At 66.7% G+C, this 57,671-nt stretch carries 48 protein-coding genes, 2 tRNA genes and 3 rRNA genes (2 of these 53 running past the window's edge); 18 read left to right on the forward strand and 35 right to left on the reverse strand.

Annotated features, from left to right (window positions below):
* The 5 genes from lysX to ACZ50J_RS17580 form a co-directional block, all read right to left on the reverse strand.
* Positions 1-2,255 carry the 5' portion of a bifunctional lysylphosphatidylglycerol synthetase/lysine--tRNA ligase LysX gene (gene lysX / locus ACZ50J_RS17560; protein ID WP_464298447.1) on the reverse strand. It extends 1,168 nt beyond the left edge of the window, so 2,255 of the gene's 3,423 nt are visible here — the first part of the coding sequence; it begins with the start codon at positions 2,253-2,255; its stop codon lies beyond the left edge, outside the window.
* A gap of 112 nt (positions 2,256-2,367) precedes the next feature.
* Positions 2,368-2,485, reverse strand: a 5S ribosomal RNA gene (rrf, locus tag ACZ50J_RS17565).
* Between the two features lie 134 nt (positions 2,486-2,619).
* Positions 2,620-5,750: ribosomal RNA gene (locus ACZ50J_RS17570) — 23S ribosomal RNA — on the reverse strand.
* A gap of 377 nt (positions 5,751-6,127) precedes the next feature.
* Positions 6,128-7,650, reverse strand: a 16S ribosomal RNA gene (locus tag ACZ50J_RS17575).
* The 16S, 23S and 5S rRNA genes sit together here, the layout of an rRNA operon.
* Positions 7,651-8,428: 778 nt before the next feature.
* Complete coding sequence (locus tag ACZ50J_RS17580) at positions 8,429-9,808, reverse strand: cystathionine beta-synthase (protein WP_464298448.1); 1,380 nt, start codon at positions 9,806-9,808, stop codon at positions 8,429-8,431.
* Positions 9,809-9,962: 154 nt separating this feature from the next.
* Here ACZ50J_RS17580 and ACZ50J_RS17585 point away from each other — a divergent pair, with 154 nt between their 5' ends.
* The 3 genes from ACZ50J_RS17585 to ACZ50J_RS17595 all read left to right on the forward strand — a co-directional run bounded on the left by ACZ50J_RS17585 (position 9,963) and on the right by ACZ50J_RS17595 (position 12,845).
* On the forward strand, positions 9,963-11,054 hold the full coding sequence (locus tag ACZ50J_RS17585) for an SGNH/GDSL hydrolase family protein (protein WP_464298449.1): 1,092 nt from the start codon (positions 9,963-9,965) through the stop codon (positions 11,052-11,054).
* A gap of 26 nt (positions 11,055-11,080) precedes the next feature.
* On the forward strand, positions 11,081-11,494 hold the full coding sequence (locus ACZ50J_RS17590; RefSeq protein ID WP_464298450.1) for an HIT family protein: 414 nt from the start codon (positions 11,081-11,083) through the stop codon (positions 11,492-11,494).
* Between the two features lie 127 nt (positions 11,495-11,621).
* On the forward strand, positions 11,622-12,845 hold the full coding sequence (locus ACZ50J_RS17595) for an acetyl-CoA C-acetyltransferase (RefSeq protein ID WP_464298451.1): 1,224 nt from the start codon (positions 11,622-11,624) through the stop codon (positions 12,843-12,845).
* 79 nt (positions 12,846-12,924) lie between these two features.
* Here ACZ50J_RS17595 and ACZ50J_RS17600 read toward each other — a convergent pair whose 3' ends face one another.
* Positions 12,925-14,916 (reverse strand): OPT family oligopeptide transporter, encoded by a 1,992-nt coding sequence (locus ACZ50J_RS17600; RefSeq protein ID WP_464298452.1) that lies wholly within the window; start codon positions 14,914-14,916, stop codon positions 12,925-12,927.
* A gap of 98 nt (positions 14,917-15,014) precedes the next feature.
* Here ACZ50J_RS17600 and ACZ50J_RS17605 point away from each other — a divergent pair, with 98 nt between their 5' ends.
* Entirely contained in the window at positions 15,015-15,293 is a 279-nt protein-coding gene (locus ACZ50J_RS17605) for a hypothetical protein (RefSeq protein ID WP_464298453.1), read from the forward strand.
* A 10-nt stretch (positions 15,294-15,303) separates the two neighbouring features.
* On the opposite strand, the gene ACZ50J_RS17610 is transcribed toward ACZ50J_RS17605, so the two are convergent.
* The 3 genes from ACZ50J_RS17610 to ACZ50J_RS17620 form a co-directional block, all read right to left on the reverse strand.
* The gene (locus ACZ50J_RS17610; protein WP_464298454.1) at positions 15,304-16,143 is read right to left on the reverse strand and encodes an aminoglycoside phosphotransferase; all 840 of its coding nucleotides are present in this window, start codon (positions 16,141-16,143) and stop codon (positions 15,304-15,306) included.
* Positions 16,140-17,072: a Bax inhibitor-1/YccA family protein gene (locus ACZ50J_RS17615; protein ID WP_464298455.1), complete on the reverse strand. Its 933-nt coding sequence runs from the start codon at positions 17,070-17,072 to the stop codon at positions 16,140-16,142. Before ACZ50J_RS17615 ends, ACZ50J_RS17610 begins: the two co-directional genes overlap by 4 nt.
* A gap of 115 nt (positions 17,073-17,187) precedes the next feature.
* Entirely contained in the window at positions 17,188-18,225 is a 1,038-nt protein-coding gene (locus tag ACZ50J_RS17620) for an ABC-2 transporter permease (RefSeq protein WP_464298456.1), read from the reverse strand.
* A 165-nt stretch (positions 18,226-18,390) separates the two neighbouring features.
* On the opposite strand from ACZ50J_RS17620, the gene ACZ50J_RS17625 reads away from it, so the two are divergent.
* On the forward strand, positions 18,391-18,723 hold the full coding sequence (locus tag ACZ50J_RS17625) for a MarR family winged helix-turn-helix transcriptional regulator (RefSeq protein WP_464298457.1): 333 nt from the start codon (positions 18,391-18,393) through the stop codon (positions 18,721-18,723).
* 12 nt (positions 18,724-18,735) lie between these two features.
* Here ACZ50J_RS17625 and ACZ50J_RS17630 read toward each other — a convergent pair whose 3' ends face one another.
* Positions 18,736-20,208, reverse strand: a complete 1,473-nt coding sequence (locus tag ACZ50J_RS17630; protein WP_464298458.1) for a mannitol dehydrogenase family protein — start codon at positions 20,206-20,208, stop codon at positions 18,736-18,738.
* Positions 20,209-20,349: 141 nt separating this feature from the next.
* Here ACZ50J_RS17630 and uxaC point away from each other — a divergent pair, with 141 nt between their 5' ends.
* The 3 genes from uxaC to ACZ50J_RS17645 all read left to right on the forward strand — a co-directional run bounded on the left by uxaC (position 20,350) and on the right by ACZ50J_RS17645 (position 24,312).
* Complete coding sequence (gene uxaC / locus ACZ50J_RS17635; RefSeq protein WP_464298459.1) at positions 20,350-21,786, forward strand: glucuronate isomerase; 1,437 nt, start codon at positions 20,350-20,352, stop codon at positions 21,784-21,786.
* A gap of 19 nt (positions 21,787-21,805) precedes the next feature.
* Positions 21,806-23,032 carry a D-mannonate dehydratase ManD gene (manD, locus tag ACZ50J_RS17640; RefSeq protein WP_464298460.1) on the forward strand — a complete coding sequence of 409 codons (1,227 nt, stop codon included), beginning with the start codon at positions 21,806-21,808 and terminating at the stop codon, positions 23,030-23,032.
* 182 nt (positions 23,033-23,214) lie between these two features.
* The gene (locus tag ACZ50J_RS17645) at positions 23,215-24,312 is read left to right on the forward strand and encodes a ScyD/ScyE family protein (protein ID WP_464298461.1); all 1,098 of its coding nucleotides are present in this window, start codon (positions 23,215-23,217) and stop codon (positions 24,310-24,312) included.
* A gap of 72 nt (positions 24,313-24,384) precedes the next feature.
* Here the strand turns inward: ACZ50J_RS17645 and ACZ50J_RS17650 are convergent.
* The 6 genes from ACZ50J_RS17650 to eno form a co-directional block, all read right to left on the reverse strand.
* Positions 24,385-24,458, reverse strand: a tRNA-Leu gene (locus tag ACZ50J_RS17650).
* A gap of 70 nt (positions 24,459-24,528) precedes the next feature.
* Entirely contained in the window at positions 24,529-25,692 is a 1,164-nt protein-coding gene (locus ACZ50J_RS17655) for a copper resistance D family protein (RefSeq protein WP_464298462.1), read from the reverse strand.
* Positions 25,693-25,793: 101 nt separating this feature from the next.
* Positions 25,794-26,729 carry a Ppx/GppA phosphatase family protein gene (locus tag ACZ50J_RS17660; protein ID WP_464298463.1) on the reverse strand — a complete coding sequence of 312 codons (936 nt, stop codon included), beginning with the start codon at positions 26,727-26,729 and terminating at the stop codon, positions 25,794-25,796.
* A gap of 99 nt (positions 26,730-26,828) precedes the next feature.
* A complete protein-coding gene (locus tag ACZ50J_RS17665; RefSeq protein ID WP_464298464.1) occupies positions 26,829-27,344 on the reverse strand; it encodes a DUF501 domain-containing protein in 516 nt (171 codons plus the stop codon).
* Between the two features lie 7 nt (positions 27,345-27,351).
* Positions 27,352-27,894 (reverse strand): septum formation initiator family protein, encoded by a 543-nt coding sequence (locus tag ACZ50J_RS17670; protein WP_464298465.1) that lies wholly within the window; start codon positions 27,892-27,894, stop codon positions 27,352-27,354.
* Between the two features lie 43 nt (positions 27,895-27,937).
* Positions 27,938-29,218: a phosphopyruvate hydratase gene (eno, locus tag ACZ50J_RS17675; protein ID WP_464298466.1), complete on the reverse strand. Its 1,281-nt coding sequence runs from the start codon at positions 29,216-29,218 to the stop codon at positions 27,938-27,940.
* A gap of 439 nt (positions 29,219-29,657) precedes the next feature.
* Between eno and ACZ50J_RS17680 the strand changes: the two genes are divergently transcribed.
* Genes ACZ50J_RS17680 through ACZ50J_RS17695 form a run of 4 tightly spaced genes read left to right on the forward strand, consistent with a single transcriptional unit; the run spans position 29,658 to position 33,749 of the window.
* The gene (locus tag ACZ50J_RS17680; RefSeq protein WP_464298467.1) at positions 29,658-32,372 is read left to right on the forward strand and encodes a sensor histidine kinase; all 2,715 of its coding nucleotides are present in this window, start codon (positions 29,658-29,660) and stop codon (positions 32,370-32,372) included.
* Positions 32,369-32,776, forward strand: a complete 408-nt coding sequence (locus ACZ50J_RS17685; RefSeq protein ID WP_464298468.1) for a roadblock/LC7 domain-containing protein — start codon at positions 32,369-32,371, stop codon at positions 32,774-32,776. Before ACZ50J_RS17680 ends, ACZ50J_RS17685 begins: the two co-directional genes overlap by 4 nt.
* Before the next feature lie 9 nt (positions 32,777-32,785).
* Positions 32,786-33,184 carry a DUF742 domain-containing protein gene (locus ACZ50J_RS17690; protein WP_464298469.1) on the forward strand — a complete coding sequence of 133 codons (399 nt, stop codon included), beginning with the start codon at positions 32,786-32,788 and terminating at the stop codon, positions 33,182-33,184.
* Positions 33,165-33,749: a GTP-binding protein gene (locus ACZ50J_RS17695; protein WP_464298470.1), complete on the forward strand. Its 585-nt coding sequence runs from the start codon at positions 33,165-33,167 to the stop codon at positions 33,747-33,749. The genes ACZ50J_RS17690 and ACZ50J_RS17695 overlap by 20 nt, the downstream gene beginning before the upstream one ends.
* Before the next feature lie 24 nt (positions 33,750-33,773).
* Here the strand turns inward: ACZ50J_RS17695 and ACZ50J_RS17700 are convergent, their stop codons facing one another.
* The 14 genes from ACZ50J_RS17700 to ACZ50J_RS17765 form a co-directional block, all read right to left on the reverse strand.
* On the reverse strand, positions 33,774-34,421 hold the full coding sequence (locus ACZ50J_RS17700) for an FMN-binding negative transcriptional regulator (protein ID WP_464298471.1): 648 nt from the start codon (positions 34,419-34,421) through the stop codon (positions 33,774-33,776).
* Between the two features lie 42 nt (positions 34,422-34,463).
* The gene (pyrE, locus tag ACZ50J_RS17705) at positions 34,464-35,000 is read right to left on the reverse strand and encodes an orotate phosphoribosyltransferase (protein ID WP_464298472.1); all 537 of its coding nucleotides are present in this window, start codon (positions 34,998-35,000) and stop codon (positions 34,464-34,466) included.
* Between the two features lie 33 nt (positions 35,001-35,033).
* The gene (locus tag ACZ50J_RS17710) at positions 35,034-35,999 is read right to left on the reverse strand and encodes a nucleoside triphosphate pyrophosphohydrolase (RefSeq protein WP_464298473.1); all 966 of its coding nucleotides are present in this window, start codon (positions 35,997-35,999) and stop codon (positions 35,034-35,036) included.
* Positions 35,996-36,565 (reverse strand): hypothetical protein, encoded by a 570-nt coding sequence (locus ACZ50J_RS17715; RefSeq protein WP_464298474.1) that lies wholly within the window; start codon positions 36,563-36,565, stop codon positions 35,996-35,998. The genes ACZ50J_RS17710 and ACZ50J_RS17715 overlap by 4 nt, the downstream gene beginning before the upstream one ends.
* A gap of 119 nt (positions 36,566-36,684) precedes the next feature.
* Entirely contained in the window at positions 36,685-40,293 is a 3,609-nt protein-coding gene (gene mfd, locus ACZ50J_RS17720) for a transcription-repair coupling factor (protein WP_464298475.1), read from the reverse strand.
* Between the two features lie 103 nt (positions 40,294-40,396).
* Positions 40,397-40,786, reverse strand: a complete 390-nt coding sequence (locus ACZ50J_RS17725; RefSeq protein WP_464298476.1) for a VOC family protein — start codon at positions 40,784-40,786, stop codon at positions 40,397-40,399.
* A gap of 40 nt (positions 40,787-40,826) precedes the next feature.
* On the reverse strand, positions 40,827-41,405 hold the full coding sequence (gene pth, locus ACZ50J_RS17730; RefSeq protein ID WP_464298477.1) for an aminoacyl-tRNA hydrolase: 579 nt from the start codon (positions 41,403-41,405) through the stop codon (positions 40,827-40,829).
* Between the two features lie 185 nt (positions 41,406-41,590).
* Positions 41,591-42,259, reverse strand: a complete 669-nt coding sequence (locus ACZ50J_RS17735; protein WP_464298478.1) for a 50S ribosomal protein L25/general stress protein Ctc — start codon at positions 42,257-42,259, stop codon at positions 41,591-41,593.
* 225 nt (positions 42,260-42,484) lie between these two features.
* Positions 42,485-43,462: a ribose-phosphate diphosphokinase gene (locus ACZ50J_RS17740; protein WP_464298479.1), complete on the reverse strand. Its 978-nt coding sequence runs from the start codon at positions 43,460-43,462 to the stop codon at positions 42,485-42,487.
* On the reverse strand, positions 43,462-44,913 hold the full coding sequence (gene glmU, locus ACZ50J_RS17745; protein ID WP_464298480.1) for a bifunctional UDP-N-acetylglucosamine diphosphorylase/glucosamine-1-phosphate N-acetyltransferase GlmU: 1,452 nt from the start codon (positions 44,911-44,913) through the stop codon (positions 43,462-43,464). Before glmU ends, ACZ50J_RS17740 begins: the two co-directional genes overlap by 1 nt.
* 60 nt (positions 44,914-44,973) lie before the next feature.
* The gene (locus ACZ50J_RS17750; protein WP_464298481.1) at positions 44,974-46,248 is read right to left on the reverse strand and encodes an RNA polymerase sigma factor; all 1,275 of its coding nucleotides are present in this window, start codon (positions 46,246-46,248) and stop codon (positions 44,974-44,976) included.
* Positions 46,245-46,601, reverse strand: a complete 357-nt coding sequence (locus tag ACZ50J_RS17755) for a YciI family protein (protein WP_464298482.1) — start codon at positions 46,599-46,601, stop codon at positions 46,245-46,247. The genes ACZ50J_RS17750 and ACZ50J_RS17755 overlap by 4 nt, the downstream gene beginning before the upstream one ends.
* A 119-nt stretch (positions 46,602-46,720) precedes the next feature.
* Entirely contained in the window at positions 46,721-47,176 is a 456-nt protein-coding gene (locus ACZ50J_RS17760) for a DinB family protein (protein ID WP_464298483.1), read from the reverse strand.
* A 44-nt stretch (positions 47,177-47,220) separates the two neighbouring features.
* Entirely contained in the window at positions 47,221-48,033 is an 813-nt protein-coding gene (locus tag ACZ50J_RS17765) for a GNAT family N-acetyltransferase (protein ID WP_464298484.1), read from the reverse strand.
* A 101-nt stretch (positions 48,034-48,134) separates the two neighbouring features.
* Between ACZ50J_RS17765 and ACZ50J_RS17770 the strand changes: the two genes are divergently transcribed.
* Complete coding sequence (locus ACZ50J_RS17770) at positions 48,135-49,274, forward strand: sterol desaturase family protein (protein ID WP_464298485.1); 1,140 nt, start codon at positions 48,135-48,137, stop codon at positions 49,272-49,274.
* 4 nt (positions 49,275-49,278) lie between these two features.
* Here ACZ50J_RS17770 and ACZ50J_RS17775 read toward each other — a convergent pair whose 3' ends face one another.
* Together ACZ50J_RS17775 and ACZ50J_RS17780 are read right to left on the reverse strand one after the other, a co-directional pair.
* The gene (locus ACZ50J_RS17775; RefSeq protein WP_464298486.1) at positions 49,279-50,115 is read right to left on the reverse strand and encodes an SRPBCC family protein; all 837 of its coding nucleotides are present in this window, start codon (positions 50,113-50,115) and stop codon (positions 49,279-49,281) included.
* A gap of 79 nt (positions 50,116-50,194) precedes the next feature.
* A tRNA-Gln gene (locus ACZ50J_RS17780) sits at positions 50,195-50,273 on the reverse strand.
* Between the two features lie 133 nt (positions 50,274-50,406).
* Here ACZ50J_RS17780 and ACZ50J_RS17785 point away from each other — a divergent pair.
* Entirely contained in the window at positions 50,407-51,030 is a 624-nt protein-coding gene (locus tag ACZ50J_RS17785) for a TetR/AcrR family transcriptional regulator (protein ID WP_464298487.1), read from the forward strand.
* 66 nt (positions 51,031-51,096) lie between these two features.
* On the opposite strand, the gene ACZ50J_RS17790 is transcribed toward ACZ50J_RS17785, so the two are convergent.
* Entirely contained in the window at positions 51,097-51,480 is a 384-nt protein-coding gene (locus ACZ50J_RS17790) for a VOC family protein (protein ID WP_464298488.1), read from the reverse strand.
* Positions 51,481-51,485: 5 nt separating this feature from the next.
* Positions 51,486-52,277, reverse strand: coding sequence for a methyltransferase domain-containing protein (locus ACZ50J_RS17795; protein WP_464298489.1), 792 nt, complete (start codon positions 52,275-52,277; stop codon positions 51,486-51,488).
* Between the two features lie 86 nt (positions 52,278-52,363).
* On the opposite strand from ACZ50J_RS17795, the gene ACZ50J_RS17800 reads away from it, so the two are divergent.
* From ACZ50J_RS17800 to ACZ50J_RS17810, 3 genes are all read left to right on the forward strand, one after another.
* Positions 52,364-52,870, forward strand: a complete 507-nt coding sequence (locus ACZ50J_RS17800) for a MarR family winged helix-turn-helix transcriptional regulator (protein WP_464298490.1) — start codon at positions 52,364-52,366, stop codon at positions 52,868-52,870.
* 156 nt (positions 52,871-53,026) lie between these two features.
* On the forward strand, positions 53,027-53,980 hold the full coding sequence (locus ACZ50J_RS17805; protein WP_464298491.1) for a winged helix-turn-helix domain-containing protein: 954 nt from the start codon (positions 53,027-53,029) through the stop codon (positions 53,978-53,980).
* A 392-nt stretch (positions 53,981-54,372) separates the two neighbouring features.
* Positions 54,373-56,145 carry an ABC transporter substrate-binding protein gene (locus ACZ50J_RS17810; RefSeq protein ID WP_464298492.1) on the forward strand — a complete coding sequence of 591 codons (1,773 nt, stop codon included), beginning with the start codon at positions 54,373-54,375 and terminating at the stop codon, positions 56,143-56,145.
* A gap of 133 nt (positions 56,146-56,278) precedes the next feature.
* Here the strand turns inward: ACZ50J_RS17810 and ACZ50J_RS17815 are convergent, their stop codons facing one another.
* Positions 56,279-57,034, reverse strand: coding sequence for an SDR family oxidoreductase (locus tag ACZ50J_RS17815; RefSeq protein ID WP_464298493.1), 756 nt, complete (start codon positions 57,032-57,034; stop codon positions 56,279-56,281).
* A gap of 100 nt (positions 57,035-57,134) precedes the next feature.
* Between ACZ50J_RS17815 and ACZ50J_RS17820 the strand changes: the two genes are divergently transcribed.
* Positions 57,135-57,671 carry the 5' portion of a helix-turn-helix transcriptional regulator gene (locus ACZ50J_RS17820; RefSeq protein WP_464298494.1) on the forward strand. The gene runs 315 nt beyond the window's last position, so 537 of the gene's 852 nt are visible here — the first part of the coding sequence; it begins with the start codon at positions 57,135-57,137; its stop codon lies off the right edge, out of view.

Here is a 57,671-nt window from a genome sequence, read left to right on the forward strand (position 1 = left end):
CCCAGGTCCACGGCCCGGCGCCACAGGCACCGTGCGCTGTCGGGCGAATCGGCCGCGGTGACCATCACCTGCAGCGTCTCCTCCTCGTCCTGTATGACGGCGAACGACACTCCGCCGAGATCGCGCAGCGCGCGAACGCGACCCGCGATGGACACGATGTGGTCGGTGACGTGGTCCGCAGCAAGGTCGGCGTACCGCTGCGCGACGACCCCCGCACGCTCGGTGCGAGCAACTGCTGCCGGGTAGGCGTTGACGCCCATCTCGTCGAGCACCTCGAGCTTGTCGCGGCGTACCCGCTGCTGCTCGGACAACCGCACCGCCGGAGGCGCCGGCAGCAGCAACGCTGCCTCCTGCTCCCGGACCCGGTCGACGAACCACGGCTCGGGCCGCGGCGGCTGCACGTCGGAGGGGCGCGGGCCGGTCAGCACACGTGGGCCGATCATCGGCACGAAGCCCTCCGCGATGCCCATCGCCAACCCGGCACGTGGCACGGTCAGCGCGGGGTCGTAGCAAAGCAGTCGGGGCACCCAGGTCGGCTTGTACTTGTCGTTGGACCGATAGAGCGTCTCGAGCTGGAAGAACCGCGACGCGAACGACAGTGCTGCGTCGTTCAACCGGGTGATCGGCCCGGCACCCACCTGGTCGGCGCTGCTGAACACTTCACGGAACACCGCGAAGTTCAACGAGATTCGTCGTATGCCGTGCTCCGGCGCCGCCTCGATGAGCTCGGACACGAGGTACTCGTTCAAGCCGTTCTCGGCATCCCGGTCACGGCGCATCAGATCGAGCGACGCACCACGCACACCCCAGGGCACGAACGACAGGAACCCACGGATCGCACCCTCGGCGTCGTGCGCCGTGATGATCACGCAGCGGCCGTCGGCCGGATCGCCCAGCCGGTTGAGCGCCATGGAGAACCCGCGCTCGGTCTCCTCGCCCCGCCATTCTTCGGCCAGGACGCCGATCCGCTCCAACTCGTCGGCCGAGAGCTCGGCATGGCGGCGCACGCGGGTCGTGTAACCGGCGCGGCGCACGCGGGTGACGGCCTGGCGCACCGGCCGCATCGAACGGCCGCGCAGCGAAAAGGTCTCCACGTCGATGATCGCCTCGTCGCCGAGTGCGAAGGCCTTGAGGCCGGCTTCGACATACTCGTGCGAGCCGTGCTCGGAGCTGGACAGCACCGCCGGGTAGAGCCCGTGCTCACGACACTGCTCCAACCACGCCTGTATGGCGGGCTGCCACGATGCCGCACGACCGACCGGGTCCGCACTCGCGACACTCACGCTGCCCTCGTTGCGGTAGGTCACCGCTGCCTGGCCGTCCGGAGAGAACACAACGCTCTTGTCGCGTCGGGTCGCGAAGTAGCCGAGCGAGTCGTTCTCGCCATGGAGGAGCAGCAGCCGGCGAATCGCCAGCTCCTCGTCCGCGGACTGGAACTGCCGGCCTCGTCCGGAGCGGACAAAGATCAGGCTCGCCAGCAACAGCGCGATCGTCGACATGATTCCGGCCAGGCCGTAGACCCAGGTGTGGCCGACGTGGCCGTTCAGCCCGGGCGTGGACTCGTCCGAGGTCAAACCGAACGTCGACCGTGCCGCGAATCGGGCGATCTCTCGGGTGCCGCGCAGCGTGTTGTCGGCTGTCGAGGACACCGCGAACGTCACGAGGAAGGAGATGATCAGCCCGATGACCAGGACCGCAGCAGCGGCAATCCGACTGCCCGCGGCCAGCCGGGCCGGGAATCTGCTGCGACTCGCGGCGACGACCACCAGGACGATGACACCGACCACGAACGAGATCGCGGTGATCGGAACACTCGTGACGAACGAGTGATAGTCACGGTCGAATCCGGAAAGCCGGGAGTCCTGTAGCCAGTCCTGCCGGAAGATCGAGCCGAGCAACAGCACGAGGCTGCTCAACACGCTCAAGAACATCAGGCCGACGACCACCGCGTGCCCGAACCGCAACCGACGTCGCACTGCCCCGGCCAGCACGAAGAGCAGCGAGACGATGAAGAGGCTCGGCTCGGCCGGGATGTTCACCAGCCCGAGCACGTCCTCGATGATCGAGACGACGATGTTGTTGTGCAGGGCGACACTGATCAGCGAGACGATCGCGGCGAACATGTACGCGCGACCGATCCACCGCGCGACCGACTCACGCCACGGGACGTCGGCACGCTGACGCACGGCCGGCCCGCCGTACGGGTTGAAGGAGCCACGCAGCAGCTTCGGCATCCGGATCCTGTCGCCGCTCACTCATACTCCCAGCACACCATTGCGGGCGGATTGGCCACGCGCGCTGAATTCTACCCAAAGAGACATAAAAGTAGCCCCGCCTGACACAGGCGGGGCTACTTTCTTAATGATTGTTCGGCGGTGTCCTACTCTCCCACACCCTACCGAGTGCAGTACCATCGGCGCTGAAGGGCTTAGCTTCCGGGTTCGGGATGTTACCGGGCGTTTCCCACTTCGCTATAACCGCCGTAACCCTGTGAAACAAGGTCACACATATTCACTTCACAAACCCACCCAAAGGAGCGGGGGTTGTGCTGTCACTGTGTGGGTGTTGTTTCAGAATCGTATAGTGGACGCGTATCCTTGCAAGTCTAAGAAAAAGTTGTGAGGTAAGTTATCGGCTTATTAGTACCGGTCAGCTCCACACATTACTGTGCTTCCACATCCGGCCTATCAACCCAGTAGTCTAGCTGGGAGCCTCACCAGGTTAAAACCTGTTGGAAACCTCATCTTGAAGCGTGCTTCCCGCTTAGATGCTTTCAGCGGTTATCACTTCCGAACGTAGCTAATCAGCGGTGCACTTGGCAGTACAACTGACACACCAGTGGTTCGTCCATCCCGGTCCTCTCGTACTAGGGACAGGTCTTCTCAAGTTTCCTACGCGCGCAGCGGATAGGGACCGAACTGTCTCACGACGTTCTAAACCCAGCTCGCGTACCGCTTTAATGGGCGAACAGCCCAACCCTTGGGACCTACTCCAGCCCCAGGATGCGACGAGCCGACATCGAGGTGCCAAACCATGCCGTCGATATGAGCTCTTGGGCAAGATCAGCCTGTTATCCCCGGGGTACCTTTTATCCGTTGAGCGACGGCGCTTCCACAAGCCACCGTCGGGTCACTAGTCCCGACTTTCGTCTCTGCTCGACATGTCTGTCTCACAGTCAAGCTCCCTTGTGCACTTACACTCGAAACCTGATTACCAACCAGGCTGAGGGAACCTTTGGGCGCCTCCGTTACCCTTTGGGAGGCAACCGCCCCAGTTAAACTACCCACCAGGCACTGTCCCTGAACCAGATCATGGTCCGAAGTTAGGAGCCCAGAACGACCAGAGTGGTATTTCAACAATGACTCCACACACGCTGGCGCGTGCGCTTCACAGTCTCCCACCTATCCTACACAAGCCGCACCGAACACCAATACCAAGCTGTAGTAAAGGTCCCGGGGTCTTTCCGTCCTGCTGCGCGTAACGAGCATCTTTACTCGTAATGCAATTTCGCCGAGTTCATGGTTGAGACAGTGGAGAAGTCGTTACGCCATTCGTGCAGGTCGGAACTTACCCGACAAGGAATTTCGCTACCTTAGGATGGTTATAGTTACCACCGCCGTTTACTGGCGCTTAAGTTCTCAGCTTCACACCCGAAAGTGTTAACCGGTCCCCTTAACGTTCCAGCACCGGGCAGGCGTCAGTCCGTATACATCGAATTACTTCTTCGCACGGACCTGTGTTTTTAGTAAACAGTCGCTTCTCCCTGGTCTCTGCGGCCCCCACCCCTAGAGAGCAAGTCTCTTCAGGGCAGTGGGCCCCCCTTCTCCCGAAGTTACGGGGGCATTTTGCCGAATTCCTTAACCATGATTCACTCGATCGCCTTAGTATTCTCTACCTAACCACCTGAGTCGGTTTGGGGTACGGGCGGCTCAGACCTCGCTAGAAGTTTTTCTCGGCAGCATAGGATCACCCTACTTCCCACATTACGTGGTCACCATCACGCCTCAGCCTCATGACCAGCGGATTTACCTACCAGTCGGCTCGCACGCTTGGACGGGGACAACCATCGCCCCGCGGAGGCTACCTTCCTGCGTCACTCCATCGCTTACCTACTACAAGATCGGGTCCCACGCTCCCCACACACGCATCACCCCGAAGGGATCAGTCACGGCGGTTCGGGTGGTTAGCATCCCTTGATTCGATATGGGCGGTCTTTCGCCGGTTCCGGAATATCAACCGGATGTCCATCGACTACGCCTGTCGGCCTCGCCTTAGGTCCCGACTTACCCAGGGAAGATTAGCTTGACCCTGGAACCCTTGGTTATTCGGCGGACGGGTTTCTCACCCGTCATTCGCTACTCATGCCTGCATTCTCACTCGTGTCACCTCCACCCCTGGTTCACACCGGGACTTCACTGGTGACACGACGCTCCCCTACCCAATCACACCCCTGAACAACACCCCGAAAGGTGAAGCTAGGAAAATGTGCGATTGCCACAGCTTCGGTGGTGTGCTTGAGCCCCGCTACATTGTCGGCGCGGAATCACTTGACCAGTGAGCTATTACGCACTCTTTAAAGGGTGGCTGCTTCTAAGCCAACCTCCTGGTTGTCACAGCAACTCCACATCCTTTTCCACTTAGCACACGCTTAGGGACCTTAGCTGGTGATCTGGGCTGTTTCCCTCTCGACTACGAAGCTTATCCCCCGCAGTCTCACTGCCACGCTTACACTTACCGGCATTCGGAGTTTGGCTGACGTCAGTAACCTGGTGAGGCCCATCAGCCATCCAGTAGCTCTACCTCCGGCAAGAAACACGCAACGCTGCACCTAAATGCATTTCGGGGAGAACCAGCTATCACGGAGTTTGATTGGCCTTTCACCCCTACCCACAGCTCATCCCCTCCATTTTCAACTGAAGTGGGTTCGGTCCTCCACGACGTCTTACCGTCGCTTCAACCTGGCCATGGGTAGATCACTCCGCTTCGGGTCTAGACCCAGCGACTCAAACGCCCTCTTCGGACTCGCTTTCGCTACGGCTTCCCCACACGGGTTAACCTCGCCACCGAGCACTAACTCGCAGGCTCATTCTTCAAAAGGCACGCCATCACCAGCCCACGGGCCGGCCCTGACGGATTGTAAGCGCATGGTTTCAGGTACTATTTCACTCCCCTCCCGGGGTACTTTTCACCTTTCCCTCACGGTACTAGTCCGCTATCGGTCATCAGGGAATATTTAGGCTTACCAGGTGGTCCTGGCAGATTCACACGAGATTCCTCGAGCCCCGTGCTACTTGGGAATAACATCAAACGCCGTGTTACGCATTTCGCCTACGGGACTCCCACCCTCTACGGTTCAGCACTCACCACTGATTCGACTACACGCACACCATCACGCCACCGCACTGTCAGACACGGTAACGACACCATCCCACAACCCCATGACTGCAACCCCTGACAGGTATCACACAACCATGGTTTAGCCTGATCCGCTTTCGCTCGCCACTACTCACGGAATCACTGTTGTTTTCTCTTCCTGTGGGTACTGAGATGTTTCACTTCCCCACGTTCCCTCCACGTACCCTATGTATTCAGATACGGGTCACACCACATAACTGGTGCGGGGTTCCCCCATTCGGAAACCCTCGGATCACAGCCCGTTTATCGGCTCCCCGAGGCTTATCGCAGATTACTACGTCCTTCATCGGTTCCTGATGCCAAGGCATCCACCATGCGCTCTTAAAAACTTACACAAAAACCAGTAAAATTCTTAAAAACTACAAAGATGCTCGCGTCCACTATACAATTCTCAAACAACACACCAACACCACCACCAAACAATCCAATCGGATCACCCGGTGACGGGCAGCACCAAGAAAACACCACCCCACCCAACCCCGTAAGGCCGGCCAGGCAGTCGTTTCCTCAAAACCCAACAACGTGCCGACACCCCACACACCCACACCGAACCAACATTTCCACAACACCACCAACCCCCCACAAGGGAAACCAGTGAACTGTTCGTACTCCGCCGGCCCAACACGAAATGTGTCAAGCATTCTGATTGATGATTCCACCCATGAGCCACCCCACTACACATTCGGCAATGAAAGGTGTTAATGCTCCTTAGAAAGGAGGTGATCCAGCCGCACCTTCCGGTACGGCTACCTTGTTACGACTTAGTCCCAATCGCCAATCCCACCTTCGACGGCTCCCCCCACAAGGGTTGGGCCACCGGCTTCGGGTGTTACCGACTTTCGTGACTTGACGGGCGGTGTGTACAAGGCCCGGGAACGTATTCACCGCAGCGTTGCTGATCTGCGATTACTAGCGACTCCAACTTCATGGGGTCGAGTTGCAGACCCCAATCCGAACTGAGACCAGTTTTAAGGGATTCGCTCCACCTCACGGTATCGCAACCCTCTGTACCAGCCATTGTAGCATGCGTGAAGCCCAAGACATAAGGGGCATGATGATTTGACGTCATCCCCACCTTCCTCCGAGTTGACCCCGGCAGTCTCCCATGAGTCCCCACCATTACGTGCTGGCAACATGAAACGAGGGTTGCGCTCGTTGCGGGACTTAACCCAACATCTCACGACACGAGCTGACGACAACCATGCACCACCTGTACACCAGCCCGAAGGCTGCACCATCTCTGGCACATTCCGGTGTATGTCAAGCCTTGGTAAGGTTCTTCGCGTTGCATCGAATTAATCCGCATGCTCCGCCGCTTGTGCGGGCCCCCGTCAATTCCTTTGAGTTTTAGCCTTGCGGCCGTACTCCCCAGGCGGGGAACTTAATGCGTTAGCTACGGCACGGACCTCGTGGAATGAGGCCCACACCTAGTTCCCAACGTTTACGGCATGGACTACCAGGGTATCTAATCCTGTTTGCTCCCCATGCTTTCGCTTCTCAGCGTCAGTAGTGGCCCAGAGACCTGCCTTCGCCATCGGTGTTCCTCCTGATATCTGCGCATTTCACCGCTACACCAGGAATTCCAGTCTCCCCTACCACACTCTAGTCTGCCCGTACCCACCGCAGACCCAGGGTTAAGCCCTGGGCTTTCACGGCAGACGCGACAAACCGCCTACAAGCTCTTTACGCCCAATAATTCCGGACAACGCTCGCACCCTACGTATTACCGCGGCTGCTGGCACGTAGTTAGCCGGTGCTTCTTCTGCAGGTACCGTCACAAAAGCTTCGTCCCTGCTGAAAGGAGTTTACGACCCGAAAGCCTTCATCCCCCACGCGGCGTCGCTGCATCAGGCTTCCGCCCATTGTGCAATATTCCCCACTGCTGCCTCCCGTAGGAGTCTGGGCCGTGTCTCAGTCCCAGTGTGGCCGGTCACCCTCTCAGGCCGGCTACCCGTCAAAGCCATGGTAGGCCACTACCCCACCATCAAGCTGATAGGCCGCGAGTCCATCCCTCACCACAAAAGCTTTCCACACCCCACCATGCGGCAAAATGTGAATACTCGGTATTAGACCCCGTTTCCAAGGCTTATCCCAAAGTGAAGGGCAGGTTACTCACGTGTTACTCACCCGTTCGCCACTAATCCAAACCAGCAAGCTGGTCCATCATCGTTCGACTTGCATGTGTTAAGCACGCCGCCAGCGTTCGTCCTGAGCCAGGATCAAACTCTCCAAAAAAGAATCCAAAACTGGCAAAAATCGATCAAGAGCAAAAAATGCTACAAAAACGATCAAACCAACAAACAATTGGCATCAATCATTCGACACGCTGTTGAGTTCTCAAAAAACGACCAGACACATATCTCCGCGTGGTTTGCACCACGAATCGACACGAACTGTGCTTTCTTGGTTGTGTCCTCCCGGCTCTTGGGCGGCAAGTCGTGATCCTCAGGATCTCGACTCTCGCGCACTTGGCTCCGAGTGACGTTGTCAGCTTAGCAGACCGTCTGACCGGCTTCAAAATCCGATCAGCCAGTCTTCCGAGGGCAGTTGCGGAGGGCTTTCGCTCTTCGCTTTGCCGCCCCGTTGGGCTGACATGGAAAACAGTAGACCACCAACGCGTGAACTGCCAAATCGGGGCCATTCCGCGGTTTTTGGACGGGTACCGCCTGCTCCGGGCAGGCAAGAGCCCGCTCGACCCGCCCTTCAAGGCGCCCGACCTGCTGCGCTTGCTCCCACCAGCCCGGACAAACCAACCGAACGACAACCCGACGGCCGCGGAACCGACGACCAGAACGGCCGCTGGCCGGCAACGAGCGTGCTCGTGGGCCGGCGACAGCGCACGAGGACCGGACAAGTCTCAAAGTCCGCGCACCCAACAGCCCCGACAAACCAGCCGAACGACAACCCGACGGCCGCGGAACCGACGACCAGGACGGCCGATGGCCGGCAACGAGCGTGCTCGTGCCGGCCATCGGCCGTTCTGCAAGGAGGTGCAGCAACGAACCCCGCGGACTCAGTCGACGAGGAGGCTCAGCAGGTCCGCTCGGGTCAACACTCCCACCGGCTTGCCGTCCTGGACGACCATCAGTGCGTCGTGCTTGTTGAGCAGCGCCCGCGCACCGCTCACTCGCTCGTTGGCACCGATCATCGGCAGCGCGGCCTCCATGTGGCGTTCGACCGGGTCCGCGAGGTGAGCGTCCCCGGCATACAGAGCGTCGAGCAGCTCGCGTTCACTCACCGACCCGGCGACCTCGCCGGCCATGACCGGCGGCTCGGCATTGACGACGGGCATCTGCGAGACGTCGTATTCGCGCAGGATCTGGATCGCGTCGCGGATCGTTTCGTTCGGGTGCGTGTGGACCAGGGCGGGCATCGAGCCCTCCTTGGCGGCCAGGACACTTCCGACCGTCTGTTCCTCCGCCTGCTCCGGCAGGAAGCCGTAACTGCCCATCCAGGTGTCGTCGAAGATCTTCGACAGGTAGCCGCGGCCCGAGTCCGGCAACAGCACGACGACCGTCGCGTCCGCCGGCAACGTCCGCGCGTGACGCAACGCCGCGACGACCGCCATACCGCAGGAGCCGCCGACGAGCAGGCCCTCCTCGCGGGCGAGCCGGCGGGTCATCTCGAATGACTCCGCGTCGCTCACCGCGATGACGTCGTCGACGACGGACGGGTCGTAGGCGCGCGGCCACATGTCCTCGCCCACCCCCTCGACCAGATAGGGGCGCCCGGACCCGCCGGAGTAGACCGAGCCTTCCGGGTCCGCGCCGATGATGGTGACGCGCCCGCCGGGTCGATCCTTGGACACCTCACGCAGGAAGCGACCGGTGCCGGTGATCGTGCCGCCCGTGCCGATGCCGGCCACGAAGGACGTCAGCTCGCCGTCGGTGTCGGCCCAGATCTCGGGACCGGTCGAGTGGTAGTGGGAGTTCGGGCCTTCGGGGTTGGAGTACTGGTCGGGCTTCCAACCGCCGGGGGTCTCGGCGGCGATCCGGTCGGAGACGCTGTAGTAGGAGTCCGGGTGCTCGGGCGGCACCGAGGTGGGGGTGACGACAACCTGCGCGCCATACGCCTTGAGGACGTTGCGCTTGTCCTCACTGACCTTGTCCGGGCACACGAAGATGCACTTGTAACCCTTGCGCTGCCCCACGAGGGCGAGACCGACACCGGTGTTGCCCGAGGTGGGCTCGACGATCGTGCCGCCGGGCTGCAACGCCCCGGACGCCTCCGCCGCCTCGATCATCCGCAGCGCGATGCGGTCCTTCACCGAACCACCGGGGTTCACGTACTCGACTTTGACCAGAACGGTGCACTCGATGCCTTCGGTGACCTTCGACAACCGCACGAGTGGGGTGCCGCCGACCAGATCGGCGATGTGCTCAGCAAACTTCATGCACCGATCGTCTCAGATGTCGGATGCTCTCGGGGCGGCTCACCGAGAGTCACCCGGACGGCAGCCGGCTTGTCAGGTGATGAGAACATGGACCGTCCGTGGACCAGCGCGACGAGCGCACGGCCAATGGCGGCGGAGGGCGGGTGCAGCAGCAGTGAGTCGGGCATCGATGGCGCGCAAGGCTGCGACGTATGTCGCGGGCACGGCCGGTGTCAGTGCGGCCGGATTCCTCGGCGGTTGGGGCGTTCTCAAGGGCGAGGCCGCGATCGCGCGACGCGTCGTGGGTCAGCCGTTCGACGGCGCACCCGACGACAGCGGCGTCTACGGCGCCGGTCCTGGCAAGCCGATCCAGTTCGTCGTCCTCGGCGACTCGACCGCAAAAGGCATGGGCGCCGACGCGGCGTCACAGACCGTCGGCGCCATCATCGCGACCGCGGTCGCAGCGTTCGCCGGCCGCCCGGTCCGACTGACCAACGTCTCCGTCGTCGGCGCGACCTCCCCGGACCTGGGTGGCCAGCTGGACGAACTGCTCGCCGAGGTGCCGCATCCGGACGTCGCGCTCATCATGATCGGCGCCAACGACGTCACCAGCCGCCTGTCACAGACCGACGCGGTCGAGCATCTCGCGGAGACGGTGCGTCGGCTGCGCGACGCGGACAGCCCTGTCGTCGTCGGCACCTGCCCCGACCTCGGCGTCATCAAGCCCGTCCCGCAGCCGCTGCGACAGTTGGCCCGTCGTTGGTCGCGGCACCTCGCCGCGGCGCAGACGCGCACGGTCGTCGAGCTCGGCGGACGCACCGTCTCCCTGGGCGACCTGCTCGGTCACGAGTTCTCCGACAGCCCCTCGGTGATGTTCTCCAAGGACCGTTTCCATCCGTCGTCCGCCGGTTACGCGCGCGCTGCGTCCGCCCTGCTGCCGAGTGTCCTGGACGCGATCGGCGAGGTGTCGGCGGACACCGGCCGCCGGCCGGAGCGGCTCCGCGGCGAGGCCGTTCGCCCGGTCGCGTCCGCGGCACGCCGGGCCGCCCGGGATCCGGGCACCGAGGTCACCGGCACCGAGGTCGAAGGTGTCGCGCGCAATGCCCGCGGACCCTGGGCCGTCCTGCTGCGTCGACACCGGCAGCCGCTGCCGGCGCCCGCAGACGAGACGGAGCAGCCGGCACCCGTTGCCACGGAGGCCCCGGAAACGAGTGCCGTCGACGCCGAACCTGCCCAGAGCACGGACCAGCCGACGGCGTCGAACTGACCGCCCATCGGGCTTACAGTCGGAGTATGACGACCGACGCCGACTGCCTGTTCTGCAAGATCGTGGCGGGTGAGCTGCCCGCGGAGAAGATCCACGAGGACGAGCGCACCATCGCCTTCATGGACATCAACCCGGGCACCACCGGTCACGCACTCGTGATCCCGAAGAAGCACACCAAAGACCTGCTCGAGATCGAGCCGGACGAGCTCGCGGCCGTCGCCGCATCGGCGCAGACGATCGCCCGACGCGCCACGGAGCGCCTCAACGCCGACGGCATCAACCTGCTCAACTGCTGCGGGGCCGAGGCATGGCAGACCGTGTTCCACTTCCACCTCCACGTCGTGCCGCGCTACGTCGACGACCCGCTGCAGCTGCCGTGGATCCCGACTCCCGGCGAACCCGACGAAATCGCCCGAACCGCAAAGCTTTTGCGTGACTGAGAACTCGGCACCACGAGGTACCGGCGGGCCGGACCGGCCCACGCCATACACTCGTGGCAGCAGTCTTACCCGCGAGTAACATCGCGCCGAGCTCGATCGCCTGATTCCTGCAACGACGGAGGACCCCATGCCTGAAGCTGTCATCGTCTCCACTGCCCGCACACCGATCGGTCGTGCGTTCAAGGGATCCCTGAAGGACATCCGCCCCGACGACCTGAGCGTCCAGGTCATCCAGGCGGCCCTCGACCGGGTCCCCGGCCTGGACCCGAAGCTCGTCGAGGACCTCTACCTCGGCTGCGCCGAGCCGTGGGCCGAGCACGGCAGCAACATGGCCCGCGTCGTGTCGGTGCTCGGTGGCTGGGACCACCTGCCCGGCGCGACCGTCAACCGCTTCTGCTCCTCCTCCGTCCAGACGACCCGGATGGCCGCGCACGCGATCAAGGCCGGCGAGGGCGACGTCTTCATCTCCGCCGGTGTCGAGTGCGTCTCCCGCTACGCCGATTTCTCCGGCGCCGGCGGCAGCAACGTCGCCTGGCAGAACGCGAAGTTCGACGGTGCCAAGGCACGCACCGAACAGATCGCCAAGGACAACTCCACGTGGACCGACCCGCGAGAGGACGGCAACCTGCCGGACGTCTACATCGCGATGGGCCAGACCGCCGAGAACGTCGCAACGCTGCGCGGCATCAGCCGCGAACGCCAGGACGAGTGGGGCGTCAGCAGCCAGAACCGCGCCGAGAAGGCGATCGCGGACGGCTTCTTCGCCCGTGAGATCGCGCCGGTGACCCTGCCCGACGGCACCGTCGTCAGCACCGATGACGGTCCCCGCGCGGGCGTCACCCTGGAGAAGGTCTCGACGCTGCAGCCGGTGTTCCGCGAGAACGGCACCGTGACTGCGGGCAACTGCTGCCCGCTCAACGACGGTGCCGCCGCAGTCGTCGTCATGAGCGACACCAAGGCCAAGGAACTCGGCCTCACCCCGCTGGCCCGCGTGGTCTCCACCGGCGTCTCGGCCCTCTCCCCCGAGATCATGGGCCTCGGCCCGGTCGAGGCGTCCCGCCAGGCTCTCCAGCGCGCGGGTATGACGATCAACGACCTGGACCTCTACGAGATCAACGAGGCTTTCGCCGCCCAGGTCCTGCCGTCCGCGGACGACCTCGGGATGGACTTCGACAAGCTGAACGTCCACGGCGGCGCGATCGCCCTCGGCCACCCGTTCGGCTCGACCGGAGCACGCATCACCACCACCCTGCTCAACGGCCTGCAGGAGGCGGACGGCACGTTCGGTCTGGAGACCATGTGCGTCGGTGGCGGCCAGGGTATGGCGATCATCTACGAGCGGCTGTCCTGAGCTGTAATCACCTGAGGCACAAACGAATTCGGCCCCGGACCGCCAAGGCGGTCCGGGGCCGAATTCGTTTGTGCAGGGATCAGCTCTGCTTCACCGGTTCCGCGTCGCCACCGGTCGCGATCTTGCGCGTCCAGAGGTACGAACCCGCCACGACGGCGATGAACACGATCGCGCCGATCCACTCGGACGGATGCAGGAAGCCGTCGCCGACGACCCCGAGCGGACTTTCCTTGCCGGTCGCGGCGACGACGGCTGCGAGGAAGACTCCGAAGAGGCTCTCGCCGACGATGAAGCCGGTCGCGACGAGCACACCGAGTCGCTTGACGCGCTCCGGGTGCTGGGTGTTGCGGTCGGCCCAGCGGTCGTAGAAGACGCCGATGACGGCACCGATCGGGATCATCAGAGTCAGCGAGATCGGCAGGTACATTCCCATGCCGACGGCCAGCGGGGGCAGCCGTAGCCGGCCGGTGGTCTTGCCGAGGACCTCGTCGACGAGGATCACCGCGGCGCCGATGACGGCGCCGAGACCGATCAGACCCCAGTCGAGCGAGCCACCGAAGACTCCCTTGGCGAGCGAGGAGATGAGCGACGCCTGGGGCGCGGCGAGGGCGTCCTTGCCGGCGCCCGGTGCTCCGAGGAACCCGAAGCTGTTGTTCATCAGGTCCATGATCGGCGGTATGACGATGGAGCCGAACACGACGCCGATGACCAGCGCGACCTGCTGCTTCCACGGCGTGGAGCCGACGAGCTGACCGGTCTTGAGGTCCTGCAGGTTGTCGTTCGAGATCGTCGCGACACCGAACACGATGGACGCCGTGAACAGCGTGTAGGCGACGAGCGCCTCCGTCTCGGCTCCGCTGCCGCTGCCGTGCACCGCCTTGATGAGCAGCGCTGCGGCGAGCACGACGAGGATGCCGACACCGGAGATCGGGCTGTTCGACGAGCCGATCAGACCCGCCATGTAGCCACAGACCGAGGCGACGACCAGGCCGATGACGAGCACGAAGACCAGGCTCAGGATGAGGATGCCGGCGAGGTTGCCGTGCAGCGCGGTGTCATGCGCGAAACCCCACAGCAGGAACGCGATCGGGATCAGCGAGACCAGCACGATCCCGGCGACGATGGTGATCGGCATGTCCTGCTCGGTGACCTCGACCTGCTGGCCGCTCTGGCGTGCGCGCGTCGAGCGGATCGCGTCGTTGATGCCCTTGAGGATCGGCGCGATGATCTTCAGCAGCGTCCAGATCGCGGCCACCGCGATGGCGCCCGCACCGATGAAGCGGATGTCATTGGCGAAGACGCCGCTGACCGCGTCGGTGATGTCACCGTGCGAGGGCAGGTGACCCGAGGACTTGATCGGAAGCAGCACACCGAACGAGATGAGCAGGCCGATGATCATCGCGATGCCGACCGAGAGACCGACGAGGTGCCCGACACCGATGAGCGCGAGCGACAGGCTGGAGCCGATCATCGTTCCGCCGGACCCGACGTGGAAGGTCTTCTGCAACGCATTGCTGGCGACCTTGAGCGCGGCCAGCAGCGAGAAGCCGGCCGCCGCGAGCGAACCGATCACGATGACCCGCAGGCCACGACGGTTCTCGTCGGCGCCCTCGGTGGTGTCACCGACCTTGAGCACCTCGGCGCCGGCGACGCCCTCCGGGTAGGGCAGGTCGGACCCGGTGACGAGTGCCCGGCGCAGCGGGATCGAGTAGGCGACCCCGAGGATGCCGCCGACCACACAGACGGCCATCGTCGTCCAGTACGGGAAGCCGTGCCACCAGCCGATGATCACCAGGCCGGGCAGCACGAAGATGATCGCCGAGAGTGTCCCCGCCGCCGAGGCGATGGTCTGGACGATGTTGTTCTCTTTGATCGAGTGATCGGCCCAGTAGCGCAGGACGGCCATCGAGATGACCGCCGCCGGGATGGATGTGGCGAACGTGAGGCCGACCTTCAGGCCGAGGTAGACGTTGGCTGCCGTGAACACCAGCGTGATCAGACCGCCGATGATGATGCCGCGGACGGTCAGCTCTCTGACGGGCGACCGGCCCGCGGAGCTCTCAGCGGACATGACTCGAACCTCCAGGTTGGATAAAAGAACCAACCCACCCTAAACGCGCGAGTGGCCTCCCCCGAATCGAGTGCGGTGTGCCGCCATACGCTGGGGTGGTGGACGATGTCGCGACCGAGCTGCGCCGGGTGACCCGCAGATGGCAGCAGCTGTCTGCCGAGCAAACAGGCGAAACTGCTTCATCGGTGCGCGAACTCGCGCAGCAGCTGGCCGATCGGGTGCGCCGCGAGCGGGGCCTGGCGCCACTCGTCATACCCGACCTCGGGGACGCCGCACTCCCCGACCAGCTCGCGGTGACGGTGTATGACGCCTGCGGGGCCGGCTTCGAAACAGCGGCACTGGAGGGGCTGACCCGGCTGCGTCGCGCCCTGCCGTGAGCCGGCGACGTCAGAGCAACGGTGCGAGGGCGGCGCGGTAGCGGCCAACGTGCTCCGCATCGGGGTCGGGGTCGGACAGCACCCGGAACAGCGCCGCGCGCAGCATCGCCTGCAGCGAACCGCCGGTCCAGTCACGCAACAGTGCGGGGTCGGCCCCCGACCACATGACCAGGTCCAGCACGCAGACCGCATCCGCCCAGCGAGCCGGCCGCCAGTAGGGCGCGACGTCGATCACGACCGGCACGTCGGCGGCATCCAGCAATACATTGCCGGCGAGATCGCCGTGCACGAGCTGGTCGTCGCCGAATCCCTCCCCGGTGCGCCGATCGAGCAGCTCTCGCGCGAATTCCGTTTGCGCATCGGTGAATTCGCCGGGGTTGAGCGTCAGGTCGCCGAACGCGACGCGCTCGGCGCAGTCCCACCGGCTGCGCGGTGGTTGTCCGGCGAGCGGCCACGCCGCGACCATTCGCGCGAGCTCGGCATGCAGCAACGCACCGGTCGCTCGCACGACCGCGGCATCGGTGCAGGTGCGGCTGCCGGGCTCGTACCGGCTCGCGGACCAGCCGTCGACGACCCAGGTCCCGTCACGCGCCGGGATCGGCATCGCGATGCGGACCTCGCGTCGCGGGCGGGTGTCGAGGCCGACCGCCATACGTGCGAGCAAGGGGTTCAGCCCGTCGGCGATGACCGGATCACGACCGGGGCTGAGCACCAGATCGCCGGCGAGCACGCTGCTGCCCTGGCCTCCCGGCAGCGCTTGTAGGTCGCCGGGAACGGCGAAGAGGTCGAGCACCCGATCCGAGGGGATCAGGCGCTCGACCTCTGTGCTGCTGGGTGTGCTGCCGGTCAACGACTCTGGATGCGGGCGAACAGGCGCAGCAACTCGATGTAGAGCCAGACGACCGTGACCAGCAGGCCGTGCGCCATCAGCCAGGAGTACTTCTCCGGCAGGCGGGCCTGCACACCGCGCTGGATCGAGTCGAAGTCGACGGCGAGTGAGTATGACGCCAGGCCGACCGCGATGACGCTGATGATGATGCCGAGCGGGCCGCTGCCGCCGACGCCGAACGGGTTGTCGATCGCACCAGTCCACACCAGCACGACGTTGACCAGGGCGAAGAGGAAGTAGCCCATCGCCATCATGCCGAAGATCTTGCGGGAGCGTTCGGTGACGCGGATCAGGCCGAACTTCCAGCCGGCGAACATGCCGACGAAGACGCACAGCGTCGCCAGGACGGCCTCGGCGACGACGCCCGGGTAGACCTGGTTGAAGAAGCCGCTGGCGGCTCCGACGAAGAGCCCCTCGCACACGGCGTAGAGCAGGATCAGCGGGACCGAGATGACGCGCTTGAACGAGATCACGAAGCCGAGCACGATGCCGACGATCATGCCGCCGAGCCACAGCGCCATACCGGCGCCCTGGTTCTCCTTGCCGACGAACCAGCCGACGGCGGCGAAGACCAGCATCATCCCGAACAGGCCGAGCGTCTTGGTGACGACGTCGTCCAGCGTCATCCGGCCGGATTGAGTGGCGGTGGCGGACGGGGCGTCATACGCCTTCTCCAGGTCCGGCATCGACGCACCGGGCTGCTGCGGGTAGCCCTGCTGGAAGCCGGGGTAGCCGCCCTGTTGCCCACCCGGGTAGCCGCCCTGCTGGCCGTAGCGGGCCTGGTGCTGCTGCTCGGGGGTGCTGAACTGGCCGTACTGCGGCTGCGAGTCGTTCAACCGACCCTTGGACAGGTCCTCGTTGAACCGGTTGAACACCGGATTGGATGCCATGTCAGTCCCTAACGTTTGTCGAACGACTGTGACGGATGTTGCCTGAGGGCAGTTTAGCTGGATCCGCCACATCTACCTCAACGTCGGAACAACTGCGAGGTTCCGGCGCGACCGGTCACACGGCGACGTCCTCGGCGAGCTCCTCCTCGGTCTCGACCGACAGCACCGTGGCCGCCTGCGCGTGCCCGGCACGCCGCTGCTCGAGGAGGTGCCCGCCGATCACGCACAGCGCACCGAGCGCCAGCCAGCCGAACAGGATCGTCATCGGACCGGCGATGCTCACCTGCGGAAAGTAGAGGACGCGCCGCAACGTCTCGACGAAGCCGGATCCGATCCAGAAGTGGTGCAGCCAGCCGAAGAACGCCGGCTGCAGGTAGGTCGGGAACACTCCGCCGCTCGACGTGAAGTTGAGTGCGACGAACACCGCCGAGTAGACGAGCGTGCAGAACCGGCCGAAGACCGGATGCAGACCGACACCGATCAGCAGAACCGCGGCGCAGTAGACGAGGGAGAGCCCCCAGACCGCCGGCAGGTGCCCGGGGAACATCCCGTATCCCGCTCGCGCGATGGCCAGTCCGGCGGTCGCGATCACGACCGCGGCGCCCAGTGCCAGCCCGGTGCGTTCGCGCATCCGACGTGTCGCGCCGGCAGCGCCGATCGCGATGGAGGTCGCGTAGGAGCCGACGGTCAGCGCGACGAGGTAGAAGAACCCGTTCTGACCGACCGGATCGCTGGCCGGCACCGGCGTCACATCCTTCGACGTCAGGGGCAGGCCCTGCTTCGCGGCGATCGGGCCGAGCATCTGGCTCGCGGTCGACTTGCCGGCATCCGAGGCCATCGTGCTGACCAGCAGTGACGCCGAAACCTTCCCCGGGACATAGGCGCCGGTGAGCTTCAGATCCTTGATCTGCTCGATCGCCTCCTGCTCGGTTGCGACGACCTTGACATCGGCCTTGTCGCCGAGCGCTCTGTTCGCCGCGGCCGCGATCGGCTGCACCTGCTGCGTCGGTCCGACGATCGCCAACGGCACGGCGTGCGGCTGCGGCTTGTGGAAGCCGCCCAGATAGGCGACGGCCATGATCAGGCCCATCAGGACCGGCACGGCGGCGTGGGACAGGACGGTCCTCATCGGGACGCGATCCGGCTGCGACATACAGGCTCCTCGGTTAAAGTTGGTATATACAACTTTTAGAAGGATAGGCAGTCTATGTCAAATCGGGATGGGGTCGGTCACCATGACCCGGCCTGGTCGATTCTGCGCGAACTTCAAACGTTCACAAGGAGATTGAGCCGGCGCTGGCCGTCCGCGGTGCCGAATGTGACGTTCGTCGAGGTGCTGTTGCTGCGCGCGATCGCCGGCGACGAGCAGCCCACCGTCCGGTCCGTGGCCGAGGAACTGGGCATCGACAAGTCGACGGCCAGTCGCCAGGTGACCGCGCTCGAGCGGCGCGGGTTCGTGACGCGGGCAGCCATTCCCGGCGAGCGCCGCGCGCAGGCGTTGCACCTCACCGCCGAGGGCCGTCGCGCCATGGCCGACGCGGACGAAGTGAACCTGGAGGCGGTCACCGAACGGCTCGCCGACTGGCCGGCGGCGGACGTCGCCACCTTCGCAACTCTGCTGCGCAGGTTCAACGACGGCGCCGGCGTATGACGCCCCGCTGAGTCAGCCGAAGCTCATCAGGGACTTCACGGCACTCCGCACGGCGGACCGGAAGGCATCGTGACCGGCGATCTCCTCGTCGAAGACCTCGCGGATGGCGAGCATCCGGTCGACCAGTCCGACGTCAGACCCGGCGGCCCGCTCCCGCAGGAGACCCGCCAGCGGGTCGTTCAGGGGCAGGTCCCGTCCCCCACCGTCCTGCCCGCGCCGGACGTAGACCATCCAGGCCGCGACCGCGAGCGCGCAGTACTGCGGCATCGCCCCTGCCCGGAGCCGGCCCCGGGCGGTCTCGAGGATCCGGATCGGCAGCTTCTGCGATCCGTCCGCGGCCACCTGGATCGTGGTGTGCCGTAGGTGCGGGTTCGCGAACCGACGGAGGATCTGCTCGCCATACTCCTCGAGGTCCAGGGCGGGTGGTGCCTCGAGAGTCGGGATCGCGTCCTCGCGTTGCAGCCCGCGAGCGGCATCGAGCAACCGGTCGTCCGCGAGCGCCTCGGCGATGGTCGCGTAGCCGTCCAGCGCGCCGAGGTAGGCGAGCAACGAGTGGGTTCCGTTCAGCAGCCGCAGCTTCGCCTTCTCGTATGGCGCGACGTCTGCGGTGAACACCACTCCGGCGCGTTCCCACGCCGGACGGTCGGCGGTGAAGCGGTCCTCGATGACCCATTGCCCGAACGGCTCGGCGACGACCAGGCCCGCGTCATACAGCTGCAGGAGGTCGGCGGCCTCGGCTCGGTCCGCATCCGTCGTGGCGGGGACGATCCGGTCGACCATCGTCGATGGGAAGGCGACCCGATCCTGCAACCACGCGACGAACTCACCGGCACCCGTCGCGTCCGCCAGCTCGTGCACCAGTCGGCCGAGTTGGGCGCCGTTGCCGGGCAGGTTGTCGCAGCTCACGACGCTGATCGGTGCGGCGGACCCGGCGAAGCGGGTCGCCAGGCCGGCCGCGAGCAACCCGACCGCCGTGCCGGCGCGGTTCGCGGTGTCGTGACCTGCGAGCGCGGACTCGACGAGCGCGAGATCCGCTGTGACAGCGTCCGTTCCGAGCGCCAGGCCACCGCTCGGTGTCCGCGGATAACCCTTCTCGGTGACCGTCAGCGTCACCACCTGCGCGCCGGATGACGCGATGGCATCGAGTGCGGTTCGTGGTGCGGCACCGCCGCTGACGATTCCGCGTACGGCGCCGACCACCTGTAATGAGGAGCGCTCGGCGGACTTGGTCAGTACGCCGTACAGACAGTCCTGCGGCGCGAGTTGCTCGACGACGGCAGCCGATCGACCGGTGACCGCGAAGGTGCCCCAGCGGTCGTCACCCGTCGCGGCATACGCGCCCTCGGTGTAGACCGCCTGATGCGCACGGTGGAAGGCGCCGATCCCCAGATGTACCAACCCGATCGAGAGCGTCCGCGGGTCGACTCCCGGGACGGAGATGCGCTCCGACCGTTCCGGCAGGGTGGTCAACGACAGGCGTTCCATGCGTGCGTCCTTCGCATCATCGGCGGCGTGCGAGAAGGTCGAACGCCACCAGCACGATGGCAGACGGCACCGCCGACGAGTTCGGCCGGACGGTAGGACAAGATCAAAGGGTCCGATGGCCGCGAGTGTCGAGAGGTTGCAATGACGGAGCACTGGCAGCTCGATCCCGATCGCGCGCTTCCTGCCGACCCGGCTACTCGCGACGTTGCACGCGTCCTCCACCGGCACGCCGCGACGTTGCCACTCGTCTCGATGCACGGGCACGTCGACGTCGATGTCCTCGCGGCGGACGAGCAGTTCAGTGATCCCGCGCAGCTGTTCATCACCCCGGACCACTACCTCGTGCGCATGCTGGTCTCCCAGGGTCATCGGCACACCGACCTCGGGGCCACCCGACGAGACACTGACGGGTCGGCGGGTGAGCCGGATCGGGACGCGAGGGCCATCTGGCGACTGTTCTGCGCCAACTGGCACCTCTTTCGCGGCACGCCCACCCGTTACTGGTTGGAGCACGAACTCGTCGAGGTCTTCGATGCCCCCGCTCCCCCGTCGGCGGAAACCGCCGACCTGCTCTATGACCATCTGTTGGACAAGATCCGCAGCGCCGACTTCCGACCGCTCGCCCTGTTGGACCGGATGAACGTCGAGATCCTGGCGACGACCGACTCGGCGCTTGCCGACCTGCGAGGTCACGCCGTGCTGGCCGAACGACTCGGACCGGGCCGGATCGTGCCGACCTTCCGGCCCGACTCCCTGGTGCACATCGGTCACCCGACGTGGGCCGCCGAGATCGCTCGACTGGCCGAGGTGTCAGACGTGGACACCGGCCACTACGGCGGCTTCCTCGCCGCGCTACGTCGTCGGCGACTCGCCTTCGTCGCGGCCGGAGCACGCGCGACCGATCACGGCCACTTGTCCGCGGACACGACTCCTCTGGAGCACAACGCTGCCGAACGCATCTACCGTGATGCTCTCGAGGGCACCGTGAACCCGGCCGGTGCGCAGGCCTTCGCCGCGCACATGCTCTTCCAGATGGCCGAGATGTCCGTGGAGGACGGCCTGGTGATGCAGCTGCATCCGGGCGTACTGCGCGACCACAACAGCGACATCCACCGTCGCTTCGGTCCCGACCAGGGGTTTGACATACCGGTGCGGGTGGAGTTCACGCACAATCTGCGACCGCTGCTCGAACGGTTCGGGTTGAGCAGTCGGTTCCGGTGCATCCTGTTCACCACCGACGAGACGGTCTACTCCCGTGAGCTCGCGCCGCTTGCCGGCGCGTATCCGTCCGTCCGGCTAGGCGCCCCGTGGTGGTTCCTCGACAGCCCCGAGCAGATGCTGCGCTTCCGACAGTCCGCCGTGGAGACTGCCGGCTTCTACAACACGAGCGGATTCGTCGATGACACAAGGGCATTCGCTTCCATCTCGGCCCGACACGATCTCTCCCGCCGCATCGATGCGGGCTATCTCGCGAGGCTGGTCGCCGAAGGACGACTCAGCATGGACGAAGCCGTGGACACGATGACGGACCTTGCCCATCGACTCGCTCGTACGGCATATGCCGCACCGACCAGCTGACCGTCCTCGAAGGAGAAACATGGCAATCAGATCCGCCGAAGTTCTGGTGATCAGCCCGGGCCGCAACTTCGTGACCCTGCGGCTGACGACGGACGACGGCGTGACCGGTCTCGGTGACGCCACGCTGAACGGCCGCGAACTCGCCGCTGCGTCATACCTGCGCGACCATGTCGTGCCACTGCTCATCGGGCGCGACGAGGCACAGATCGAAGACACCTGGCAGTACCTCTACCGCGGTGCCTACTGGCGACGGGGTCCGGTCACCATGGCAGCGATCGCCGCCGTCGACATGGCCCTGTGGGACATCAAGGCCAAGACCGCGGGTATGCCGCTCTACCAACTGCTGGGTGGCCGCTCTCGGCGCGGTTGCCTTGCCTACGGCCACGCGTCGGGCGCCTCGACCGACGCACTCTTCGGGTCGATCCGGGACCACCTCGAGCAGGGGTTCCGCGCGATCCGGGTCCAGACCGGGATCCCCGGCCTGGGACAGGTCTACGGGGTCGCCACGGACCAGCAGCCCGGACAGCGTTATGACTACGAACCCGCGAAGCGACAAGCGCTGCCCGCCGAGGAGGCGTGGGACACCCGCGCCTATTTGCGCCACGTACCAACGGTTTTCGAGTCGGTCCGCAACGAGTTCGGACCCGAGCTACCGCTGCTGCACGACGGCCATCACCGGATGTCGCCGAACGAGGCCGCCGTGCTCGGCAAGAGCCTCGAGCCCTATGACCTGTTCTGGCTCGAGGACTGCACCCCGGCCGAGAACCAGGAGTCGCTCCGACGGGTCCGGTCGCAGACCACGACCCCACTGGCAATCGGTGAGGTCTTCAACTCCGTCTTCGACTACCAGACGTTGATCACCGAGCAGCTCATCGACTACGTGCGATCCGCCGTCACCCATGCGGGTGGAATCACGGCGCTGAAGAAGCTGATGGATTTCGCGGCGATCTACCAGATCAAGTCCGGGTTCCACGGCCCCACCGACATCTCCCCGGTCGGTCAGGCGGCCCATCTCCATCTCGGCATCGCGCTGCACAACTTCGGGATCCAGGAGTTCATGAAGCACTCACCCGACACTCTCGAGGTCTTCCGCACCAGCTACACGTTCACTGAAGGGCTGCTCGACCCCGGCGAAAACCCAGGCCTGGGAGTCGAATACGACGACGACGCAGCAGAGGCGTTCACCTACACACCCGCGTACCTGCCCGTCAATCGTCGTCTCGACGGCACGGTGCACGACTGGTGAGCTGAGTTTCTTCGTCCGCTTCAGCGGATGCAATTAGTCCGCCCGCTCCGTAGGACTCGCGCAAACTGTCGGCAGGACCGCTGTCCCGGTGGTCCGTGATTCCTTCGGCCGACGTGTGTCCAGGGTGGCTTCGGCCGGAGCGGGAGAGGCCCGCTCGTCACAGTGGGTCGGATCGGAGAACCATGCGTCATCTGCGCGCGCTCGTCGTCGGCTGTGCCGTCGCCGGGCTCACCCTGGCCTCGCCGGGCGTCGCCTCGGCACATCCCAAACATTCGAAACCGAGGGGTCCGGTGGTGCTGTCCACCGACGTGGGCGCACCGTTCAACCTGGAGATCGACGGCCCGCATGTCTTGGTCGCGGACGGTGGTCCCGGCTATGTCGGGAAGGTGGGCAGGGGTGGTTCCGTCATACCGCTGGTCACCGGTGTCCCGGGCGCATCGGGTGTCGCGACCCGCGGAGCCTGGCTGGCCTACACCTCGACCGTGACCAACGAGGAGACGTTCGAGAACAGCGCGTCCGGACTGAACGTGCGTCGACCCGGCGGACGCACCGTCTACGCCGACACCACGGCATACGAAGCGGCACACAATCCTGACGGGACGAACCAATACGGCCCACGCAGCAATGATCCTTGCGTCGTCGCCACCGTCGGGCCGCGATACACCGGAGCGCTGGACTCGCATGCGTACTCCGTCGCCGCGAACCGCAATGGTTGGCTGGTGGCGGACGCCGGCGCGAACGACCTGCTCGCGGTCAGCGACAGCGGACGGATCAGCACCGTGGCTACCTTCCCGGCGCAACCCACGACCGTCACCCAGGAACAAGCGGACGCACTCGGTATGCCGGGCTGCATGGTCGGCGTCACGTACGACTTCGAACCGGTGCCTACCGACGTCGAAGTGGGCCCGGGAGGATCGATCTACGTCACCACGTTGCCCGGCGGCCCCGAGGGACCCGAGCTCGGTGCACGCGGGTCCTTGTGGAAGGTGAATCCGTCGAGGCACTCAGTCACCCGGATCGCGACCGGCTTCGCAGGGGCGACCAACCTGGCCATCGGCAAGCACGGCGAGGTCTACGTCGCGGAGTTGTTCGGCGGGAAGGTCTCCGTCGTCAACACTCGCGGTGTGTCGAAGTTCGTCGACCTTCCCGGTGTCGTCTCCGTCGAAACCGCAGCAAACGGAACGGTTTACGCCGGAACCATGGGTGCGGACGAGTCGACGCCCGGCTCGATCGTGAAGATCTCGCAGGGCAAGATCCATTGGCGTAAGGCCATCCACTGAGCGGGTAGGTCGGTGGGAGGTCGACCCCCTGGACTTCCTCCCGCCGGCCTGCCTTCAGCTGGCATCGCTCGGTGCCCCCGACGGGACTCGAACCCGCACTCGAGCGATTTTAAGTCGCCTGCCTCTGCCAATTGGGCTACGAGGGCGAGAGTCAGCGTACGCGGGAGCCACCGGACCGGAACGTCGTGGTCCGGTGGCTCCCGCGCTACTGTCAGCTCACTCGGTCGGGCCGGCCAGCGGCGTCAGCAGCGGCCGATTCGCCTGGGCCCGAGCCACCCGGCTGGTGATCCAGAAGGACGCCACCATCGACGCGATCAGCAGGATGCCGATCAGCAACAACCGGGCGTCGAACGGGGCTGCGTCGCCGCTCCCGCTCTCCGTGCGTGCGGACCCCGACAGGAACGGGACGATGAGGAGGACCGCAAGTCCGAGCAGCGCCTCGAACGCCGCCACCTTGGGGAAGTGGGTCAGCACCGCATGCCGGACGGTCGTCTCATCACCGTCGCGGACAGCTCGGGCGATCCGCGGCAGCAGGACGGTCTGGTTGTAGCCGCCGGCCGCGAGCATCACGCCGACGAGCACGATCTTCGCCAACAGGAATCGGCCGTATGACGTGGTGACGAACTCCCCGAACGCCCCGACGTGCTGCCACGACATCCACAACCCCGAGATGAGGATGCCACCGGCAGCCGTCATCGCGAGCGCGCTGAACCGGGACCACACCCGGCTCCACACCTCTCCCGATGCGGCCGGCCGCGCCCGCCACGACAGCACGGCGAGCACACCCAGCCCCCCGAGCCAGACCAATGCACCGAGGATGTGGATCTGCGTGAAGATCGGCTTCAGCCAGTCGTCGACGGTGAGGCCCGCGAATGCCGTGGGAGTGCTGACGATCACTTCCCCGACGACTCCGACTGCCAGAGCTCCCGTTGCGAGCCGGCGCGAGCATCGCCGGCCGGCGAACATCGCCAGCACGGCAGCGGCAACGAGCAGGAGGACCTGGATGAGACGGAGCGTCGACTTCCCGATCCATTCGCCGGATTCCTTTGGTGCCGTGAGGAATTCACCGATCACGTCCGGACGCAAACCGTGCGAGAACGCGAATTCGCCCGACCGTGCGGCCAGCGCAGCCTGCTGGATGTAGAGGAGCACGATCATCGCCGCGCCGATGGCGGGGAAGATCCGGAAGGCTGACCGCCCCGCGCCCGGCATACCTGCCGCGTCCGCCCGTTGCGCGGGCAGGACGGCCAACAGCACCGTGGCGAGACCACCGAGCAAGGCGCAGAGCCCGGCGAAGTAGCCGGCTTCGGTCAGGACCCGCCATACCGGCGGGGGTTCATAGGGAGCGGTGGGCACCGTGGCCACGAAGAGTGGGTTCACAGTTAGGGAAGGCTAACCTATGTACTCCCGGATCGAGTATGCCGCCATCGTGACGTACGCCACAGGGCGTCGCCGGGGTGTGAAATGACCGGACGCGGCGGCTACGCGAGCCCGAGCGCGATGCCGTCGAGGATGTCGTGCTCGCTGGTGAGCACCGTGTCGATGCCGGCGGCCGCACCGACCCGGCGGACGATGGTGCGCCAGATCAGCGCGCCGGACCCGATGACATCGACCCGGCCCGGGTGCATGTAACCCAGCGCTGCCCGCTCCTCGCGCGTCGCATGGATCAGCGCGTCGCAGGACCGCTCCACCTGGGCGATCGAGAGCCGCGCACCGTGGATGCGCTGCGGGTCGTACTCCGTGAGGCCGAGCGCGTGCGCGGTGATCGTGGTCACCGAGCCGGCCAGGCCGATCAACGAGCCGGCACGGTCCAGCGGGACCACGGATGCGGCCTCATCGATCGCCGCGTTGATGTCGACGAGTGCCGCGTCGATCTCCGCCTCCGTCGGCGGGTCGGAGTGCAGGTGTCGCTCGGTGAAGCGCACACAGCCGATGTTCGTCGACCGTGCGGCGTCGACCTGCGCCGTGCCCAGCACGAACTCGGTCGAGCCGCCACCCAGGTCCACCACGAGGTATGGCGCCGGCGTCGACTCCGCCGCCACGCTCGTCGCACCACGGAAGCTGAGTTCGGCTTCCTCGTCGCCGGTCACCACTTCGGGCACGGTGCCGAATGCCGCGAAGGCATCGGCGATGCCTGCGGTGAACTCGGCGGCGTTCTCGGCATCCCGGGACGCGGATGTCGCCACGAAGCGCACCCGCTCGACACTGTGCGCCGTGCACTGCTGGGCATAGGTCCTTGCGACCTGCAGGGTCCGGTCCATCGCCTCCGGCGCGATCCGGCCGGTCACGTCGACGCCCTGACCGAGCCGGACGATCTCCATCGTCCGCACGACATCGGTCAGCGTCCGCCCATCGGTGTCGGCGATCAGCAGCCGGATGGAGTTGGTGCCACAGTCGACGGCAGCGACTCGGGTCATGCGGGGCTCCATTCGTCCGGGGGTCTCGATCGCGGTTCGGCTCGTCCCCTTCGAGACGCCCGCTCGTACCTCACGCGCCCCTCAGGGCACGCTTCGGTGCTACTCGGTGCCCATCTGGCTGCAGCAGCCGTTCCGCCACCACTCGGGCAGCGCCGAAAGTGCTTCATCCCCAAGGGGATTGATGCCGGGACCGACTGCCATCGAATGTGCGACGAGCACGTGGAGGCACTTCACCCGATCCGGCATACCGCCGGCGGAGATGCCGGCGATCTCCGGCACGTCACCGAGCTCGGCGCGCCTGCGCAGGTAGTCCTCGTGGGCACCGCGATAGGCGGCCGCCAGCTCCGGGTCGGTGGCGAGGCGGTCCGACATCTCTCGCATCATTCCCTCGGCCTCGAGGGTGCCGATCGCGCTGGTGAGGCGCGGACAGGTTGCGTAGAAGCTGGTGGGGAACGGCGTTCCGTCGGGCAACCGTGGCAGCGTCCGCACCACCGCGGGGCAGCCGCAGGGACACCGTGCGGCGATCTCGACAACACCCCGCGGGAGGCGGCCGAGCTGTTGCTCGACACGGGCGAGATCTGCGGGATCGACTGGGGGCAAAGAACTCTCGGTCATCAACGGATCAGTGCTCACCAGAGGCCACGACGGACTTCCACAACGTGCCGTACCACGTCTGCTTCGCCTCGGACTTCTTCGCCGCGGCGGCCTTCGACTTCGCGTCGGTGACATAGACCGTCAATGTCTTGCCGGGCTCGGCGAAGCCGAGTCGCTGACCCGCCTGCGCGGCGACATACTTCGGGTCGCTCCACTTCTGCTTCTCCGTCTTCAGGGCCGCGACATCGGCCTGCTGCGCGGCGACCTGCGCCTGCAGTTGCGAGACATGCTGGCGCTCGGAGACGTATGAACGAACGGTCGGCGCGATCACGACCGCCAGGAAGACGATCAGCGCGCCGACCACCGCAAGGCGTCGCATCGAACGCGGTGACCGTTGCTTGCGCACCGCGCGTCCCGTGCTCGACGCGCTGCCGGTGGCCGTGCCGGACGGCTTGACCGACGCGGTCCGCACCGTCGTGGTGCGACCCGTGCCGGTCCCTCGCCGTCCGGGCGCCGGGCGGGACGTCGCGCGCGACCGACCTGTGGCGGTCTTACGCGAATCGCGTGTCACAAGAAGGCCTTTCGTCGTCCGTCCGATGTGAGTGAGCCTGGAATCAGGCCTTGAACCGTGGGAAGGCGCCGGCGCCGGCGTAAACCGCCGCGTCGTCGAGTTCCTCCTCGATGCGCAACAGCTGGTTGTACTTGGCGACGCGGTCCGAACGGGCCGGTGCGCCGGTCTTGATCTGGCCGCAGTTGGTGGCGACCGCGAGATCGGCGATGACGGTGTCCTCGGTCTCACCGGAACGGTGGCTCATCATGCAGCGGAGTCCGTTGGTCTGGGCGAGCGTCACCGCGTCGAGCGCCTCGGTCAGCGTCCCGATCTGGTTGACCTTGACGAGCAGCGCGTTGGCGTTGCCGCCCTCGATACCGCGCGCGATGCGGGTGGGGTTGGTGACGAACAGGTCGTCGCCGACGATCTGCACCTTGTCGCCCAGCTCATCGGTCAGGGTCTTCCAGCCCTCCCAGTCCTCCTCGTCCAGCGGGTCCTCGATCGAGACCAAGGGGTATGACGCGACCAGGTCGGCGTAGTAGGCGGTCATCTCGGCGGCCGACTTCTTCGTCCCCTCGAAGACGTAGGCGCCGTCCTCGAAGAACTCGCTGGCGGCGGCGTCCATCGCGAGCGCGACGTCCTTGCCCGGCGTGTAACCCGCGGCCTTGATCGCGTCGAGGATCAGATCGAGCGCAGCCCGGTTGGACTCGAGGTTCGGGGCGAACCCACCCTCGTCCCCGAGGCCGGTCGACAGGCCGCGTTCGTGCAGGACCTTCTTGAGGCTGTGGTAGACCTCCGCGCCCCAGCGCAGTGCCTCCCGGAAGGAGCCCGCGCCGATCGGCGCGATCATGAATTCCTGGATGTCGACGTTGGAATCGGCGTGCGCGCCACCGTTGAGGATGTTCATCATCGGCACCGGCAGCACATGCGCGTTGGGGCCACCCACGTAACGGAACAACGGCAGGTCGGCAGAGTCCGCACCTGCCTGGGCGACCGCGAGGCTCACACCGAGGATCGCGTTGGCCCCGATCCGGCTCTTGTTGTCGGTGCCGTCGAGGGCGATCATCTCCTGGTCGACCAGGCGCTGCTCGCTCGCGTCATACCCGAGCACGTGCGGGGCGATCTCCTCGGCGACCGCGTCGACCGCGTCCTGCACACCCTTGCCGAGGTAACGCTTGGCATCCCCGTCCCGGCGCTCGGCCGCTTCGAACTGGCCGGTGCTGGCACCGGACGGAACGGCGGCGCGGCCGACCGTGCCGTCATCGAGCGCAATCTCGACCTCAACGGTCGGGTTGCCTCGGGAGTCGAGGATTTCACGGGCGAGCAGGGCGTCAATCGTGGCCACTTGGTGAGTCTCCTGGCACTTCGTCGGGGCGTCCGGCAGGCACGGTGCCCGCGTCGCGTGCTGCCCAGACTATCGCCGAACATCGGGCTGGTCCGGCAGGACCCGCCTGACCGGGCCGCGGGTTCGACCACGTCACGCCGAGCGGCCTCGACATACGACCAATTTGCTGAAGCGGCAGAGATCGGTCGAGCGACCTGCCACAATGGTCGGCGACTACGGCGTTGTGCGCCACACCTCCTGGTGGAGAACCCGCCTGCGGACCCCGTGTCAGTGGGCGCCGACGATGCCGCCGACTGGCTCCGCGGCTGGACCCACACGGTCAGCACCGATGCCGTCACGACCACGAGTGCGTGCGCCGGTGCGAGCCGGCCGCGCCGACCCGTGAGGCGACGAGGAAGCACCGTCGCCCACGTCACCGACCTGGAAGAGAACCCCCACGATGCCCGAATCTCGCCGCGGTGCGACGACGGCTGCCGACCCCGACACACCACAGATCACCAGGACATTCTGGCCGCCGACCGACTGGTCGCTGCGGCGGAAGGTGGTCGCCTGTCTGGCACTGCCCCTCGTCTTCGCCACCGTCCTGGTCGGCATCCGGGTCGCCGGCGCCTGGAACGACGCCCGCGATGCGTCCCAGGCGCAGACCCGTTATCAGGTTCTGCAACCGGCCATCGACTACCTCGCCAGCAGCCAGGACCTGGCCGCCGCGTTGGTTGTCCCCCACGCGAACGAGAAGACGGTCGGCGCCGCGCGCGCCCAGTTCCAGCAGTCCCGGGAGACGTTGCAGTCGTCCCTCGGCTCGGCGGACCTGAGCGCCCACCAGCACGACCTGCTCAGCTCCGCGGTCAGCACCGGTCGGTCCCTGGACTCCGCGACGGACGCGACCTCGGAGGCGGCGGCGCTCGCACCGGGTGCGATCAGTTCCGACGTGCTGGGCTTCGTGGACGACCTCAACGCCACGCGCCCTGAGTCGACCCTGAACGCGTTGCACGACCTCGTGACGGCACAGAGCCACCTCGCCGACCAGCGACTCGACATCTCCCCCGAGACCAAGTTCTCCGACTCGCTGCGAACCCAGATGTCGGCCGACATCGGCGGCGAGCGCGACGCGCTGGAACGCGTCCAGGCCGCTCACCTGCCGAAGGTGGACGTGTCGGGACTGCAGTCCGACACCGTCAGCCGGCTGGCCTTCACGACCGACGGCATCATGTCGCAGGTCCGGGGCGTCACCCGCCCGGTCCGTTCGTCATACGGCCCGGCATACAAGGCGGCGACGACCGCGGCGACCGAGCGCGTCTCGCAGCAGGCGAGCGACGCCCGCCGCTCGGCGCTGCTGCAGATCGCCCTCATCATCGCCCTGCTCGCCCTCACCGAGATCGCGGCGTTCTTCCTGTCACGTTCGCTGCTCGTGCGACCGATCACCGGGTTGCGCCGCAGCACCATCGACGCATCCCGGGAGCACCTGCCGGCGGCGATCGAACGCGTGCAGTCCGGTCAGGGCGTCGGCCGGATCAAGAGCGTGGCACTGTCCAGCCGTGAGGAGATCGGTCAGCTGTCGCGCGCCGTCGACGACATGCAGAACCGCGCCATCCGACTGGCCGGTGAGCAGGCGACGCTGCGCCGACAGATGACCGACATGTTCGAGACCCTGTCGCGTCGTAGTACGTCGCTGGTCAACCAGCAGTTGAACCTGCTCGAGCAGCTCGAGCGCTCCGAGGACGACCCGAAACGCCTGGACAGCCTGTTCCGGCTGGACCACATGGCGGCCCGGATGCGCCGGAACGGCCAGAGCCTGATGGTCCTCGCCGGCAACCAGGTGCGCGGTGGCCGCAGCGAGTCGCTCCCGATCGCCCAGGTGGTCGGCGCCGCCATCTCCGAGGTGCAGGACTATCAACGCGTCAATGTCGGCGGGCTGCCCGATCACACCGTCGACGAGAGCGTCGCGACCGACCTCGTCCACCTGATCGCCGAACTCGTCGACAACGCCCTGACCTTCTCGCCGCCGGACTCGCGCGTCGAGATCAGTGGCGCACGCGCCATCGACGGGGGCGTGCTCGTGGAGATCGAGGACCACGGTCTCGGGATCGAGAAAGACGAGCTGCGTCAGCTCAACGAGGACATCACGGCCGGTGGGCGGTTCGCCGTGGACACCACACGTCACATGGGACTGTTCGTGGTCGCCCGGCTGAGTGCCAACCACGACATCGATGTCCGACTGCGCTCGCGCCCCCGCCGGGGAACGGTCGCCGCCGTGCACGTGCCGATGGCGGTGCTGTCGAACGAGCCCACCGTCGCCGGAACGGCGGTGCACGCGTCTGTCGCGACCGAGGAGCACCACGAGCTGGCACCGGCGATGGCCGCAGCACCCTCCGCCGCGGAAGAAACCGCAGCCCTGCCGGTGCGGGAGCGTCCGGCTGCCGAGAATCCGCCGGCCCGGTCGAACGGCGACCTCCCTCGTCGCCGCCCCGGGGCAACCGGAGTGACCAGCCTGACCGCTTCGGCGTCGCTGGGTGCTGCCGCCGTTGCCGCGGGCACCACGCAGGCTCCGGAGCGCAGCACCGGTTGGGTCTCACCGATCGGTGGTGCACCGACGCCCGACCCGGACCGCGCGAGCAATGCCTCGGCGTTCTTCTCGGCACGGCAGGCCGTCAGTGACGACGCTCAACAGACCACCGGGCTGCCCCAGCGACGCCCGGGTGCGGCTCGTAACGGTGCGGAGTCGCCGGCGGACACCACGCAGCCGGAGACGCAACCGGTCGCGCAGGCGGCCGCACAACCCACATTCCGACCGGAGGACACTCCGATCTTCCGGCAGATCAGCTCGCGCTGGCTGGACGCGGACGGCGAGCAGGTCGCGTCGTGGTCCAGCGGGCAGACCGACCAGGCCTGGGAGGCCGCACAGGTGGCGACCGACGAACACTCCAGCAACGGCGACGCGCTCCCGCAGCGCAGCCCCGGCCGGTTCATCGTGCCGGGCAGTGTGGAGCAGCCGGCCGCCATCCGGCCCGCGACACCGACGCGGGACCCGGAGGAGCTGCGTGCGAAGCTCAGCCGTTACAAGGCAGGGGTCGAACGGGCGCGCCAGGCATCGGCGTCCGACGACTTCAGCACTGACAACCCCAACCACACCGACAATGGATCGAGGCCCTGGTGACCGACCACTCCATGACTGCTGGCAACGGCGGTCAATTCGACTGGCTCGTATCGCGATTCGTGCAGGACACGCCCGGCGTGGCGCACGCGGTACTCGTCTCCGTCGATGGCCTGGTGATCGCTCGGAACGACGAGCTTCCGGTCGATCGCGCCGAACAGATGGCGGCGGTCTCCTCCGGGCTGGCGAGCCTGGCGTCCGGCGCTGCCGGACTCTTCGACGGTGGCGCAGTGCTCCAGTCGATCATCGAGATGCAGCACGGCTACGTGCTGTTGATGAGTGTCGGCGACGGTTCGCACCTCGCCGTGCTCACCGCGGCGTCCGCCGACATCGGCCAGATCGGCTACGAGATGGCGATCATGGTCGAGCGGGTCGGCCGCGCCGTCGATGCGGCGCCGAGAACGTGATGACCGGTCATGGCTGACACCGACCCGGATGACTGGGACGGGGCTGCCGGTCAGGACGAGCCGGTGGCCAGTGTCGTCCGGCCGTACACCCTGACGGCCGGTCGTACGACGAGCCAGGTCGACGTCCCGATGGAGGCGACCGTCGAGCTCACCACAGCCGGTCAGGACCGCCGCTGGCCGCCGCACGAACCCAGCAGCCGGATCGCTGATCTGTGTGCGGCCGAACGACTTTCGGTCGCCGAGATCGCAGCCCGGTCCGGGTTGGCGCTCGGAGTCACCCGCGTTCTCGTGGGTGACCTCGTCACCCACGGTTACGCACAGTTGCAGCACACTCTCACCGACAGCACCTCCAGTGTCGAGCGCATCAGCTTGATCGAAAGGACCTTGCGTGGACTCCGCGACCTCTGACCCGAGCCGTCGTACGACGTCGACGAAGATCGTCGTCGCCGGCGGCTTCGGCGTCGGCAAGACGACGCTCGTGGGCGCTGTCTCCGAGATCGTCCCTCTGAAGACCGAGGCGACGGTGACCCAGTTGTCGGAAGGCACCGACAACCTGTCCTCCACCCCGAACAAGAACACCACCACGGTGGCGATGGACTTCGGTCGCATCACGCTCGCGGACGACCTGGTGCTCTACCTCTTCGGGACGCCGGGGCAGCGCCGCTTCTGGTTCATGTGGGACGACCTGGTGCGGGGTGCGATCGGAGCCATCGTGCTGGTCGACACCGCACGCCTCGGAGACGCGTTCTCGGCGATCGACTACTTCGAGGCGAAGGGTCTGCCCTTCATCGTCGCGGTCAACCAGTTCGACGGCACCCGAGTGCATTCCGAGCAGGAGATCTCCGACGCGCTGGCGATCTCACCGACGATCCCGCTGATCCGCGTCGACGCACGCGACCGCGAGTCGGCGAAGTCGGCGCTGGTGCGCGTCACGGAGTTCGCGCTCGAGCATCACCAGGTCATGAGCCGGTAGAGCTGAGCTTCCCGCCAGGGACGGTCATTCGGTGGCAGTTCGACCGCCATCGACCGCACGCATCGCATCGACGAGCGCCGACGGCCCCGACTCCGCGGCGATGCCCGCGGCGGCTCCCTGTCGGTCCGCGGTGTCGCGTGCGGCGCTCACCTTGAACTTGCCGACGATGCGCGACACGACCAGCTCGACACCGACGATGTCCGCCAGCCTGCCCACGAGGTAGTCGGCCGGTGCCTGACCCATGTGCCAGGCGTCCGGGCGGCTGCGCTCCATCGTGCCGGTCAGCTTGGCCACCGCTCCCCTGGTCCACCGCTCGTCATCGTGTATGGCGAGCTCGCCGTACACGTGGGCCACGAGGTAGTTCCAGGTCGGCACGACCCGGTGGTGTTCCTGTTTGGAGGGATACCAGGTGGGCGACACGTAGTGGTCGGAGCCGCTGAACACCGCGAGACTCTCCCCCACGTGGTTGCCCTCGCGCCATACGTCATTGGCACGGGCGACGTGGCCGATGAGCCGGTCACCGTCGGGGCCGCTCTCCAGCAACAGCGGAATGTGGTTGGCACTCAACGTGATTCCGTCGGACGTGACGAGGGTTGCCAGCGGGACTGCGGCGATCAGCGCAGCGACGTCCGCGGCGGACGGTGCTTCGTCGTGGTGCGGCAGGTAGACCATGGGTTCATCGTCCCAGTAGCGCTGCGGCAGTGCCGCAGGGTGTCAGGCCCGGGCGTCGCGTGCAGCGTCGAGGTCGGCACGGGTGAATACCGAGCGGACCTCGATCCCCGCGTCCGTGAGACCGGTGGCGTCCGACGGTCGGCGGTCGATCGCACAGATCACCAGCTCGACGCGGGCGCCGAGTTCGCGCAGCGCGGTCGCGGCTGCAATGACCGCACCGCCTGTGGTGATCACGTCCTCGATGAGCACGACGTGCCTGCCCTCGACCGGACCGCCCTCGGCGAGTTTGCGGGTGCCGTACTCCTTGGCCTTCTTCCGGACGAACACCGTTGGGGCGTTTTCCAATTGACCCAGCACCGCCGCGATCGGCACGCCGCCGAGCTCCAGCCCGCCGAGCGCGTCGGCGTCCGAAGGGAGCAGCGGTCGCATCTCCCCGGCGACGCGCCGGATCAGCTCCGGGTCACCTTCGAAGAGGTACTTGTCGAAATACTCGTCCGCCACCTGGCCGGACCGCAGGGTGAATTCACCGTGCAGCCGGCACCGTGCGTCGATCGCCGAGGCGAGTTCGGGGTTCGTCATACCGGCAGCCTCCCATCGTCGGCGCGGGAGCGCTCAGTCGCCCACCGGGGCAGCGATGCGACGGAGCACTGCACGCAGGGCGGCGTCCGCCGACGTCCCGCTCGCCCGGGCCTGCGAGACCACAGCGAGCAACTGGCCACCGAGGTCGGCCGTGTCGTCATACGCCAGTTGTATGCCGCGCCGGTCCGCCCTGGTGAGCACCTTCTCGGCGATGAGCAGCGTCGACAGCGACGCGGGGATGCCGGCCAGCAGGTCGTCCTCGTCACGGTCGGCCTTCTCGGTGGCCTTGATCCGTTCCCACGACTGCTCGACCTCGTCCGGAGTCGTCGCGTCCCCATCGCCGAAGACGTGCGGGTGTCGGCGGATCAGCTTCTCCACCAACGCTCCTGCGACGTCGTCGATGTCGAAACCGGGTTCTTCGTCGGCTCCGATGCGGGCGTGGAAGAGCACCTGCAGCAGGACGTCGCCGAGTTCCTCGGCGAGGTGCTCCGTGTCACCGGTCTCGATCGCCTCGACCGTCTCGTGCGCTTCCTCGAGGAGGTACTTGGCGAGCGACTCGTGCGTCTGCTCGGCGTCCCACGGGCAGGCCCCGGGCGACCGCAGCGCGTCCATGACCGCGACCGCGTCCATCAGCCGCGCGCCGGGCAGATCCCAGGATCCGACCAGTACTTCGATCTGCGGAGGCTCGTCGAGCCGGGTGAGTTCCTCCGCCAGGGCGTCCGTGAGCCCGGGGTCCGCATCCGGTGAGCCGACCCACAGGACCGGCCCCGACGTCGTCGCCGCGACCAGTGCGCGGGCGGCCTCGGAGGCCGAGTCGTAGGGCATCGCGGTGACCGTGATGCCCGACGCCGCGATCGCGGCCGGCAGGGGGTCGTCCAGGTCAGCGGCCAGCACCGTGTCGGCGGCCTCGAGCGCCGACCATGCATCCCGCGACATCAGCCCGGCGGGCAACCGCGGGCTGGTGACCAGGACGGTCAGCAGTGCAGTGGCTTCACTCACCCTTGGCCTTGACCCGGCTCAGCCGGTGCCGGCGCGGGAGCCGCGGCCGAGGAGGTCGGGGTGGCCTTGATCCACGGGTGCGAGCCCGCGACCATGCCCTTGCCCTTCTCCCACGCGCCGTAGCGCGGGTTGACCGTGACATCACTCTTCTTGGTTAGCGCCTGCAGGCTCGCGTTGTCGAGGTCACCGTTGTTGGCCAGCGTGCTGATCAACGCGTCGACGCGCAGCGCCTCCAGGGCGGTGGGCGACAGCTTGACCTTGGGCTTCTGCGCCTGGATCTGGCTGTCGCTGATCGGCGACTGGCCCTTCTGGGCGGCATACTTCTCGACCTGCGGGCCGACGGCGAGCCGGCCCGCGACGATCGCGGGATCGATGGAGGCACCGACGAACGTCGAGATGTCCTTGGCTGCCGTCTGCAGCTGCGCGTTGCTCACCGAGTGGCCGTCGTACTTCACCGCGGTCTTGCCGTCGTGCATCACCCCGCTGCTCCCGCATCCTGCGAGCGCGAGGGCGGTCAGCGATGCGGCTGCGCCCAGGACGAATCGACCGCGACGGGAGCTCGACATGGCGGTGTGGCCTTTCTCGGTGCGTTGATCTGGCGACGTGGTTCTGGCAGTGGAGCGACGCCACGCCTCATGCATCATGCCAGTCGGTCCTGTGGCGGGCGATGCGTGGGTACGAGCATTCACGACGCCGCTCCCGCCGCGGCACCGATGTCGTCGAGCAGCACCGCCTTGATCAACTGGGCCGCCCAGCGCAGGACCTCGGTGTCGCGCAACGGCTTGCCACCGACGGGCGCAGTCTTCGGCTGCGGCACCAGGATCTGCTGGACACCCGGCTTGACCATCGTGCCCTTGTAGATCCGCTCCAGCCGCAACTGCTGGCTCTCCCGCAGCTCCACCGGTCCGAACCGGACCATCCGTCCCTGCACGGCGATGTCGCCGATGCCGGCCTGTCGCGCGATGATCCGGAGCCGTGCGACCTCAAACAAGTGCTGCACCGGCTCGGGCGGGGCGCCATACCGGTCCCGCAGCTCGGCCTCGATCTCGCCGAGTCCGGTCTCGTCCTCGACGGTGGCGAGCTTCTTGTAGGCCTCGAGGCGCAGCCGCTCCCCCGGCACGTAGTCGTGCGGCAGGTGTGCGTCGACCGGCAACTCGATCTTGACCTCGGTCGGTGCCGCCGACGTGCCGTCGCCCCGGAAGTCCGCAACCGCCTCGCCGACCATGCGGACGTAGAGGTCGAAGCCGACGCCCGCGATGTGACCGGACTGCTCGCCGCCGAGCAGGTTGCCGGCGCCGCGGATCTCCAGGTCCTTCATCGCCACCTGCATGCCGGCGCCGAGATCGGTGTGACTGGCGATCGTCTGCAGCCGGTCGTGCGCGGTGTCGGTGAGCGGTTTCTCCGGCGGGAACAGGAAGTAGGAGTAGGCACGCTCCCGGCCACGACCGACGCGTCCGCGCAGCTGGTGCAACTGGGACAGCCCCAGCCGGTCGGCGCGGTCGACGATCAGGGTGTTGGCATTGGAGATGTCGAGGCCGGTCTCGATGATCGTGGTGCAGACCAGCACGTCGAACTCGCGCTCCCAGAACGCGGTCACGACATCCTCCAGCCGGTGCTCGGACATCTTGCCGTGCGCCGTCGCGATGCGCGCCTCGGGCGCGAGCTCGCGCAGTCGGGCAGCCGCCTTTTCGATGGTGCCGACGTTGTTGTGCACGAAGAAGACCTGCCCCTCGCGCATCAGTTCACGGCGTATGGCGGCACCGACCTGCTTCTCCTCGTAGCCGCCGACGAAGGTGAGGACGGGATGACGCTCCTCGGGCGGCGTTGCCAAAGTGGACATCTCGCGGATGCCGGTGACCGCCATCTCGAGGGTGCGCGGGATCGGGGTCGCGGACATGGCGAGCACGTCGACCGCGGTGCGCATCTGCTTGAGCTGTTCCTTGTGCTCGACACCGAAGCGCTGCTCCTCGTCGATCACCGCGAGCCCGAGATCCTTGAACTTGACCTCACTGGACAAAAGGCGGTGCGTGCCGATGACCAGATCGACTGCGCCGGAACGCAATCCGTCGATCACCTCTCGGGCTTCACGATCGGTCTGGAACCGGGACAGTGCCTTCACGACGACCGGGAACCCGGCGTAACGCTCGGTGAAGGTCTGGTAGTGCTGCTTGACCAGGATCGTGGTCGGCACCAGCACCGCGACCTGCTTGCCGTCCTGGATCGCCTTGAACGCGGCACGGATGGCGATCTCGGTCTTGCCGTAGCCGACGTCGCCACAGATCAACCGGTCCATGGGCACCGACTTCTCCATGTCGGCCTTGACCTCGTCGATGCTGCTGACCTGGTCGGGCGTCTCGACGTACGCGAAGGCGTCCTCGAGTTCGCGCTGCCACGGGGTGTCCGGGCCGAAGGCGTGGCCCTCGGTCGCCATACGGGCCGAGTAGAGCTGGATCAGCTCTGCAGCGATCTGCCGGACGTGTCGGCGGGCGCGGGATTTCGTTGTCTGCCAGTCGGATCCGCCCATCTTGTTGAGTGACGGCTGCTCGCCACCGACGTACCGGGTGACCTGATCGAGCTGGTCGGTCGGGACGTAGAGCTGATCGGCGGGCTGGTTCTTCTTGGCGGGCGCGTAGTCGATCACCAGGTATTCGCGCGTGGCGCCGCCGACGGTGCGCTGCATCATCTTGGCGAAGCGCCCGACGCCGTGCTGCTCGTGCACGACGAAGTCGCCCGGGTGCAGCTGCAACGGGTCGACCACGTTGCGGCGGCGGGACGGCATCTTGCGCATGTCCTTGGTGCTGCCGCCGTGCGTCGAGGAACCGGTCAGGTCGCTCTCCGTCAGGAGAACGAATTCGCTTGTCTCCAGGGTGAATCCGTGGCCGATCGAACCGGTGGCGAGCTCGACGGAACCGGGAGCGAGCTGCTCGATGCGGTGGGACGGGACGTCGTTGTCACGCAGCACCTCGCCGATGCGATGACCGAGGCCGGGGCCGTCCGTGACGATCAGCACCCGGTTGCCGGCCTGCGCCCAGTCGCGGATGTCGCCGACGGCCTGCTCGGTGTTGCCGCGGTAGAGCGGGACCTCGGCGGTGCCGATCGTCACCTGCTCGCCGGTGAGCGCGTCGTCCTCCTGGAAATCGGCCAGCTCGGCATCCGTGGCGAATGACGAAAAGGCCCACCAGGCAATGTCTTTGGACAAAGCATGGTCGCGCAACTCCGGCAGCGTCCAGTAGGACGCCGTGCCGAGCACCGACTGCAGGTCCACCGGGACGGCATTGCCGGCGGCGGCGTTGGCCCAGCTCGCGTCGAGGAACTCCGCACTCGTCGCCACCAGGTCGTGCGCACGGGTGCGCACCCGCTCCGGGTCGCAGAGCAGCACGTGGGTGCCGGCCGGCAGCACGTCCAGCAGGGTCTCCATGCCGCCCGCGGTACCGCCGGCGAGCAGGATCGGCGCGAGCGACTCCATGCCCTCGACGGCGATGCCCTCGGCCACCTTGAGCAGCATGTCCTGCACGCCGGGCAACTGGGTCGCGAGCGTGGCGGCCCGGGCCCGGACGTCCTCGGTGAGCAGCAGCTCCCGGCACGGCGGCGCCCACAGGCCGTGTTCGGCGACCTCGAGGCTGCGCTGGTCGGCGACCTTGAACCAGCGGATCTCCTCGACCGTGTCGCCCCAGAACTCGACACGCACGGGGTGTTCCTCGGTGGGCGGGAAGACGTCGAGAATGCCTCCACGCACTGCGAATTCGCCGCGTCGTTCGACCAGGTCTGTGCGCGTGTATGCCGCGCCGGCGAGGCGCTCCACGACATCGGGCAGCTCGGCATCCTCCCCGACGCGGAGCGACACCGGGGAGAGGTCGCCCAGGCCCTTGGCGATCGGCTGCATGAGTGCACGAACGCTGGCGATGACGACACTGATCTCGCCATACGTCTCGTCGTCGGCGTCCGGGTGCGCCAACCGACGCAGCACGGCCAACCGGCGTCCGACGGTGTCACTGCGCGGACTGAGTCGCTCGTGCGGCAGGGTCTCCCAGCTGGGGAACTCGACCACCCGGTCGGCCGGCAGGAAGCCGCGCAGGCAGGCGGCCAGGTCCTGGGCCTCGCGGCCGGTCGCGGTGACGGCGAGGACGGTGCGCGCCGGGCGGCTCTCGCCACCGGCGGCGACGAGTGCGGCGAGCGGCCCGCGTGCACCGGCGGCGCAGGCGATGTCGACGACGTTCGCGGTGCCGACATGTGACAGCAGGCGCACGACCGCAGGGTCGTGCGCAAGCAGATCGAGCACGGGTTGCAGGCTCAAGACTGAGCAGCTCCTTCAGACCTCGCGTCTGTCGTCGCAGACACGCAAAAGGGCCCCGTTCGCTGGCGAGACGGGGTTGTCGGGTTCGATTCTAGGCGTCCGGTCACGCCCAGGTGACCGCGTGCTCCTCGAACGCCGCACCGGTCTGCACCGGCACGACGCACAGCAGGAGGCCACCCGGGTCGGCGAGCACCGTGTAGTCGTCGTGCTGGTCCACGACGGTGGCGCCGGCGGCGAGCAGTCGCGCGGTCTCGGCCTCGATGTCGTCGGTCTCGATGTCGAGGTGGATCCGCGGTGCGCCGTCATCCAACCGCTGCAGGTCCAACATCACTCCGCCGGGCAACCGGTCGAGCGGCTCGTAGGGGTCGTCGGGTGGTGTGACGCCGGTAGCCACCCGCTCGCCTCCCCTCGCGGCGGTCCAGAAGGCCGCCGCAGCGGCGTAGGACTCCTCGGGATGATCGATCAGGACGACGCCGATCCGACTGCGATGCATGTCGACAACGGTAAGCCCGAGCACCGACAGTGATCGGTGCTCAGCGGGCGTGGATGACGTTCTGTGCGTCGGTGAGGCCCTTGGTCATCAGCAACTCCACCGCCTCGGCGGCGTCGGGCACCAGGAAGTCCAGCTCCTTGCGCTCGGTCGCGTTGAAGTCCTTCAGCACGTATGCCGCGGCGTCCATCCGTCCCGGCGGACGCCCGATGCCCACCCGCACCCGCAGGTAGTCCTTGCTGCCGGTCGACTTGCTGATCGACCGCAGCCCGTTGTGGCCGCCCTCTCCGCCACCGCGTTTCAGGCGCAGCGTCGCGAAGTCGATGTCGAGCTCGTCGTGGATGACGACCAGCTGCTCGAGCGGCACCTTGAAGAAGCGCATCAGGCCGACGACCGGCCCGCCGGACTCGTTCATGTAGCTGGTCGGCGTGGCGACGATCGCCTTGTGACCGGCGACCTGCACCTGGGCGGCGAGCGCACCGGCCTTGTGCGCGCGCAGACTCGCCGAACCGTCGGCCGCCATCCGCTCGATCACCATGGCGCCGACGTTGTGCCGGTTGCCGGCGTACTTCGGCCCGGGGTTGCCGAGCCCGACGATCAGCCAGGGCGCGTCATCAGTCACTGTCAATTCCTATCGGTCTCGCGGAACGCGTCGAGCTTGGCACTTCCGCGGTCAGCGAGGTACCTGGGGCGAGATTCGGGGTCCCCGCGAAGTATCGGAGGAGCGCAGCGGGGGAGAACTTCGTGGGGTGAAGATGCGGCCCCGATCCGAAGTGGATCGGGGCCGCATCAGCGTGGCTGGGTGAGTCAGGCGTCGTCGCCGGACTCGTCGGACTTCTCGCCCTCTTCGCCCTCGGCGGACTCCTCGGACTCGTCCTTCTCGATGCCGGCCTCTTCCTCGGCCTCAGCGAGCTCCTCCTCGAGCTCCTCGGCGGAGACCTGCTGGCTGACGTTGACGACGAGCAGTTCCTCGTCGGAGACCAGCGAGACGCCCTCGGGCAGCTCGACGTCCTTGGCCAGGACCTGGCTGCCGGCCTCGAGACCCTCGACCGAGACGGTGAAGGACTCGGGGATGGCGATGACGTCGGCCTCGACGGTCAGCGAGCTGTTCTCGACGACGACGTTGGTCTCCGGGGCGGCCTCGCCCTCGACGTGGACGGCCACGTCGACGGTGACCTTCTCGCCACGCTTCACGATGACCAGGTCGATGTGCTCGATGACCGGCTTGATGGCGTCGCGCTGGACGTCCTTGGCCAGGGCGAGCTCCTGCTTGCCGTCGAAGTTCAGGGTGAGGATCGCGTTGGCGTGCTTCAGCGCGAGCATCGTGTCGTGACCCGGCAGGGTCAGGTGCACCGGCTCGGTGCCGTGGCCGTAGAGCACGGCCGGGATCTTGTTGTCTCGACGGATGCGGCGGGCCGCACCCTTGCCGAACTCGGTACGGACTTCGGCTTCCAGGCGGATCTCTTTGAGAGCCATGAGTTTTCCTCGCTTCTCGAGCAGCAGTTGATGAACGTTGGCTGCCTCGACGCGGGACGCGGCACGAGCGGTGGATGATCGAGGATCTGGTGCGCGCGGCAGCGACATACCGAATGGTCGCGGGTGCACACCTTGTCGATCACGGACGTTCGTACGTCGTCCCTCGCCGAGGCTGGCGGCACACATCGTATGCCGCCCTCCGGCGCTGCCCCAAATCGAGAAGACTCAGGGAGTGAACATGGAGGTGACGGAGCCGTCCTCGAAGACTTCGCGGATCGCCTTGCCCAGCAACGGTGCGATCGACAGCGGGGTGAGCTTCTCGAACTGCTTCTCGGGTGTGATCGGCAGCGTGTCGGTGACGATGACCTCGCGGGCCACCGAGTCGTGCAGCCGTTGCACGGCCGGGTCGGAGAAGATCGCGTGCGTGGCGGCGATGACGACGCTGGCGGCGCCGTCCTTCATCAGGGCGTCCGCCGCGTGGCAGATCGTGCCCCCGGAGTCGATCATGTCGTCGACCAGGATGCAGGTGCGGCCTTCGACATGGCCGATCACGCGGTTGGCGACGCTGGCGTTGGAGCGGGTCACGTCGCGGGTCTTATGGATGAATGCCAAGGGGGCACCGCCCAGGCGCTTCGACCACTGCTCGGCGACCTTGATCCGGCCGGCGTCCGGCGAGACGACGGTCAGGTCCTCGGCGCCGTACTTGTCTTTCACGTAGCCGGTGAGGATCGGCAGGGCCTGCAGGTGGTCCACCGGTCCGTCGAAGAAGCCCTGGATCTGATCGGTGTGCAGGTCCACGGTCATCAACCGGTCGGCACCGGCGGTCTTGAACATGTCGGCCATCAGGCGGGCGCTGATCGGCTCGCGGCCGCGCGACTTCTTGTCCTGCCGGGCGTAGCCGTAGAAGGGCGTGACCACCGTGATCCGCTTGGCACTGGCGCGTTTCAGCGCATCGACCATGAGCAGGTGCTCCATGATCCACTTGTTGATCGGCGCGGTGTGGCTCTGGATGACGAACGCGTCGCAACCACGCACCGACTCCTCGAAACGCACGTACATCTCGGTGTTGGCGAAGTCGCGCAACTCCGTCGGCACCAATTGAGTGCCGAGGTCGTCGGCGACGGCTTCGGCCAGGTCCTGGTGCGCGCGACCGGAGAAGACCATCAGGTTCTTCTCCGTGGTGCGCTTCATGCCGGTACTCATTAGGAGGTGGGGCCTTCCTGCTGTCCTCGGTTTGCTTCCTCTGCGGCGTCCGCGGATGCCGTGCCGGCGCGTTTGCGTGCTACCCAGCCTGGGACATTTCGCTGCTCGGCGCGCGAAATGCCCAGGTCGCCCGGTGCGACCGCCTTGGTGACCGTCGAACCGGCTGCGACATACACCCCGTCGGCGATGTCGACCGGCGCCACGATCACCGAGTTGCTGCCGACGAAGCTGTGCTTGCCGACCGTCGTGCGGCTCTTGGCGACGCCGTCGTAGTTGGCGAAGATCGTGCCCGCGCCGATGTTGCTGCCGTCACCGATGGTCGCGTCACCGCAGTAGGTCAGGTGCGGCACCTTCGCACCGTCACCGATCTGGGCGTTCTTGGTCTCGACGAAACCGCCGATCTTGCCGGCGCGGCCGAGCTCGGTGCCGGGTCGCAGGTAGGAGAAGGGGCCGACGGTCGCCTCGGCGCCGATCAGCGCCAACTCGGCAACGGTGCGCACCACACTCGCGCCGTCCCGCACCTCGGTGTCGGTCAGTGTCGTGTCCGGCCCGATCACGCAGTCGGCACCGATCGTCGTTGCACCGTGCAGCTGACACCCCGGATGTATGACGGTGTCCTGTCCCACGCTCACGCCGACGTCGACCCAGGTCGAGTCGGGGTCGATGACGATCGCGCCGCTCCGGCGCATCAGCGCATCCAGCGTGCGGCGGTTGAGCTCTTTGCCGAGCCTGGCCAGCTGAGCCTTGTCGTTGACGCCCTCGGTCTGCCAGAGGTCCTCGAGGACGTGTCCGTGCACCCGCAGCCCGCGCTCGACCGCGACGGCCACGACGTCGGTGAGGTACTTCTCCCCCGCCTCCGCGTGCACGCCGACCTCGGCGAGGGCATCGCGAAGCACAGCCGCATCGAAAGCGAAGATGCCGGAATTGAATTCGCCGATCGCACGCTGCTCGGGGGTCGCCTGCTTGTGCTCGACGATGGCGCGCACGTCGCCCTGCTCGTCGCGGACGATCCGTCCGTAGCCGGACGCGTCGTGCACGACGGCGGTGAGCACCGTCACCGCCGACCCAGCGCGCTCGTGGTCGTCGGTCAGCTGCTGCAGGGTCTCGGCGGTGAGCAGCGGGGTGTCGCCGGTCGTCACCAGCACGGTGCCGGTCAGGTCGCCCGGCAGCGCGAGCAGTCCGCACTCCGCCGCCCGGCCGGTGCCGTAGACGTCGTCCTGCTCGGCGATCACGATCTCCTCGGAGATCTCCCGGGCAGCAGCGGCGACGGATTCCTTCTGCGCGCGGACAACGACCGCGACGTACTGCGCGCCGGTGCCGACGGCGGCGCTGACGGCGTGCCCGACGAGCGTCCGACCGCCGATGGCATGCAGTGCCTTGTTGCGGCTCGACTTCATCCGGGTGCCGTCTCCCGCGGACAGGACGATGACGGCTGCGGGTGTTGCGGACAAGGGATCGACTCCTGATGTCGCCGGCGACGTGGCCGCGTGCGCGTGCGACCCGGAGCGATGTTACCGGCCCGTCCCGGGGTGCTGTGTCCTCGGCTCCGCGCGGCGGCGTTCCAACGCGCGACGCTCCGCCGGGTTGTCGGTCAGCCCGACGGCCCGCTCGTATGCCGCTGCCGCCGCGTCGTCGTGTCCGAGCCCGGCCAGGAAGCGCGCGCGAGCCGCGTGCAGGATCGGATAGCCCTGCACCGTGCGATCCGCGGCGAGCAGGTCGAGGGCGGCCAGACCGGCGACCGGACCGTCGCATTCACCGATCGCGATGGCGCGGTTCACCGCCGCGACCGGACCGGGGTCGAGGACCGCCAACTGGTCGTGCAGCGCAACGATCTGCCGCCAGTCGGTGTCCCGGAATTCTCTGGCGTCGGTGTGCACCGCGGCGATCGCGGCCTGCAGCTGATAACTGCCCGGCCGGTTCCGGCGCAGGCAGGCCCAGACCAGGTCGTGGCCCTCCGCGATCAGTTGCTGGTCCCAGAGCCTGCGATCCTGCTCGTCCAGCGGGACCAGTTCGCCATACGCATCGAGCCGGGCGGGCCGGCGCGCCTGGGTGAGCAACAACAGTGCGAGCAGACCGAGGACCTCGGGCTTGTCGGGCATGAGTTCCCGCAGCAGTCGCGCCAACCGGATCGCCTCGGCGGCGAGATCGTCGCGCACCGGTTCGGTGCCGGCGGTCGTCAGGTGTCCCTCGTTGAAGATGAGGTAGACGACTTGCAGGACGCCGCCCAGCCGGTCCGGCAACTCGGCATCCGGCGGCACCCGGTACGGGATGCCCGCATCACGAATCTTGTTCTTGGCCCGGACGATTCGTTGCGCGACGGTCGCTTCGGAGGTGAGGAACGCGCGCGCGATCTCGGTGGTGGTCAGGCCACCGAGCACACGCAGCGTGAGCGCGATCCGGGCCGCCGGTGGTAGGGCCGGGTGACAGCAGGTGAACAGCATCCGGAGCCGATCGTCGGCCACCGTCTCCACCTCCTCTGTCCCCACCTCTTGGATCTCCGGGCGTTGTTGTTCGGTGAGCCGCACCGCCGACGACTCCTTGGCGTCCCTGTTCGTCTCGCGCCGGCGGTGATCAATTGCCCGGCGCTTCGCCGTGGTGATGATCCAGCCGGCGGGGCGGGGCGGCATGCCGCTCTCCGGCCACTGGCGAACGGCGATCTCGAACGCCTGCTGGACGGCGTCTTCGGCGAGATCGATGTCGCCGAAGACGCCGGTCAGCACCGAGACTGCGCGGCCGTACTCGTTGCGGAACACCGCCGCAACATCTGCACTGCCGTGCGTCGTCATGCCCCCGGCATACCGTCGATGAACGGGGCGACCTCGGTCGCCAGTCCGGTGACCTCGACATACCGACCGGCCCAGCGCAGTGCCTCGTCCAGGTCGGCGACGTCGATGATCGTCACCCCACCGACGAACTCGGCGCCCTCCGCGAACGGGCCGTCGGAGACGACCGGCCCGCTGGGACCCGGCCGCACCATCGACGCGGAGTCGGGTTGGTGCAGGCCGCCACCGAAGACCCACGACCGTTGCGCCTCCAGCTCCTGTCGGATGGCGCCGAGGCGTTCCATGATCGGCGCGAGCGCGGCCGCGTCGGGCACTTCACCGACGGGCTGGATCATCTTGAGCAGGTACTGAGCCATGACGCTCTCCTCGCGTTCGTACGCCGACCTCGTGCCAGCGTCTCACCAGCTACACGAACAGTGGCGGCACAGATCGACATACCTGCCGGGGTTTCTTCCACCGGTGTGTGGCGACGTGACTACTTCGCGGCGTACAGGTCCCGGAGCAGCGCGGCTTCCGCGCCGTGGTGGATGAGTTCGTCTGCGACGTGCAGCACGAAGGAGCGCCCGGTGCTGGACGCGAACGAACCCGCCGCCGCACCCATTTCGGCCTCGAAGTCGACCGCGCCATCAGTCAGGATCGCGCGAAAGCGTTGATAGGCAACGGAGATGGAGCGGCGAGCCGACTCCGCGGAATCCGCTGCGGTCGACGGGCCGTCCGCAGCCGGCACGGCGAGCCCCAACCAGAGCCAGTTCCGCGGCGCGGTCAACAGATCGGTGATGTGGTCCAGTCGCCACCGGATGCTGATCTCGGGTTCGGTCGGAGCAGGAAGCCAGGCCCACTCCGCATCCGACAAGCCGTCCATGCGTTGCTGCAGGCGTTGCCAGACGTAGTCCAACAGATCCAGGACGTCATCGTCCGCGCGCGTGGTCACGCTCACATTCTGCTCGCGATGCGCTCGATCGTGGGGTCCACGCATCAACTCGATTCGTGGTCCGGCCCGCTCACCCGAGGCTTCCGGTAGGCCTGCACCATCTGCGCGGCGTCGGCGAAGCCCACGGATCGGTAGAGCCGGCCAGCCTGGTTGGTGGACTCGGTCACGATGACCCACTCGCGAGCGCCGCGATCCGCCGCCCATTGCGCGGCCACACCCAGCAGGTGACCCGCGAGGCCCCTGCGGCGGTGCTCCTCGACCGTGCCGACCGACTGGTAGCGCGCCACGTCCTCGAGCAACACGATGCCGAGGTCCGCGACCAACTCCGCGCCGGCGAAGGCGCCGAAGAACGCCGCATGCCCCGCATCCACGAGCGCTCGCCGACCGGAGGCCTGGTCGCGCGAGAACCGTTCGAAACCAACGGGTTCCTGGTCGCCGGTGAGTTCGTTCTCCTCGATGGCACTCCGAACCACTCGCTCCCAGTCGTCGTCCGACACGAGTTCGTGGACGTCATACCCCGAGGGCAGGGGACGCAGCTGCGGCAACGATGTCGTGGCGAGGACGTCGTCCGTGTCAATGGTGACGCCGTGTGCGTCATACGCCGTGGTGTCCTCGGGGAGGCCGGGCAGGTCGATCGCGATGTGGCCGGCGTCGGGAAACTCGGCGGCGAAGACACCCATCCAGCGCTCCGCATCGTCGGGATCGCCGGTGGTGACGAGAACGAAGTTGCCCCAATGGAATTCGGGGTTGGCAGGCGAGCGGACCACCAGGTGGTCGCCGCGGTCGGTCACCTCAGCGCCTTGTAGACGCAGGATGCCGAGATCGGTGCGTTGTCCGGGTGGAAGGTCGATGCTCACAGCCCAGAAGGTATGGCGTTCGGCCGCTTCGCGCGACAGGTATTCCGGAGCGTGGCAGGGTGAGGCGCGCCGACCCGACGTCGAAGAGGGATCACCGCGACATGAAGCTCGATCTGACCGTGCTCGCCATACCGGCATTCATCGGCGGTATGGCGGCCGAATACGCCTGGCAGCGCAAGCATCCGGCCCCGCCGGGGACGCGGGCCGGCGACTACGAGTTCAAGGACACGATGGCCAGCCTGTCGATGGGGCTGGGCAGTCTGGTGGCGCCATACGTCTCGAAAGCGCTGCTCGGGCCGCTCGGCAAGCGTGGCAAGGCGGCCAGGACGGCGATGACCGTCGCCATCGGTGCGACAGCGGCAACGACTGCGCTGGACGTCGTCCGCAAACTGCGCAGTGAGGACTTCGGTGCGGCCGGCGTTGCCGACTGGGACACCCGGGCACTGCAGCAACCCACCACCGACATCGCGGCGCCGGCAGTGAAACCGGTGTTGCAACGCATCACCGGCCGGGTGGGCGCCATCGCCGTCGCGTCGACCGCTCTGGTCGTGGCGACGGAGTGGGGTGCGCGCACGGCCGGCGACAAGGTCTTCGCCCGCAGCCCGCTGGATCTCGGTGACGGCGCGATCGTCGCAACGCTGGCGGTCCTGGGCTGGGACTTCATCTACTACTGGAATCACCGTTTCGACCACGAGGTGCGTTGGATGTGGGCGATGCACGAGGTGCACCACTCCAGTGAGCGCTACAACCTGTCGACCGCGCTGCGGCAGCCGTGGGGCGACACGATGACGCTCTACATCCCCTACAGCCTGCTGGCCCTGGCCGGCGTCCGGCCGAAGCACATCATGAACGCGCGGGCGATCAACCTGATCTATCAGTTCTGGATCCACACCGAAGCAGTGCGGACCATCGGCCGGCTCGAGCGTTTCCTGAACACCCCGTCGCATCACCGCGTGCACCACGGCACGAACAGCGAGTACCTCGACCGCAACCACGGCAGCATCCTGATCATCTGGGACAAGCTGTTCGGCACGTTCGAGCCCGAAAAGGCCCAGCCGGTCTACGGATTGACCACCAACATCGACACCTTCAACCCGCTGCGCATCGCTGCCCACGAGTGGCTCGACATGTTCCAGGACGTCGCGAGCGCGAACACCTGGCAGGACCGGTGGTCGTACCTGTTGCGCAAGCCAGGCTGGGCGTACGCACAACGCCGGACACGCGTGGCCACCGCGGCCTGAGACTCTAATCCTCCGGCGAATCGTTGGATCGTGTGGACTGCCAGGCGGATTCGAGGTCGGGCACGGCGATCGACAGGTCGCGGATATAGCGATCCAGCACGAAGAAATGACGGTCGCCGACCTCGTCCACGGAGGTGGCCGACGGGAGGATCCACTCGTTGAGGGCCGTCATCAGCCACTCCCCTCCCTCGTCGCCGTGCCGTGCGTTGGCCGCGTCGAACTGCTCCTTGTGCTCGCGCAAATATGCCGTCATACGATCCTCGAGAGCATCTGCGGCCTGCTGGCTCGGCTCGAACCCCCACGGCTCGGCGTCGGCTGAATTTTCCACGGTCGCGCGAATATCCGCGACGAACTCGCGGCCGCGAGTCGGATCCACGCCGAACCGCGCCGCATAGGCGTCGACACGACGCTCCGTCGCGTCGAGGTCCGCCATGGCGGCCCAGGTGAGCTCGTCACCGGCGAGGTAGGGCGCGAGTCGGTCCAGGAACTGGTCCATCATGTCGGCCTCGAGCGGCGCGTCCGCGGGCTCGTCCACCGGCACGCGCACGTGCACGGTCGTCGCCGCATCGTGCTCACTGATCCGGAACTCGCAGCGCATATCGTCATCCGCCCAGCAGACCGTGTAGGACGCATCCGGGCTGATGATCGGCGGGCGTTCGATCTTGCCGAGCAGCGCGTCGAGTTCGCGGACCTCGGCCCAGGGGCCGCCGGGTAGAAACCACTGCCTGACCCGGTCCGGTTCACTCACCGCGCGCCATACCTGCTCGATCGGTGCGTGAACGTGGCGCTCGAAGCGCAGCTCCAATTGCCCGTCGACTGTCACCAACTGGGTTTCGGTCATGTGAGTCCCCCTCGTCGGCGACACTACGCCGGCCCCGGAGAGATGGTGCAACCGTCGGTCGTGGATCGAGGGAGAAGGGCTCCCCGGGTAGGAATCGAACCTACGTCGCTAATCCTGATTCAAAGTCAGGCGGCCCCTACCAGCAGAGCAACCGGGGAACGCCCCCGAAGGGGACCGCACAAGGGTAGGCCAGATCCCAAACGATGGCATATCGGGTCCGGCATGACCCACGTTGTTAACGATCCGGCCCCGGATGGCCCGCGATTCGGCCGCATCCCTTTGAATGGAGGCATGCCTCCCAAGAAGCGCTCCCGACTCTCCGCCGCCGATCGGCGCGAGCAGCTGATCTCGGTCGCCGAGGGACTGTTCGCCGAACACGGGGTGCAGCCCACGACCGTAGAGGACGTCGCGACGGCGGCCGGCGTGACCAAACCGCTGATCTACGAACACTTCGGCGGCAAGGAAGGCCTGTATGCCGTCGTCGTCGACCGCGCCATGCGCCAACTGCTGGACCACCTGGTGGGCTCGCTGACCTCGGGTGGCTCCTCCCGCGAACTGCTCGAGCGCGGTGCGGTCGCCCTGCTGACCTACATCGAGGAACAGCCGGCCGCCTTCCGGGTGCTGTTGCGCGACTCGCCGACCTGGCACGGCAACGGCTCCGCCGCCAGCATCATGTCCGCCGTCGCCGGCCAGGTGGAGGAGATCGTCGTCGAGGTCTTCAAGCGCAACGACCTCGATGTCGACGTCGTGCCGATCTATGCACAGATGCTGGTCGGCATGATCGGCTTCACCGGCGAGTGGTGGATCGAGTCCGGCTCGTCGCTGCCGCGCGACACCGTCGCCGCGCACATGGTCAACCTTGCATGGCACGGCCTGGGCGGCATCGAAGCAGAGCCGACCCTCAAGACGATCTGACGGCGGACGCGGTTTCGATACGTCCCCCGCTGCGCTCCTCCCACTCAACCCGCTCCGTGCGGCCGGTCAACCGGCCTGTTGGATCTCGACCCGGTTGCCGACCGGGTCGTCGGTGTGGAACCTGCGGACGCCCGGGATCGCGTCGTCCCAGCGCACCGCTCCGCCCGCAGCGGTGACCGCGGCCGCCGCATCGTCGACGTCCACCACCAGCAGGCACGGGTGCGCCTTGCGTGCGGGAGCAAAGGATTCCTCGACGCCGCAATGCAATTCGTGGGAATCACCGACCGCGAACCAACAACCGCCGCGCGCGGCCAGCACCGGCGGCTTCGGCAACTCCGGCAGCCCGAGGAGGCCGGTGTAGAACTCGCGCAGCAGATCCTCCGAGCCGGCAGGACAGGCGATCTGCACATGGTGCAGACCGGTGACCGCGACAGGTGCGTGCTCCGTCATCCGACTCAACCCTTCCGGCCCACGGCGAAGATCCGACGGAACGGCATGGGCGTCCCGTATGACGCACGCGGGTATGCCGCGTCGAACCGCGTGACCAGCTCGGCGAGGAACTCCTCCTGCTCGGCCTCCCCCAGCACGTCCAGCAACGGCCGCAATGCGGTCCCCTTGACCCATTCGAGGACCGGACTCCGTTGCAAACCCTGCGGATCCAGCACTTGCAGGTAGGTGGTCTCCCACACGTCGAGGTGGCCGCAGTGCTCTGCCAGCGCCTCCGCGTAGCGTTCGGGTGACTCGACCGGTGCGTCCCGCAGCGCCCCGGCCAGATCACCCGCCCGGCGGTGTTCGCGGGCCAGTTGGCGGATGATCCGGTGCGACGGTGCATCGAAGTTGCCAGGCACCTGCATCGCGAACCACCCGCCGTCCGGCAGCTGGGTCAACCAGCGGTCGATCAGCGGGAGATGGTCCGGAACCCACTGGAGGGTTGCGTTCGTGACGACGACGTCCGGCGCCTCGCCCTCCGCCGGTTGCCAGGTCGCGACGTCGTCGAGCTGCCACCGCACGCGACGGTCGGTGTCGAGACGGCTCGCTCGCTGCAGCATCGACTCCGAGGAGTCCACACCGGTGACCTCCGCGGCCGGCCACCGGTCGCAGAGAGTGAGCGTGAGCGGCCCGTTCCCACACCCGAGGTCGACCACTCGAGGTGGCGACTCCGCACCGACTCGAGCGAGCAGATCCCCGAACGGTCGGTTGCGCAGGTCGGAAAATCGTTCGTACTGCTGCGGATCCCACGTCGCCATACCGACCACCTCACTCGCGTTTTATCTTGATATCAAGATACTGCCGATTGTCTCGATGTCAAGAAACTTGAGAGTAGACTCGATCCATGGTGCCCGAACGCGATGAGGTCGACCAGATCGTCGATGCCTGGCGTCGCGAACGCGCCGACCTCGATGTCGAGCCGTTGCAAGTGCTTTCGCGAGTATCCCGACTCGCGCGACTGCTCGATCAGGCACGCGGGCGCGCCTTCACCGACCACGGCCTGGACGGTTGGGAATTCGACGTGCTCTCCGCACTGCGGCGGGTCGGCGCGCCATACGAACTCTCCCCCGGTGCGCTCGTCCAGCAGACGCTGGTCACCAGCGGCACGATGACCAACCGGGTGGATCGCCTCGAGAGCCGTGGGCTGGTCGAGCGCCACCCCGCCCCGACCGACCGGCGCGGAGTGCTGGTGCGTCTCACCACCGCCGGCCGGGACGCGGTCGACGCCGCAATGGTCGAGTTGCTCGAGCACGAACGAGCCATCCTGGCCTATCTGCCGGCTCGCAACCGCGCGGCGTTGGCGTCCTCGCTGCGGACGCTGCTGTCCGCCGTCGAGAACCCCACGGACTGACCCGTTTTCGGCCCTCCCCTCGATCTGGACCAGGCACCAAGGTCGCGATTCGGCATCCTTTGTTGTGGGCCACCTGTGACAGTGCCACGATGAAGTGGGGTTCATGCGGCACCGATTTCGCTGTCGCTTCAACGGTCCCAGGGAGGGGCTCGGCAGGTGATCACGGTCGATCTGAGCGTGCACACGTCTGCCACCATCGAGTGGGCCGTGTCCCCTGTGCTCGAAACGCTGGGCTGGTTGCGCCTGACCCGTGACGGTGGCACCGACCCGATCTACGGGCGTCCTGACCGGATCGCGAAGGACTATCTCTCCCGCCCGGACGTGGCGCTGGTCGCCGATCTGCTCCCCGTCGAGGACGGCCCGACCCCCGATTTCCTCGCACCGGCACCGCCGGACACGACCAGCGGGTGTGCCGCCGTCGCGCAGTTGGCCGAGGTCGGCGACACCGATCACGCCCAAGCAGCGATGGAGGTCTGGGAGGCTTTCGGTGACCGGCCACTACGTGAGAGCGTCGCCACCGCGTTGCGCGACGGCACGCTGCCCGCTCGAGCCGCACACGGACTCGCGATGTTCTGGGAACTGGCCATGCCGGAGGTCTTCGAACGCGCCGAGACGGCACTGCGTGCCGAGATCGAGCGCTGCGAGCAACTGGTCGACGGCGGCGGGATCGGCGCGGTTCTGGGCGCCGTACAGGAACAACTCTCCTGGGGCGACGACGCACCGGGCACCTGCGTCAACGCCGAAGCGGACACCGGCATGTCGCACCTGCTCGTCATACCGACGGCCCTCCACGGTCCGCGCCTCACCATGCGGCTGCGCGGCGAACGCCCGTATGTCGCCTACCCGATCAACACGACACCGGCCTCGGCGGATTCACTCAGCGGGTTGCGCCGGTTGCTCGGTCCGACCCGCGCGGCGATCCTGCGGCACCTCAGCTCCGCACGCACGACCACCGAACTCAGCGAGGAGCTTCGACTGGCCGCCGGAACGGTGTCCTATCACGTGAAGGTCATGCAGCGCGCCGGCCTGCTCGAACGCTCGCGCCGACGCCACAGCGTCTTCTACGCGCTGACACCCACCGGCCGCCGGCTGCTCTCCAGCATCCCCTGAACCGAGCGTCCGCGGAGAAGAATTTCCGCAAAGATTCGAACCTCGTCGAATATTGCGATCCGGTCGCGATTGCATTTACTTGCTGGACTTCGCCCGGCGGCCGGTCAAGTGTTGAGGTGGAAGTCGTTGACGCACAGCGTTGTTGGGACTTCCGGCAACACGTGGGGGCGCGGACTCAACCGACCGATCCGGGGACTGGCCGCGAGCACTATCAAGAGCGCGGAGTCGATCGTGATGGTCCCCTTCGGCAATTGACAGGTCGATCGGCGTTGACGGCGCATCAGCGATCACCAGCTCGGGGCGGGTGGACAACGGATGCATCGGGCACCAGAACGAGCGATGTATGACGCACCCCGGGACGAATTCCGGGACATGGAAGGGAAATCAGAACAATGCGATTGACGAAACTGGTCGCGCTGAGCGCCGCCGGAGCGACTGCGGTCACCTTGGCCGCGTGCAGCAGCGGTGGCCCGTCGAGCAGTGGTACGAGTGGCAACGGCGAGAACACCGCCGCGGCCCAGCAGACCGACGCCGCCGTCGCGGCGACGAACCCGAACCTGAAGGGTCCGGCTCCGGCGGTGAAGGGTGCCAAGAAGGGCGGCACGATCTACATCGATGATCACTCGAACCCGCCCACCATGGACCCGGCCGGCATCTACTACATCGATTCCAACGCGTTCGCGTCGCAGTACCTCTACCGCACCCTGACGCAGTACAAGATCGTCAAGGGCAAGCCGGTCCTCGTGCCGGACATGGCGACCAACGTCGGCACCCCCTCGGCCGACGGCCTCACCTGGACGTTCAAGATCAAGCCGGGCCTGAAGTACTCCGACGGTTCCCCGGTCAAGATCCAGGACTTCGTCTACGGCATCGAGCGATCCTTCGCCAAGGAGAGCGTCGCGCTCAACGGCACCGACTACCAGCGCCAGTACCTCGTTGATGGCAAGACCTACAAGGGTCCCTACAAGCAGCCGAACGCCAAGTTCGGTGGCGTCACCACCAAGGGCACCGACACGTTGGTCTTCCACCTGGTGAAGAAGCTGCCGTCGTTCAACTACTTCGCCTCGTTCCCGGAGTTCACCCCGGTGCCGAAGGCCAAGGACACCAAGACCGACTACCAGAAGCACCCGCTGACCACCGGTCCGTACAAGGTCGACACCTACAACATCGGCTCCAAGCTGGTGTTGTCGCGCAACACCAACTGGGACCCCAAGTCAGACCCGGTGCGCAACGCCTACCCGGACAAGGTGCAGATCAACCTGACCGTCACTCCGTTGGCCTCCCAACAGCGGATCCTCGCGAACAGCGGAGTCGGCACCAACACGGTGAGCATCGACCCGATCGACTCCTCACTGGAGTCGAAGGTGACCGGTGCACAGAAGAACCAGTTCGCGATCGGACCGTCGTCATGTGAGTTCTACGTCAACATGAACGTCGACAAGATCCCGTTGAACATCCGCAAGGCGATCGGGTACGCCTACCCGTGGAACCAGATCCGCAAGGCCGGCGGAACCTCTCGCCTGAACCTGCAGCCGGCCACCACCTACGCGGCGCCGAGCCTGCAGGGATACAAGAAGTACCCGCCGCTGCCCTACGCGACCGGGCAGGGCAACGGCGACCCGGCGAAGGCCAAGGCGATCCTGCAGAAGGCGAACAAGGTCGGCTTCACACTCTCGTACTACTACACCAGCGACAACCCGCAGGCCGTCGCGGCGAACACGGCCCGCAAATCGGGTCTGGAGAAGGCAGGCTTCAAGGTCAAGGACATCCCGACCCCGGGCGCCGAGATGACCAAGAAGATCGCCGACCCGAACGCGCCGGTCAACCTGCTGAACGGCACGCCGGGCTGGTGCTACGACTGGCCGACCGGTGACTCGGTCTACCCGGTGCTGTTCAGCGGTGAGGGCATCCCGGACGGAACGACGGTCGGGCAGTTCAAGAACGCATCGGTCAATGCGGAGATGGACAAGATCGGTGCCATGGACCCCGCGAAGGCGGCGCCCGAGTGGGCGAAGCTGGACCAGGAGATCATGACGAAGTACGTGCCGGGATTGCCGGACTACTACTCGATGAACACCGCCACGTTCGGTAAGAACGTCGGCAACGTCGAGTTGAACCCGATCATCAGCATGCCGAGCCTGGCCCAGTTGTGGGTCAAGAACTGATCCCGCCCAACTGAAAAGCATCATCCACATCTCTGGCGAGATGGCTGGAGCCGGTGGCATCACGTGCCACCGGCTCCACTTTCTGTCGGTCGACAACCAATCGGCGCGCTCACTGAGCGACGCCTTTCAGCGCTCAGTGCGGATCGTTCTCGTTCAGCACCGCGACGACCTTGTCGTAATCGCCACGCGCCTCGCCATACCGCAGGAATTTGACGTTCTCGACCTGAATCTCACGCACCGCGGGCTGCGTCTCGATGATCTCGACGACCTCGGCGATGAAGTCGTCCAGTGGCATCGCGAAGGCGCTGTCGCGTTGCCCCGGCATCAGGTCGGTCGCGACCGACGGCGGCTCCAACTCGATCACCTCGACACCGGTGCCGGCCAACTGCAGCCGGATCGACTCACTCAGCAGGTGTATGGCGGCCTTGGTCGCGTTGTAGGTCGGTGTCACCTTCAGCGGCGCGAACGCGAGCCCGGACGAGACGGTCATGATGGTGGCGCTCGGCCGTGACCGCAGGTGGTCGATGAAGGCGTCGATCAACCGGATCGGCCCCAGCAGATTGGTTTCGACCACCTGCGCGGCGCCGACGGCGAACCCGCCATGCGTCCAGTCCTCGGTCCGCATGATGCCGGCCATCGGGATGAGTACGTCGAGTTCGGGCCATTTCTCGAGGACCGTGCCGGCGGTGGCCGAGATGCTCTGCGGGTCGGTGGTGTCGATCCGGACGGTGCCGACGCCCGGATGTTCGGCGGCGATCTGTTGCAGCAGCTCGGTCCGTCGTCCGCCGACGATGACAGTGTTGCCCTTCGCCTGCAGCGCCAGTGCCAGCGCGAGGCCGATGCCGCTCGTCGCGCCCGGGATGAAGATGGTGTGTCCGTTGATGTCCATGCTTCGAGTCAAGCCACCGCGCGCGACGCCCTCCAGAGAGCACTCATCGGGGGATCGGCGATCCCTGCCTCGAGCAGCCGGCACCGCCGATAATCGACGGATGGAGCGCGAAGCGCTGGCCGATTTCCTCACCCGCCGGAGGCGGGAGTTGCAGCCCGAGGACGTCGGGTTGCCTGCGGGTGTGCGACGTCGCACACCCGGGCTGCGCCGCGAGGAGGTCGCACTGCTCGCGACCATGTCCGCCGACTACTACACCCGGCTGGAGCAGCGTCGTGGACCACAGCCGAGTACCCAGTTGCTGGCCTCGCTGGCGCGCGCCCTGCGACTGACCGCGGATGAACGGGACTACCTCTTCCGGGTCTCCGGTCACAACCCGCCCGACCGGTCCGTCCCCAGTGAGCATGTCGCACCGGCGCTGCTGCGGGTGCTCGGCCGGCTGTCCGACACACCCGCCCTGATCCTCAACGAGTTGGCCGAGACGCTCGCGCAGAACGATCCCGCCCGTGCACTCTTCGGCGACGCCTCGTCCCGCACCGGCTGGGAGCGCAGCGAGATCTACCGCTGGTTCGTGCACCCGGAGAGCGAGCGTCGTCGATACCCCGAGGAGGATCGCGACCGGCAGAGCCGGGCGCAAGTT

The organism is Flexivirga sp. G2 (assembly GCF_055397625.1).

What these genes read in the sequence shown, in the direction of transcription:
- ACZ50J_RS17785 (WP_464298487.1), top strand. Translation starts at nt 50,407, where the DNA reads ATGCCTCCCAAGAAGCGCTCCCGACTCTCCGCCGCCGATCGGCGCGAG.
- ACZ50J_RS17645 (WP_464298461.1), top strand. Translation starts at nt 23,215, where the DNA reads ATGCGTCATCTGCGCGCGCTCGTCGTCGGCTGTGCCGTCGCCGGGCTC.
- ACZ50J_RS17690 (WP_464298469.1), top strand. Translation starts at nt 32,786, where the DNA reads ATGGCTGACACCGACCCGGATGACTGGGACGGGGCTGCCGGTCAGGAC.
- ACZ50J_RS17665 (WP_464298464.1), bottom strand. Translation starts at nt 27,344, where the DNA reads ATGACCGAGAGTTCTTTGCCCCCAGTCGATCCCGCAGATCTCGCCCGT.
- uxaC (WP_464298459.1), top strand. Translation starts at nt 20,350, where the DNA reads ATGACGGAGCACTGGCAGCTCGATCCCGATCGCGCGCTTCCTGCCGAC.
- ACZ50J_RS17815 (WP_464298493.1), bottom strand. Translation starts at nt 57,034, where the DNA reads ATGGACATCAACGGACACACCATCTTCATCCCGGGCGCGACGAGCGGC.
- ACZ50J_RS17620 (WP_464298456.1), bottom strand. Translation starts at nt 18,225, where the DNA reads ATGTCGCAGCCGGATCGCGTCCCGATGAGGACCGTCCTGTCCCACGCC.
- manD (WP_464298460.1), top strand. Translation starts at nt 21,806, where the DNA reads ATGGCAATCAGATCCGCCGAAGTTCTGGTGATCAGCCCGGGCCGCAAC.
- ACZ50J_RS17750 (WP_464298481.1), bottom strand. Translation starts at nt 46,248, where the DNA reads ATGACGACGCACGGCAGTGCAGATGTTGCGGCGGTGTTCCGCAACGAG.
- ACZ50J_RS17735 (WP_464298478.1), bottom strand. Translation starts at nt 42,259, where the DNA reads ATGGCTCTCAAAGAGATCCGCCTGGAAGCCGAAGTCCGTACCGAGTTC.
- ACZ50J_RS17700 (WP_464298471.1), bottom strand. Translation starts at nt 34,421, where the DNA reads ATGGTCTACCTGCCGCACCACGACGAAGCACCGTCCGCCGCGGACGTC.
- ACZ50J_RS17790 (WP_464298488.1), bottom strand. Translation starts at nt 51,480, where the DNA reads ATGACGGAGCACGCACCTGTCGCGGTCACCGGTCTGCACCATGTGCAG.
- ACZ50J_RS17600 (WP_464298452.1), bottom strand. Translation starts at nt 14,916, where the DNA reads ATGTCCGCTGAGAGCTCCGCGGGCCGGTCGCCCGTCAGAGAGCTGACC.
- ACZ50J_RS17580 (WP_464298448.1), bottom strand. Translation starts at nt 9,808, where the DNA reads ATGAAGTTTGCTGAGCACATCGCCGATCTGGTCGGCGGCACCCCACTC.
- ACZ50J_RS17755 (WP_464298482.1), bottom strand. Translation starts at nt 46,601, where the DNA reads ATGGCTCAGTACCTGCTCAAGATGATCCAGCCCGTCGGTGAAGTGCCC.
- ACZ50J_RS17615 (WP_464298455.1), bottom strand. Translation starts at nt 17,072, where the DNA reads ATGGCATCCAATCCGGTGTTCAACCGGTTCAACGAGGACCTGTCCAAG.
- ACZ50J_RS17775 (WP_464298486.1), bottom strand. Translation starts at nt 50,115, where the DNA reads ATGACCGAAACCCAGTTGGTGACAGTCGACGGGCAATTGGAGCTGCGC.
- ACZ50J_RS17725 (WP_464298476.1), bottom strand. Translation starts at nt 40,786, where the DNA reads ATGCATCGCAGTCGGATCGGCGTCGTCCTGATCGATCATCCCGAGGAG.
- ACZ50J_RS17660 (WP_464298463.1), bottom strand. Translation starts at nt 26,729, where the DNA reads ATGACCCGAGTCGCTGCCGTCGACTGTGGCACCAACTCCATCCGGCTG.
- pyrE (WP_464298472.1), bottom strand. Translation starts at nt 35,000, where the DNA reads ATGACGAACCCCGAACTCGCCTCGGCGATCGACGCACGGTGCCGGCTG.
- ACZ50J_RS17740 (WP_464298479.1), bottom strand. Translation starts at nt 43,462, where the DNA reads ATGAGTACCGGCATGAAGCGCACCACGGAGAAGAACCTGATGGTCTTC.
- ACZ50J_RS17595 (WP_464298451.1), top strand. Translation starts at nt 11,622, where the DNA reads ATGCCTGAAGCTGTCATCGTCTCCACTGCCCGCACACCGATCGGTCGT.
- ACZ50J_RS17800 (WP_464298490.1), top strand. Translation starts at nt 52,364, where the DNA reads ATGGTGCCCGAACGCGATGAGGTCGACCAGATCGTCGATGCCTGGCGT.
- ACZ50J_RS17795 (WP_464298489.1), bottom strand. Translation starts at nt 52,277, where the DNA reads ATGGCGACGTGGGATCCGCAGCAGTACGAACGATTTTCCGACCTGCGC.
- ACZ50J_RS17770 (WP_464298485.1), top strand. Translation starts at nt 48,135, where the DNA reads ATGAAGCTCGATCTGACCGTGCTCGCCATACCGGCATTCATCGGCGGT.
- ACZ50J_RS17590 (WP_464298450.1), top strand. Translation starts at nt 11,081, where the DNA reads ATGACGACCGACGCCGACTGCCTGTTCTGCAAGATCGTGGCGGGTGAG.
- ACZ50J_RS17680 (WP_464298467.1), top strand. Translation starts at nt 29,658, where the DNA reads ATGCCCGAATCTCGCCGCGGTGCGACGACGGCTGCCGACCCCGACACA.
- ACZ50J_RS17810 (WP_464298492.1), top strand. Translation starts at nt 54,373, where the DNA reads ATGCGATTGACGAAACTGGTCGCGCTGAGCGCCGCCGGAGCGACTGCG.
- ACZ50J_RS17715 (WP_464298474.1), bottom strand. Translation starts at nt 36,565, where the DNA reads ATGTCGAGCTCCCGTCGCGGTCGATTCGTCCTGGGCGCAGCCGCATCG.
- ACZ50J_RS17630 (WP_464298458.1), bottom strand. Translation starts at nt 20,208, where the DNA reads ATGGAACGCCTGTCGTTGACCACCCTGCCGGAACGGTCGGAGCGCATC.